This window comes from Phenylobacterium sp. (assembly GCF_036677185.1).
Taxonomy (GTDB): Bacteria; Pseudomonadota; Alphaproteobacteria; order Caulobacterales; family Caulobacteraceae; genus Phenylobacterium.
In genome coordinates this window covers 113,164-170,834 of sequence record NZ_JAKFEN010000021.1, presented here as the reverse complement: position 1 = coordinate 170,834, position 57,671 = coordinate 113,164, and the positions used below count along the sequence as shown (strand labels likewise).

Here is a 57,671-nt window from a genome sequence, read left to right as displayed (position 1 = left end):
CCGAGCGCTTCAGGCTAGACCCGATCCACTTGACCTCGGGACTGAACACCTAGGTCGGCGGTGTCCAGGAATGTCTTGAGGATATGCTCGTCGTCGTCGTCGTCGAGGGTGTCCGCGCCCAAGACCAGCATATTGGCGTCACCGTGTTCGCGGGCGTGGACGCTTTCAGCTGGGGTATGAAGCAGAGTCGCCCGCATGAAAGGAAAGCGGTTGGCCGTTATGGCCATCATCTGCCCGCTACCGCATATTCCTATGGCGAAGTCGGAACGGTTCTCTTTGATTTCAGCCACCAAACGAAGCGCGTAGTCCATCGCGTCGACTCGCTCGACGCCACTGCCGGTCCCGCAGTCTTTCACGCTCTAGCCGTTGACTTGCAGCCAGACCTTCAGCCGCTCCTTGAGAGCGAAACCGCGATAATCGGCCCCGATCGAGATTGGCTTGTCGGTGAGTTTCTGCGTCATGGTTTCAACCTAGCGTGTGCTCGGAGGTAGGTGCAAATTCCCGTTCGCCGTAGCGCAGACCATGTCCGTTTTCGGCGAAAGCAGACAGCGCCTGTCGCCTTCGAGCAACGCTTTCAGACGACCGGACACTCTCTCGAGGTTCTTGATGTCGCTGTCGTGGCGTTCGGTGGAACGCGGTCAGGACGCGTCCTGGTTGTCGCCGTCGATCACTGGGTCTAGATTCCGAGTTGGCTGGGGCGGGAATCGTCTCTTGCATGCCACCAGCGCGGGTCGACGCGGGCGACCGGGAGTGCGGTATGCTGCATTACCTACAAAGCCTCCTCGACAGCCGGTTTCTCTCGCCGCATGGGATTTGCCTGCTGTGGAATCCGGAATTGATCTGGACCCATGTGATCTCCGACGCCCTGATCGGCACGGCCTATTTTTCGATCCCCATTGCGCTGGCCTATTTCATGAGCAAGCGCCGTGATCTGGCCTTCAGCTGGGTGTTCGGCTGCTTCGCCGCTTTCATCCTGGCCTGCGGCGCCACGCACTTCTTCTCGATCTGGACCCTTTGGAATCCCGACTATGGCCCCGAAGCCTTGGTCAAGATGGCGACCGCGGCGGTCTCGGTGATGACCGCCATCTTGCTCTGGCGACTGCTGCCCAAGGCGTTGGCGCTGCCCTCGCCAGTCCAGCTCCGCGAGATCAACAGTGTTCTGACGCAACGTGTGATCGAGCGTGACGAGGCCCTGGAGGCGCTGCGGCGCGAGAGCGAACAGCGTTTGCGGGCCGAAGAGCAGGTGCGCCAGGCCCAGAAGATGGAGGCCGTGGGCCAACTCACCGGCGGCATGGCGCACGACTTCAACAACCTGCTGACGGTGATCGTCGGCAACCTGCATCGCGCCCAGCGGCTGAGCGGACCGGGCGCCGATGGCGCGCAAGCGGCGCTTGCCAACGCACTGGTCGGCGCCGAGCGGGCGGCGGCCCTGACGGATCGCCTTCTCGCCTTCGCGCGCAAGCAGCCGCTGCAGCCGGCCGAGATCGACCTCAACGCCCTGGTCGGCGAAGTGGCCGAACTGCTCAAGCGCACACTGGGGCCGCAGGTTGAATTCGATATAGGGCTCGCACGCGACCTGTGGCCGGTCCATGTGGACGCCAACCAGACCGAGAACGCGCTCTTGAACCTGGCGCTCAACGCTCGCGACGCCATGCCCGAAGGCGGGCGGCTCACGATCCGGACCCGCAATCTGCCCGCGGGCGCGGGGCCGCATGGCGCCGCCCTGGGCGACTGCGTGGCGATCGAGGTGTCGGACACCGGAACCGGCATGACGTCGGCGGTGCTGGAGCGGGCGTTCGAGCCCTTCTACACCACGAAACCCTTGGGGGAAGGCACCGGGTTGGGCCTTAGCCAGGTCTATGGGTTCGCCCGCCAGTCCGGCGGAACAGCCGTGATCGAGAGCGTTGTGGGCATCGGCACGACCATCTGCGTGATCTTCCCGCGGATCGCGGCCATCACCCCCGCCACCATGAGCGAAGACGCGGCATGAACGCACGGCCGCTTTCCGTCCTCGTGGTGGAAGACGAGGACCTGGTGCGCGAAATCGTGATGCAGGAGTTGCAGGATGCGGGGTTCCGGGTCTTCGAGGCGGCCGATGGCGATGCGGCCATAGCGATCCTGGCGGGCCAGGACGCCATCGACCTGCTCTTCACCGACATCCGGTTGCCGGGGTCGCTCGACGGTTGGGGTGTCGCCGAGCAGGCGCGGCGGCTGCGCGAGAACCTTCCGGTGATCTACGCCTCGGGGTTTTCAACTCAGGGCCTGCGGTTGGTTCCCGGTTCCCGGTTCGTCAAGAAGCCATACGCCCCGTCCGCCATCATCGACATCATTCGCGAACTGGCCGCCTGAAGCGCTCACGGTGTTGAGCTTCCGCCCCTGGCTGCGTTGCGTAAGCCCAGGGGGACGGCACGCGGCCATCAGGGCTTGCTCCGGCCGCGACTTGCCGGCGTGGCTCAAGGGGATGCAGGCGAGTTGATCGACGTCAAAGGTGTCTGCGGCCGGCCCTGACAGTCTTAACCATTCGTGCGGGGCGCACGCCCAGCCGAACGACCGGAGGATGTCATGCGCAGCGGTGTCTTTCCAGGTTCCAGCACAGCGCAGGGCGGCCAGGGCCCAACGCCGGCCTCCGGCGTCAGGGGTGTCTGCGATGAGTGCGATATTGTCCGGGAAGCCGACCACCGCATCGCCAATCACCTGGCGATGCTCGAAGGCTTTGTACGGTTGAAGGGCGCCGAATTGGTGCGTCGGCCCATGGTTTCTGGCGGCGACCCCGATGTTCAGCTGCTCCTCGAAAGCATTCGCGCGCAGATCGGGGCGCTCGCGCGGCTGCACCGCTCATTCGCCGCCGACGGCAAAGGCTCCCCGGACCTGGGCGAGCATTTGCGTAACATCTGCACGCCTCTGGGGATCGCCCTCTGCGGCCGGATCGAGATCGTTCAGGATTTCCCGCCCGGATGTTTCGTGCGGCCAGATCAGGTCCTTCCGATCACCCAGATCGCCGCCGAGGTGATCACGAACGCGATCAAGTACGCCTATCCCGCCGGCGAGCGGGGCGTGATCCTTGCCCGTTGCCGCAGAGACGAGAGCGGTACGGTGTGGATCGAGATCGCCGACAACGGGCCGGGACTTCCCGCCACATTCGATCCCGAGACGGGCGGCGGGCTGGGGTTTCGGCTGCTGCGTGCGCTCGCCAAGCAAGTGGGAGCGGTCATGGCGTTCGACTTGGAGGGGCCCGGATTGCGCTTTCAACTCACGCTGCCAGAGTCCCCGTCGGTCATCGTCGTCTGAAGGTCGACATGCGCGCCGCCGGAGCCGACCTCACCCCAATCGATTGGCGAACCTGCGGAATCGCGAAGCCGCGGAACCGTCACGTCGAGCAGGTTGTCCCGCTTCAAAGTCATTGGGCGAGGAACGTCGATGAATGGGCTGGTCATCAGGGTGGCGGCCGCAAGAGATGAATAGGCGGCAGGCGCTGATTGGGGGAGGCGCATCAGTCCTCGTCGGCGCGGGCGGAGCGGCTCTCGCTTTCTCGCGCATGGGCTCGCTCGAGGACTATGCCGCGGCGGTCGCCGCGACGCGGGCGCGGCTCTCCGAACATCCGGGCCTCAAAGACCTCGTTCGCTATGCGACGCTGGCCGCGAACGGCCACAACACCCAGCCCTGGCGCTTTGATCTCGCGAAAGGCCGGATCGCAACCCTTCCGGACTTCGCGCGGCGCACGCCCGTCGTGGATCCCGACGACCATCATCTCTTCGCCAGCCTCGGCTGTGCTGGCGAGAACCTCGCGCTCTCGGCCGCCGCATGCGGTCGCGGCGGCGTCCTGCGGTTCGAACCTGGCGGCGCGGGCTCGCTCGTTTTCGAGTTTGGCGGCGGTCGGGCCGAACGCTCAGCTCTCTTCGAGGCGATCCCGAAGCGCCAGTCGACGCGCGCCGACTATGACGGGCGGCCAGTCGCGGTCTCCGACCTGGAGGCGCTCGCCGCCGCCGCCCGAGTCCCGGGGGTCCATCTGGTCCTGGCGACCGACCGGCGGCAAATCGAGCGCGTGCTGGAACTCGTCGCCGCGGGCAACAGCGCGCAGATCGCCGATCCCGCCTTCGTACGCGAGCTGAAGGCCTGGTTGCGCTTCAACCCGCGCGAGGCGCTGCAAATGGGCGATGGCCTGTTCAGCGCCGCGAGCGGAAATCCGAATTTGCCGACGTGGCTCGGCGGCCTGATGTTCGACCGGGTCTTCCGCGTGGCGACGGAGAACGACAAGTACGCCCGGCAGCTGCGCTCGTCCGCAGGCGTTGCGATCTTCGTGTCGGAGCAAGACGACAAGGACCACTGGGTGCGTGCGGGGCGTGCCTGTCAGCGCTTCGCCTTGCAGGCGACGGCGCTCGGGATCAAGCACGCCTTCATCAATCAGCCCGTCGAGGTCGCCGCCCTGCGACCGCAGTTCGCAAGCCTCGTGGGGACGCCTGGCCGCAGGCCCGACATCGTGATGCGCTTCGGCTACGGGCCCACCTTGCCGTTCTCGCCGCGCCGGCCGCCGGAAGCGGTCATGACGTCCGTGCCGGAAGGTGTGGCGTGACCGCCACGAACGGGGTTGGTCAGGCGACCAGGTTGCGCGGCGCGCCCGCCGCGAAGGCCTCGATGTTGTCGAGGGTGGTCTCCACGATGCGAGCCACCGCCTCGCGCGTATCGTAGGCGATGTGGGGGGTGACGATGACATTCGGCAGGCTCAGAAGTGCGTGGTCGGCGACGAGCGCCCTTAGCCGTTCCGTGGAGACCATCGTCTGGGAGCGGAAGATCTCCGCTTCCTCGCGCAGAACGCCTTCCTCGGCCACCACGTCGAGCCCCGCGCCGGCCAGGCGGCCCGTGGTCAGGGCCCGCACCAGGGCCTCGCCGTCCACGACGCCGCCTCGGGACGTGTTGATGAGCACCGCGCCCGGCTTCATCCGCGCAAGCTGGGCGTCGCCGATGAGATGGCGGGTCTCGGCGCCGCCGGGGAGATGCAGCGTCACCACGTCGGCGCTCGCCAGCAGCTCATCGAGCCCCGCATAGCGGAACCCCAGCGTCTCGGCCGCCGTCGGGTCGGGGCGGATGTCGAAGGCGACGACCTTCATGCCGAAGCCCTTGGCGATGGCGATGGCCCGGCGACCGATGCGGCCGGCGCCGACCACGCCCAGGGTCTTGCCGGCGAGATCGAAGCCGCGAAGGCCGTCTTCCGAGAAATCGCCGCGCCGCGTCCGCTCGGCCGCCTCGACGACGCGCCGGCTGAGCGCCAGCAGCAGGGCGAAGACGTGTTCGGCCACCGTGTGGTCGCCATAGTCCGGGACGTTGCAGACCGTGACGCCCGACCGTCTGCAATAGTCGAGATCGATGTGATCGAAGCCCGTCGAGCGGGTGGCGATGAGCCGAAGCTTTGGAAGCTGACGCAACACCGGCGCGCCGAGGTCCGAGCGGATGAAGGTGGTGACCGTCTCGACGTCGGCGTAGGCGCCCGCCGACGCTTCGGTCAGGGGGCCCGCCAGGCATTCGACCGTGTGGTGCGGCTGGAGCCTCAGGCACGCCCGGCGCTCCCAATCCGCCACTTCGAAGACCGCGATCTTCATCAGCTCCAACGGCGTCGGAGGCCGCTCCCGGTGGATGAGCAAGTGTGCTGCGCCAACCTGTCCAGAGTGACGCTGCGTGAGGGATCGCGCATTCCAGGGCGTCCGGCCTTGTGCAAAATCAATCGGCGGTCTTCGCCGACGCCGCTGGAGGATTGGTCCATTCGCGGTTCCGCGGACTGGGCGCCGCTCCTTGGTCCCAAGCCGGACATGATCGCGTCAGATGCGCTCGTGCTGGCAGGATAGGTCGCCGGTTCTCATCGCGCGCGACCCGTTCATGGGCGGCCTGCCTCACGCCGCGACCGGCAGTCCCGCCGCCTTCCACTCCGGAAATCCATCTTCCAGCCGCCGCACCTTGAAGCCGTGCTCACGGAGCAGCGCCACCGCCTCGAACGCCAGGACGCAATAGGCGCCCCGGCAATAGGCGACGATCTCGTGGTCCCTCGGCAGGTCGGCCAGGCGACGCGGAAGATCGCGCAGCGGGATGTTCACCGCCGACGGCAGGCGACCGCTGGCGAACTCATCTTCCGGCCGCACGTCCAGCACGGTGACGAGCCCATCCTTGATCCGCTCGGCGAGGTCGGCCCGCGACACCGGCTCCATGGTGTCGCGCTCATGGAAATAGCCGGCCATGACCGCCCGGACTTCGGCCTGGTTGCGCTCACCCAGGCGGCCGAGGGCGGTCATGAGATCCACTACGGCCGGGTCGCTCAGCCGGTAAAGGACGTGCTTGCCGTCGCGCCGTGAGGCCAGCAGGCCGGACCCGCGCATGAGCCGCAAGTGCTGGGAGGCGTTGGCGACGGAGAGCCCGACACGTTCGGCGACGCCCTCGACGCTGCGCTCGCCCTGGCCCAGCACCTCGATGATCTCGATGCGGTGCGGGCTCGCCAGCGCCTTCGCCAGTTCGGCCAGGCCGGCGAACACCAGGTGCTTTGGATTGTCGCTTGACAGTTTCGGTTCCTCGATCAATCGTTCAATCAATTAATTGAATGATCGTGCAAGAATGTCAAGGCGTCGCGCCTTGCGTCTGGCGCGGCCGGTCTTGGATGGACCGTGACCTGGGAGGTGTTCCATGCGTGCATTGCCTGTCCTGTACGGCGTCGTCGCCTACGCCGTCTTCTTCCTGACGTTCCTATACGCCATCGGCTTCGTGGGCGGCCTCCTCGTTCCGAAGTCGATTGATTCCGGCGCGCCGGCCAGCCTGGCGCAGGCCGTGCTCATCGACCTGGCTCTGCTGGGCGTGTTCGCGGTCCAGCATAGCCTGATGGCCAGGCCCGCCTTCAAGCGCTGGTGGACCAGGTTCGTGCCGCAGCCGGTGGAGCGCTCGACCTACGTGCTGTTGGCCAGCCTCGCGCTCGTCCTGCTGTTCTGGCAGTGGCGGCCGCTGACCCAGCCGGTCTGGTCGGTGACAGGTGTGTGGGTCCAAGTGCTGTGGGCGGTGTTCGGCCTGGGCTGGGTCGTGGTGCTGACGAGCACCTTCCTGATCAATCATTTCGACCTGTTCGGGCTGAAGCAGGTCTGGGACTACCGCTCGCGCCGCGAGCCGCCGCCGCCCGAGTTCAGGACGCCGTGGTTCTACAAAGCCGTGCGTCACCCGATCTACCTGGGCTTCATCCTGGCGTTCTGGGCGACCCCGAACATGACGGCGGGCCATCTGCTGTTCGCCCTGGCCACCACCGCCTACATCCTGATCGGCATCCAGCTCGAGGAGCGCGACCTGATCGCGGCGTTCGGCGAGCAGTACGCGAACTACCGCAAGCGAGTGTCCATGCTCATCCCGTTGCCGCCGCACGGCGCGCGCGAACCGGTGAAGCCCGCTGGCGCGGCGAACAAGCGGCCATGATCCTGCGTCAGTTCCTGCACCACGACCCAGTGGGAATCTCATACCTGCTCGGCTGCGGCGGCCAGTCCGCCGCAGCCGTCATCGATCCTGTGGGCGACCCCGCGCACTACCTCTCCGCGGCTGAACAGAACGGCATGGCGATCCGCTATGTGATCGACACCCATCTGCATGCCGACCACGTCTCCGCCGGCCGTCGGCTCGCCGAGGCCGCCGGCGCGCCCTATGTGCTGTTCGCCGATGCGGCGGCCGCGGGGCCGTTCAAGGGTGTCCGGGATGGTGACGTTCTGGAACTCGGCAACGTCGCCGTGGAAGTGCTCCATACGCCTGGCCACACGCCCGAACACATCTGCCTGCTGGTCACCGATCGGACCCGCGCGGCTGAACCCTGGTTCGTGCTCACCGGCCACACCCTGATGGTCGGCGACCTCGGCCGCACTGAGTTGGCCGCGTCGGCGGAGGAGGGCGCGCGGACCCTGTTTCGCACCATCGCGCGGCTGAAGTCGCTGCCGGACTATGTGGAAGTGCTGCCCGGCGCCTTCTCCGGCTCGGTCTGCGGCCGTCGGCTGAGCGGCAAGCTCACCTCCACCATCGGCTTCGAGCGCCGACACAACCAGGCCTTCCGGATCGATGACGAGGAGGCGTTCGTCGTCGCCATGCTGATCGAGATTCCCGAGCCACCCGCCCAGGCGGCCGAGCTGCGCGCCGTCAATTCCGGATTCACGGCCGCCGCGGCGTGAGCGATCCGAGCCCGACGTCCGCCCGAGACGGCGCGGCCGCCCCCGCCGGCGGACTGCGGCTGGGCCTCGCCGAGAACTGGCGTCAGTTTGGCCTGTTGATCCTGGTCAACGCCTTCGTGGGCGGCATGGTCGGGCTGGAGCGCACGGTCGTCCCGCTCATTGGGGTCGAGGAATTCCGGCTCGCCTCCACCACCCTGGTGACCTCGTTCATTGTCAGCTTCGGGGTGATCAAGGCCTTCACCAACCTGCTGTCGGGCCATTTCGCCGACGTCTACGGACGCAAGCGGCTCCTGGTCCTGGGCTGGCTGATCGCTTTACCCGTCCCGTTCATGATCGGCTGGGGCCCGAATTGGGGTTGGATCGTCGCGGCCAACGCGCTGCTCGGCGTCAGCCAGGGCCTCACCTGGTCGATGACGGTGATCATGAAGATCGACCTCGTCGGCCCAAAGTCGCGTGGCCTGGCGGTCGGCCTCAACGAGTTCGCCGGCTATCTGGCGGTCGGGCTCACGGCGCTCGCCACCGGCTACATCGCCCAGCGCTATGGCCTGCGGCCCGAGCCCTTCTATCTCGGCGTCGCCTATGCCGCGCTTGGCCTCGTCCTGTCGATCTTCCTGATTCGCGACACCCGCCACCATGTGGGGCTCGAGATCGCCGGTCACGCGGTGGCCGCCGAGCCGGTGCGGTTCTGGGAGGTGTTCCGGCGCACGTCCTATGGCGACCGGAACCTGTTCGCGGCCTCGCAAGCCGGGCTGGTCAACAACCTCAACGACGGCATGAGCTGGGGGATCTTCCCGCTATTCTACTCGGCCTTCGGGCTGAGCGTGGAGCGCATCGGGATCCTGAAGGCGGTCTATCCGGTGGTCTGGAGCGTGCTGCAGACCGTCACCGGCGCCCTAAGCGACCGCTGGGGCCGCAAGGGCCTGATCGTCGCCGGCATGTGGGTGCAGGCCGCGGGCCTCTTCCTGACCGCGGCGACCCGGCAGTTTGGCTGGTGGCTGGCCGCCAGCATCCTGCTCGGCCTGGGCACGGCCATGGTCTATCCGACGCTCATCGCCTCGGTCTCCGACGCCTCCCATCCGACCTGGCGCGCCCGCTCGCTGAGCGTCTATCGCTTCTGGCGCGACATGGGCTACGCGGTCGGCGCCTTGGCTGCGGGCGTCATCGCCGACCTCTTCGGGGCCCCATGGGCCATCGGTTCGATCGGGGTTCTCACCCTTGTTTCGGGGGCCGTCGTCGCCGTCGCCATGCGTGAGCCGCCAGGGTAGCGCGATAAAGAATCTACCTCCGATCGTCGCCGGAAAACGCCACGCGTAGCCGTCGGTCTTCCGGGCTGAGAACCTGCATTTCATCGAAGCAAGCCTGCACTGACCGGTGGGCGAGTCGCCGGACGATTAGTCCTGGCTCGCCGCAACCCGCTGGGCCGCCCGTTGAAAGAGTTCGGTGGGGTTTTGGCCGAGCGAGCGGACGATGAGATAGAATTCAAGAATGTCGATCCGGCGTTGACCCTGCTCGATCATCGAGACGTGCGACCCCGACCGCCCGATGCGCGCGGCCAGCGTACGCTGAGAGACGCCGGCGCTTTGCCGGGCCTGGATCAGGATTTCACGGAATGGCTCGTAGTCGGCGCTGAACACCGGGTTTGGCCGGCGACAGATAAATTGCACAGGTCTCCTCCTTGTCCTGGGCTGGCCGAAGCTGCCGGCGCTCCGGCGCATGAGCCTTCCTCGCTTCGTCGGTCCAGGCCTCCGCGGCCCGGGCGCAATGGACGACCCAGGCGATCCCGCCGCCGTGGGAGCGACAAACCGCCATCGCAAATCGGTCGCGTCAATCCAATTGACCGGATCGCGGCGAGAATAGTGGAGTCATATCATTTGCGCATATCTGCCCTGGTATTTGCTATTTGAATTCAATCCTCAAAGATGTCGAGATGAGCATCTCGAAATCAGTTGAGATGCGAGCAGGAAGAAATCGTCGGCGCCTTCGATAGCGGTCGCCAAGACAAGATTTCCGCAATCAAGCACTCGGATCGATCAGCGAGCGGTGTTGGCAGACGCACGTCGAAGGCGTCGACATCGTCGCGAAACAACAAAGGATGGCGCCGTGCGCCATCATTAGACGAGGGGGTGGGTCATCATGAGCAATCGGGCGCGAATGCGCGGGAAATTCTTTGCAACTGGATCCTTGATCGCGCTCGCGGTCGGGGCTTCACCGGCCTTGGCGCAGTCCCTTGCGCCGGGCGCGGCCGCGAGCCAGACCGCCGGGGCGCAGCTCGACGAAGTTGTGGTGACCGGTTCGCGCCGGGCGGGTGTCACCCTGACCGAGACCTCCGCCCCCATCGACGTCGTCTCGAGCGAGACGCTCGCCAAGCAGGGGGCGTCGAACATGAACGACGTTCTCAAGACCGCGGTGGTTTCGCTCAACGTGCAGAAGTTCGTCGCCCAGGACGGCGCGGCCTTCATCCGACCCTTCAGCCTGCGGGGGCTGCCCTCCGACCAGACCCTGGTGCTGGTGAACGGCAAGCGCCGGCATCGCTCGGCCCTGGTTCAGATCACCAATCAACCGCTGTCCGCCGGGGCCCAGGGCCCCGACCTGTCGACCATACCAGCGATCGCGATCGAGCAGATCGAGGTGCTGCGCGACGGGGCCGCGGCGCAATACGGTTCGGACGCCATCGCCGGCGTGATCAACTTCAAGCTCAAGCGCGCCTCGGAAGGCGCGACCATCATCGCCCGCTACGGCCAGTTCTACGAAGGCGACGGCGAGGACTATACGGTCCAGGCCAATGCCGGCTTTCCGCTCATGGCCGACGGCTTCATCAATATCAGCGGCGAATATCTGAGCTCGCGACCGACCTCGCGCGGCGCCCAGCGCCCTGACGCCCAAGCCCTGATCAACGCCGGCAACGCCGCCGTGCCCGTGCCCGCCCAACGGTGGGGCAATATCGACAACGAGGCGGCGAGGGTGTTCGTCAACGCCGAACTCCCAGTTGGGGAGGCGATCACAGCCTACGCATTCGGCAACCTCGGCAAGAGCGAGGGCGAGTCTGAATTCTTCTATCGCCACCCAGTCGCCCGGGCCGACGTGTTCGCCAGCGTGCCGCTGACCGCGACCCCGGGCGGCGCGCGCTTCAGTTTCCTCAGCATGTTCCCCGGAGGCTTCGCCCCACGGTTTGGAACGACCATCGAAGACGCGAGCCTCACGCTTGGCGGCAAGGGAGAGATCTTCGGTGCGCTGCGCTACGATCTCAGCGCCGGTGTCGCCCGCAGCGAGCTTGACTACAGCATCGCCAATACGGTGAACCCCTCGCTCGGACCGCAATCGCCGACCTCTTTCAAGCCTGGAACCCTGGAACAGCGGGAGAGCCGCCTCAACGCCGACTTCGTCTACGAGTGGGAAACCGGCGCCTTCGCAGCGCCGCTCAATGTCGCCTTCGGCGCGGAATGGCGGCGTGAGACCTTCAGGATCCAAGCCGGTGACCTGGCCTCCTACCAGGTCGGGCCCTTCGCGCGCGTCTTCGACCCCGACGCCGGACGGTTCATCGGACTAGGCGTCGGCTCAAGCGGTTTCCCGGGCTATACGCCTCAATCGGCCGGCAGCTTCTCGCGCACCAACTGGGCGGCCTATGTCGACCTGGAAACCGATGTCACCGAAGCCCTGACGCTCGCGGTGGCGGCCCGGTTCGAGGACTTCTCGGACTTCGGCCAGACCTTCAACTGGAAGGTCACCGGCCGCTACGAGCTTATCGACGGCGTCGCGGTCCGCGGGTCAATCAATACCGGCTTCAAGGCCCCGACGCCTGGCCAGTCGAACATCTCCGACGTCGCCACCAATATCGATCCCCTGACCGGCGGCCTGCTGCTGGTGGCCACCCGGCCGCCAAGCGATCCGATCGCCCGCTACTACGGGGGCAAACCGCTGGCGCCCGAAGAAGCGATGAACTACGCGGCCGGCGTCGTCTTCGACCTGTCGGGCGGATACGTGGTGACCGTCGACTACTTCAACATCAATGTGGAGGATCGCATTGCGCTGACCTCGCGCATCCCGATCACCGCGGCCGACCGCGCCGCGCTCGCCGCCCAAGGCGTTTCGGCGGGTGACGTCCAGAGCGTCCGCTTCCTTGGCAACTTCTTCGACACCAAGACGCAAGGGGTCGATGTGGTGGCGTCCAAGACCTGGAGCTTCGACTCGGGACTGCGCTTGGCGCTCAGCGCGGCGGCCAACTACACCGAAACCGAGATCACCGCGGTTCGGGAGCCGCGCGCCATCGACCGGGAGCGCCGCATCGAGATCAGCGCCTTCAACCCGAAATGGCGCGGCAATGTCACCGCCAATCTCGAGCAAGGCCCCTGGAGTTTTATGGCGCGCGCCAACTATTACGGGGAGTGGACCGACGCAGTTCCCAACGCCGTGCCGACCGCCGTGTCCTTCGACCAGACCTTTAGCGCTGAGTGGCTGGTCGACCTGGAGGCCAGCTACGACTTCACCGAGAAACTCCGGCTTTCGGTCGGCGCCGACAACGTCTTCGACGCCTATCCGGACAAGGATCGCCGGATCAGCCAGATCAACAACGGCATCATCTATCCGCAGTTCTCGCCCTTCGGCTTCAATGGCGGCTTCTGGTACGTGCGCGCCACCGCCAAATTTTGACAGTCCGTTGGCCAGTTGAGCTAGGTTCGGCTCAGCGCCCCCGCAGGAACCCCGTCGCGCTCCCCCGCGATGGGGCCCGGCGGCGGCTAAGGTCGGTGGAGCTGATCGGCCAGGGCGGGCATTGGGAGGGCGAGCCATGAATCTACGTCAGCTCGACGCCTTTCGCGCCGTGATGATGACGGGCTCGATCACCCACGCCGCCGAGCAGCTCTATCTGTCGCAGCCCGCGGTCAGCCGGCAAATCTCGGATCTGGAGCGCTCCCTCGGCTTCAAGCTCTTTGTGCGCACCAAGGGGAGCGCGCTGGCGGCGACACCGGAGGCGAGCGCCTTTTTCGTCCAGGTGGAGCGGTCGTATACAGGCATCCGCGAGCTCGCGCGGGCCGCCGACGACATCCGCAATTTCCGCAGCGGCAACCTCCATATCGCCTGCCTGCTGGCGCTCGCGACCGGCTTCGTCCCTTCGGTGATCAAGAAATTCAGGGACGACTATCCTGACGTGAAAATCCACCTGATGACCCGCAGTTCCGCGACGATCCGGCAGTGGGTTGGCTCACAGCAGTTCGACTTCGGGATCGCAACCCCGAGCGTCGACGTGCCGGGGTTGGAGGTCGAGACCCTGCTGCGGACGAAGGGCGTCTGCGTGCTGCCCCAGGGCCATCCGCTGTCGGCCAAGAGCGTCATCCGGCCGGCGGACATCGGCGACCACCCCTTCATCTCCCTGGGCCTCGAGGATCCCGCCCGGCGCAAGCTCGACCTGATCTTCGAGCGGGCCGGCGTCGAGCGCAACATCGTCGTCGAGACGTCCTACGCCGTCACCATCTGCGGGCTGGTGCGCGAGGGGATCGGATGTTCGATCCTCAATCCGCTGAGCGTCGACGACTTCGCCGGCCACGGACTGGTTGTGCGGCCGTTCGAACCAACGATCGAATTCCAGTACATGCTCTTCATGCCTCCGGCGCGACCGCACTCCCTGCTGGCCTCGAAGTTCATCGAGTACCTGAAGGCTGAGCCCACGTCGCGATTGCCCGTTTAGTCGGCGGGTATGGGCCGTCTTCACTGGACGGCGAGCGGCGCCTATTCGTGAGCAACGCGGGCAAGGCCGCATTCGCGCGTGGTCCATCGCAAGCAAATCCTTGCATGGTCTCAGTATCGAATCTGAGGTGGCGCGATCGGATCATGAATTCGCCGCCCGACGTTCCGCCAAGATATAACATTAGCGCATAACCATCTCATATCTTTAGCGTGAAGAGCATATTCCGTTGTGAAGGTTTGGGCTTCGAATTAGGGGTTGTGGTCATGAATATCTCCGCCAAGAGGCCCCGGTGGGGCGCGCTGCTCGCAGCGACACTCGGCCTTTTGGCGAGCGTCGCCGCGCCGGTCTCGGCTGCCGCCAAGACCTCGACCCTGCAGTCGGTGCGCGCGCGGGGCTATGTGAACTGCGCCATCCACACCGGCCAGGCCGGCATGTCCTACCTCGACAAGCAAGGCCGCTGGAGGGGCCTCTTCGCCGACTATTGCCGAGCGCTGGCGGCGGCCACCCTGGGGGACTCGAGCAAGGTTCGATTCCTGCCGGTCTCCTCCAACAAACGCTTCACCATCCTGCAGACCGGCGAGGCCGACGTCCTGTCACGCACGACGACCTGGACCCTGACCCGCGACGTCGGCCTCGGCATCAATTTCACCGGGGTCCTCTACTATGACGGCCAGAGCTTCCTGGTGCCTCGTGCGGGCGGCGTGCGCGCCGTCAGTGGCCTGAACGGCGCGACAATATGCGTGACCAAGGGGACCACCGCCGAGCTTGGAACGACCGACTATTTCGCCCGGAAAGGGCTCCGCTATCGGCCCCTGGCTTTCGAGAGCGCCGAGGAGGCCAAGGTCGCCTTCTTCGCCGGCCGGTGCGATGCGATGACGACCGACGCCTACACGCTGGCGATCATCCGGCTGGCCGACGCCGAACGGCCCGCCGACTACATGGTCCTGCCCGGTTTCATCTCCAAGGCGCCGCAGTCGCCGGCGGTGCGCAGCGATGATGAACAGTGGTTCGACATCAACAAATGGCTCGTGAACACCCTGATCGCCGCCGAGGAATATGGGGTGACGAGCGCCAATGTGGACCAGGTTCGTAGGACCACCACCGACCCGGAACTCAAGCGCCTGCTCGGGGTGACGCCGGGTGTCGGCAAGTCCATGGGACTCTCCGAGGACTGGGCCTATCGGGCGATCAAGGCGGTCGGCAACTACGGCGAACTGCACGCTAAGTACATCCAGCCGCTCGGTGTCGAGCGCGGCATGAACCGGCTCTACACCGAGGGCGGCCTCCTCTACCCGCTGCCGCTGCGATGAACCTGAGCGCGTCGTCCATGTCCCGCTCGGAGGCTTCGCTTAGCCCTGGCGCGGCGCGGCGTCGCGCGCAGGGGCGCCGGCGCTGGCTCGTTCAGGCGGCGGTCCTGACGATCTTGCTGCTCGCCTCAGTGATGCTGGTGCGGACCACCCAGGAAAACCTGGCGGACCGCAACATCAGGGCTGGCTTCGGCTTCCTCGGGCAAGCCGCGGAGTTCGCCATCGGCGAGACCCCGATCGCCTACAGTCCGTCAGACAGCTATGCGCGGGCCGTCCTGGTGGGCGTTCTCAACACCACCGGCCTGGCGGCGGTGGCCATCGTGCTCTCAACCCTGCTGGGGTTCCTGATCGGCTTCGCCCGTCTGTCCGGCAACTGGGTGATCGCCAGGACGGCGGGCGGCTACATCGAGGTGGTCCGCAACCTGCCGCTGCTGCTGCAACTTTTCGCCTGGTACAGCTTCCTGCTCAACGCCCTCCCGCATGTGAAGCGCGCGGTGCTGCTGCCTGGCGGCCTAGTGCTGAGCAATCGCGGGCTGAACCTGCCGGCCATCGGGGAACCCTCGGCGTTCTGGCTTCTGGCCGGAGCCTTGGTCGTCGCAGCGCTTCTAGGCGGCCTTCTGGCCCGCCGGTTGAGGCCCGCGGACCCACGTCTCGCAAGCCTGGCCCGAGGCGGTTGGATCCTGGCGCCGAGCCTGGTGTTGATCATCGCGCTGCTGGTCCCGTTCAGCCGTCCCGCGATGGTCGCCCCGCAGTTGGGTCCGTTCAACTACGAGGGCGGCCTGGAACTCTCGGTGGAGTTCCTGACGCTGGTCGTCGGTCTGAGCGTCTACACGGCGGCCTACATCGCCGAGATCGTGCGCGGCGCCATCCAATCCTGCGCGGCCGGACAGCGCGAGGCGGGGATCGCGCTCGGCCTTCGGCCAGGACAGGTCATGCGCCATGTGATCCTGCCCCAGGCCATGCGCTCGATCATCCCGCCGATGGTCAGCTGGCACATCAACACGGTCAAGAACACGTCCCTGGCCGTGGCGATCGGCTACGCCGACATCGTCTCCGTCGTCGATTCCATCATCAATCAGACCGGCCAAGCGATCGAAGGCGTGCTCCTGATCATGGGCACGTTCCTGCTGTTCTCGATCTCGATCTCGCGGCTGCTCAATTGGTACAATGACCGGCTCGGCTGGAGCTTCTCGGCTACGGCTGGCGTCGGCCGCGGCTCCGGCGCCCCTCCGGTGAACCTCTCCTCGATCCGGGCCTTCGCAGGGTGGGCGCGCCGCGCGCTCTTCGGATCCCGGCGTCAGTCGGCCCTTTCTATCGCGGCCGGCCTGGCTTGGCTGTGGCTGTTCTGGCGCGTCCTTGACTGGGCCGTCCTCCAGGCCGTCGTCGACGGCGATGCGCAGGCCTGCCGCGCGGCGGGCGGCGCCTGCTGGCTGTTCATCCGCGAGAACTATCGGCTGATCCTCTTCGGCACCTATCCCGAGCCCCTGCTCTGGCGTCCGGTGTTGGTCTGCGGCCTCTTCGCCGCCGCGCTCGCGCTTTCGTTCGTCCGGCGCCTATGGGGTCCATCCATCGCCCTTGTCTGGCTCTTCGCCCTGGTGGCGGCGCCGGTCCTCATGTCGGGGAAGGCTCTTGGCCTCACGCCCGCGCCGATGGGGGAATGGAGCGGGCTGCCGGTGACCTTGATCCTGGCGAGCTCGGCCGTCATCTGCGCCTTCCCGCTCGCCGTCGCGCTGGCCTTGGGTCGTCAATCCCAGCTCCCGGTCGTGCGAGCCCTATCGGCGGGCTTCGTCGACGTCATGCGCGGCGTGCCGCTGATCGGCGTGCTGTTCATGGCGGCCGTCATGTTCCCGCTTTTCGTTCCCGAGTGGCTGAGCATCGACAGCCTGGTTCGGGTCGCGATCGCGCTGATCCTCTTCACGGCGGCCTATATGGCCGAGGCTATTCGCGGGGGATTGCTCACCCTGCCTGACGGACAGCGTCAGGCGGCCATGGCGCTCGGCCTGACCGGATGGCAATCGCTGCGCAGGGTGATTCTGCCTCAGACCCTGAGGGTCAGCATGCCTGGGATCGTCAATACGGCGATCAGCGAAGTGAAGAACACGACGCTCGTCTTGATCGTCGGGGTATTCGACGTACTTCAGACGACCCGCCTTGCCTACATGGATGTCGAGTGGCGGCCGTTCTACGTCGAGGCCTACGTCATGACCGGCACGATCTTCTTCGTGATCTGCCTTTCCCTATCCAGGCTCAGCCTTCGACTTGAACAACATCTTTCCCACACACGGAAGAACTGAAGTGACTCAAGAGCTTGAACGTTTGGGACAATCCCGAACCTCGGATGCCCAAGACGCGGCGCAGGCGGCGTCGCCGAGCCTGGCGACCCGCGCCGTACACGGTGGGCCCGATCCCGGGGACATGGGCGGATTGCTCAATCCCCCCGTCCATCGTGCATCCACCATCATCTTCAAGACCGTCGACGCCTATCGTCGTCGGCATGACGGCTTCTATGACGACGTGATCTACGGACTCTACGGGACCGAGACCACTTTCGCGCTCGCCCGCGCCGTCGCCGATCTCGAGGGCGGCTACCAGAGCGTCATCACCTCTTCGGGCAGCGCGGCGGTGGCCCTGGCCTTGGCCGCCTTCACCAGCGCCGGCGACCATATCCTGGTGTCCGATGTCGTCTATGGCCACACCCGCCGTTTCTGCCAGGAGGCGATGGTTCGATATGGCGTCGAGGTGACCTATTTCGACCCCCTGGTTGGCGGCGCCATCGCTGATCTTGTTCGCCCCAATACACGGGCGATCTTCATGGAGAGCCCCGGCTCCCATACCTTCGAGGTCTCGGACGTTCCCGCGATCTGCGCCGTGGCGCGGAAGCATGGCATCGTCACGATGATCGACAACACCTGGGCCACCCCGATCTACTTCAGGCCCATCGAACACGGCGTCGACGTCTCCATCGCCGCGGCGACCAAGTACATGGCGGGTCACTCGGACGTCATGCTGGGCGCCATGACGGCCGGGTCGGAAGAGATCTATCAGAAGCTGAAGGACTCGGCGGGACGCTGGGGAGTCTCGGCAAGTCCCGATGACTGCTATCTCGTCCATCGGGGCCTGCGGACCCTTCCGAGCAGGCTTCGCCACCATGAGCGCACGGCCAAGGCCCTGATCGAATGGCTGCAGGGCCAACCAGAGGTGCTCCGCATCCTCTACCCAGCCCTCGAAAGCGACCCCGGCCACAAGATCTGGAAGCGGGACTTCGATGGCGCCTCCGGACTGTTCGGCGTGGTGATGAAGCCGATGGACGACGCGGCCATCGATCGCTTCTTCAATCACTTCTCGGTCTTCCTGCTGGGCTCCAGTTGGGGAAGCTATGTCAGCCTGGCCGTTCCCGCGGCGCCGCCTCCCGTCCGCCTGGCCGGAACGCCGCCCCTCGAAGGGACGCTGGTCCGCTTCCACGCAGGCTTGGAAGACCCCGCCGACCTGATCGCGGACCTGGAACGGGCCTTCGCACGACTGCGCTCCGGCGCGGCCTGACCCCAAGACGGTGGAAGAAGGTTTCGATGGCGTCGCTCAACTCGGCCCCGAACAGCCCGCCGGCGGTGGAGCTCCGCGGTGTCAGCAAATGGTATGGCGATTTCCAGGTCCTAAAGGGCGTGGACCTGACGGTCGCGCCCGGTGAACGGGTGGTCGTGTGCGGGCCTTCCGGGTCGGGCAAGTCCACCCTGATCCGCTGCATCAATCGGCTGGAAGAGGCCGAGGAGGGGGCGGTGCTCGTCAACGGCGTCGAGCTGGGCGAGTCGAGGCTGCCGATCGAGACCGTGCGGCGCGACATCGGCATGGTCTTCCAGCACTTCAACCTCTTCCCGCACATGACGATCCTCGACAACTGCACGCTCGCGCCGCAGCTTGTACGCAAGCTCGGCAAACCCGAGGCCGAGGCGCGCGCGCTCGCCTATCTCGAGCGGGTCCGTATCCTCGACCAGGCGCACAAGTTTCCAGGCGAGCTGTCCGGCGGCCAGCAACAGCGGGCGGCGATCGCCCGGGCCCTTTCGATGGAGCCGGCCCTGATGCTCTTCGATGAGCCCACCTCGGCGCTGGATCCGGAGATGATCAACGAAGTCCTGGAGGTGATGGTGGACCTCGCGCGGGACGGCCGCACGATGATCTGCGTCACCCACGAGATGGGCTTTGCGCGCGAGGTCGCCGACCGCGTCCTGTTCATGGATCAAGGCCAGATCATCGAGGATCGCCCGCCCGCCGAGTTTTTCGCCGCACCCAGCCATGAGCGGGCGCGCGCCTTCCTCGGACAACTTCTTCATCGCTGACAGCAGACGGAGACCGCACAAGTCATGGGTCGAGTCGACCAACACCTTCGATCGATCGGTATCGAGCTTCCGGACGTCTCCGCGCCATTGGCCAACTATGTCTCGGTGGTCCTCCATGCGGGGACGGCGACCGTGTCGGGCCAGCTCTCGCGCGGCGCCCATGGCCTGGTGACGGGCCGTGTGGGCGAACACCTCAGCGTAGAGGCCGGGCGTGAAGCCGCGCGTCTCTGCGCGATCAATCTCCTGGCCACCTTGCGGGCTGCGCTCGACCTCGACCGGGTCGAACGATGCCTTCTGCTGTCAGGCTTCGTGAACGCGCCCCAGGACTTTGCCGACCAATCGACGGTCATCAATGGAGCCTCGGATTTCCTGGTCGAGGCGCTCGGCGAGGCCGGTCGCCACGCGCGAACCGCCGTTGGCGTCAGCAGCCTTCCCTTCAACGCAGCGGTGGAAGTCGCCGCCAGCTTCGCCATTCGGTGACCCGGCGCGCCGATCGCGCCGAGGGTCATCGGCGGGGATCGGGATGGCGTTGAGCGTGGCCTCCACCGCCAGATGCGCGGACCTGTAAGCGACGCCGTCTCAGGGCGTCCTATGGGACAGCGCCGGCGAGCGGCTCGAGTGGAGGGTGGTGGTGTGACCCGGCAGTGGGCCGACGATTGGAGGGCCGGCTACGGTGTGATCCAGCGGGACCCAGAGACCGTCGTGCGCGTGGACGCGATGGCCGAGCGGCTCGTTCGGCGCGGGCTCTGGCCGGACGCCGACGCGGTCTACCGCGTCCTCGCGGCCGCCGATCGGCTGACCCGGGCGGCCATGTGGCTGGTGGTGCACATGACCTATGCCCGGAGGGTGGACCTCTCGGGATCGCCGTTGCCGGCGGAAGCGTTCAAGGCGAACCCGGAGGGTCATACGGGCGGATCCCTCAACATGACGCCCGCCTTCGTGGGCTACTTGACCGCCAACGTGCTGTCGGGGACCACCCGCTCATGGGTCATGGGCCAGGGCCACTGCGTGGCGGCTGTCGAGGCGATCAATGCGCTCACCGGCGACGTCTCGGCCGCGCAGCGCGGGCGCTATGACCGCTCGGAGACGGGCCTGTCGCAACTCGCCGCCGACTTCTACAGCTATGGCGTCCGGCCCGATGGGCGGCCTGCGCCGCCGCTCGGCAGCCATGCGGGCGCGACCACCGCCGGGGCGGTGTCGGAGGGCGGGTATCTGGGCTTCGCCGAGCTCCAGTACATCCACATGCCGCTTCGCGGGGAGAGTCTGGTCGCCTTCCTGAGCGACGGCGCCTTCGAGGAACAGCGGGGCTCGGACTGGTCGCCCCGCTGGTGGCGCGCCGAGGACAGCGGCCTTGCGACCCCGGTCATGATCCTCAATGGCCGGCGCATCGAGGGCCGCACCGAGATCGAGCAGGAGGGCGGCGCCACCTGGCTGGAGCGGCACCTGACGCTCAGCGGCTTCGATCCGGTGGTGATCGACGGCCACGACCCGGCCGCCTACGCCTGGGCGGTGCTGGACGCCGAGGAGCGCCTGAAGCGGTTCACCGCGGACCCGAACCGCCGCTATCCGGCGCCGCTGCCCTATGTGATCGCCCGGGCGGTGAAGGGCTTCGGCTTCCCGGGCGCGGGCACGAACCGCGCCCACAACCTGCCGCTGGAAGGCAATCCCAGCACGGATCCCGCGGCCCGGGCCGAGTTCAACGAGGCCGCCGGGGCGCTCATGGTGCGCAAGCGGGAGCTCGACGCGGCCGTGGCCGTGCTGAAGACCCACGACCTGCAGCATCGACCGCTCGAGAGCCGCCACCCAGCGGCCACGCGCCATCCGCCGGCTCCGCGCCAGCCCGCGCCAGCGTGGGCCGCTGAGGCGGCCTCGCCGATGGACGCGCTCGACGGCTGGTTCGCCGCCTTCGTGGCCGCGAACCCACAGCTGCGGCCGCGGGTCGGCAATCCCGACGAGCTGCGCAGCAACCACATGAGCCGCACGCTCGACCAATTGAAGCACCGGGTGAACCGGCCGGAGGCGGGCGCGGCCGAGGCGGTCGACGGCGCCGTGATCACCGCCCTCAACGAGGAGGCCGTCGCCGGCGGCGCGTTGGGCAATAAGGGCGGCCTCAGCCTGATCGTCAGCTACGAGGCCTTCGCCGTGAAGATGCTCGGCGCCCTCCGGCAGGAGATCGTCTTTGCCCGGCGGCAGCGGGAGATCGGCGAGCCGCCGGGCTGGATCTCGATCCCGCTGATCGCGACGTCCCATACCTGGGAGAACTCGAAGAACGAGCAGTCCCACCAGGATCCGACGCTCTCGGAAGCCCTGCTGGGGGAGATGTCGGACACCGCGCGCGTGCTCTTCCCGCTCGACGCCAACAGCGCCGTCGCCGCGCTCAGCGCCGTCTATGGCACGCGCGGCCAGCTGGCCTGCCTGGTCGTCCCCAAGCGCACGACGCCGGCGCTCTTGAACGGACCGGCGGCGCGCGCCTTCGCGGCGCAGGGCTGGGCGCACCTGGCCGGGGCGCCGGCCGACGCCGACGTGCAGATCGTGGCGATCGGCGCCTACCAGGCGCTCGAGGCCCTGTGGGCTCGCGATCGGCTTCAGGCGCGCGGACGGCGGGTCTGCGTGACGGCCGTCCTCGAGCCGGGTCGGCTCAGGGTTCCCCGCGACACCCACGAGGCGGCGGTCGCCCTCGCCGACGTCGAGATGGCGGCGGCCTTTCCGCGCGAGCTGCCGCGGGTGCTCGTCACCCACACCCGCCCGGAGCCCCTGCAGGGCCTGCTGCGGCGCCTCGACGGGGGGCCGGAGCGAATGACCGGGCTCGGCTATATCGGGCACGGCGGCACCTTCGACGTCTTCGGCATGCTGTTCGCCAACCGCTGCACCTGGGCTCACATCGTGGCGGCCGCGGCGCAGGTGACGAAGGCCGCGCCCACCGACGTGCTCGACGGGCCGGAACTCTCGGCGCTGGCGGGCAAGACCAATCCGCGGGTCCTCGACACAGGCCCCGATTGAAGAAGGACCTCGATGTGATCACCCTGACCAGCCTCGGCGGCGCCGGCACAGTCACAGGTTCAAAGCATCTCCTGGAGGCGGACGGCCGCCGCATCCTCGTCGACTGCGGGCTCTTCCAGGGCCTGAAGACGCTTCGCGAGCAGAATTGGACCCCGCTTCCAATCAAGCCTTCCAGCATCGACGCTGTGGTGCTCACCCATGCCCACCTCGACCACTCGGGATACCTACCGAAGCTTGTGAAAGATGGGTTCAAGGGCCCCATCTTCGCCAGCGCGGCGACCCGGGACGTGTCGGAGATCATCCTGCGGGACAGCGGTCACATCCAGGAGAAGGACGCGGAAGACGCCAACCGACACGGCTATGCGAAGCACAAGCCAGCCTTGCCGCTCTATGGCGTGCACGACGCCGAACGCGCCATCGAACGCTTCTCGTCCACGCCGTTTCACAAGGCGGTCCGACTGCCCGGCGGCGCGAGCCTGACGCTCCGGCGGGCCGGCCACATCCTCGGGGCGGCGACCGTCGAGCTGACCTGGAACGGAACCCGCATCCTGTTTTCGGGAGACCTTGGTCGCTACGGCGATGCGACCATGCTCGATCCCGAGCCCGTGAGCGAGGCGGACTATGTGGTCGTCGAGTCGACCTACGGCGATCGGCGCCATGACCAGCAGGATCCCACGGCGGCGCTTGGCGAGATCATCGAGCGGACCACGGCGCGCGGCGGCACGGTCGTCATCCCCACCTTCGCGGTCGGCCGCGCCCAGTCGCTGCTGTACCACCTCTGGCGGCTGAAGGCGGCGGGCCGCATCGGCCTCGCGCCCATCTATATGGACAGTCCCATGGCGATCAGCGCCACGGACCTGCTCTGCGCGCACCTGGAGGACCACCGGATGGCGGCCGACGTCTGCGACGCGGCCTGCGCGGTGGCCACCTATGTGCGGGAGGTCGAAGCGTCGAAGAAGGTGACGGCGAGCCCGGTCCCGAAGGTCATCCTGGCCGCAAGCGGCATGGCCACGGGCGGGCGCGTGCTGCACCACATCAAGGCGTTCGGACCGGACCGCCGGAACACGATCCTGTTCTCAGGCTTCCAGGCGGCCGGCACGCGGGGACGCTCGATGGTGGAGGGCGCGGCCGAGGTGAAGATCCATGGCCAGTGGATTCCCATCCGCGCCGAGGTGGCCAACCTGCCGATGCTCTCGGCCCACGCCGACTCCGAGGAGATCCTGCGCTGGCTGTCCGGGATCAAGCAGCCGCCGAAGAAGACCTTCATCGTCCACGGCGAGCCGCACGCCTCCGACGCCCTGCGGGTGCGGATCCAGGACCGGCTGGGCTGGGACTGCGTGATCCCGCAGATGCTCGTGGCCTATCAGCTATGAACGACGCGACCGTCGCCGCGAGCCGGGGCGCGCCGCCGCTCAAGGCCCGGCGCTTCGGCCTCCATGCCCAGCACGAGGCCATCGCGCTCATGCGGCGCGACTGCCACGTCTGCCGCTCGGAGGGCTTGTCGTCGCGCTCGCAGGTGCGGCTCGCCGCCGGAGGGCGCGAGGTCTATGCGACCCTCTACCAGACCGAGGGCGACCTGCTGTCGCTGGACGAAGTCGGCCTCTCCGAGGACGCCTGGCGGCTGCTGGGCGTGCAGCCCGGCGACCCTGTGGTCGTGAGCCACGCGCCCACTCTGGAATCCATGTCGAGCGTACGACGGCGAATCTATGGCGCGCGGCTGGACGCCCCGGCCATCGCCGGCATCGTCGGGGATGTCGTGGCCGGCCGCTACACCAACGTGCACCTGGCGGCCTTCCTCACCGCGACCTCGGCCCTGCCGCTGGACGAGGCGGAGACGGTGGCGCTCACCCGCGCCATGGTCGATGTAGGCGACCGCCTCAGCTGGCCGGGCGGCACGGTGATGGACAAGCACTCCATCGGCGGCCTTCCCGGCAACCGCACCACCCCGATCGTCGTGGCCATCCTCGCCGCCGAGGGACTGCTGACGCCCAAGACCTCCTCGCGTGCGATCACCTCGCCGGCCGGGACGGCCGACACCATGGAAACCCTCGCGCCGGTGAACCTGGACCTTCCCGCCATGCGGCGGGTGGTGGAGGCCGAGGGCGGTTGCATCGTGTGGGGCGGGGCCGTCCGGCTCAGCCCGGCGGACGACCTCTTCATCCGGATCGAGCGGGTCCTGGACGTCGACACCGAGGGGCAGCTCATCGCCTCGGTGCTGTCGAAGAAGATCGCCGCGGGGTCGAACCACGTGGTGCTGGACATCCCCGTCGGCCCCACGGCCAAGGTGCGCTCCGACGAGGCGGGTCGGAAGCTCTCGCAGCGGCTGGTCGACGTCGCGGCCCAGTTCGGGATGAAGGCCCGCTGTGTGCAGACCGATGGCAGTCAGCCGGTCGGCCGCGGCATCGGCCCGGCGTTGGAGGCGCATGACATCCTGGCCGTGCTGCAAAACCGGCCGGAGGCCCCATCGGACCTCCGCGCACGGGCCTGCCTGCTGGCCGGGGCGGCGCTCGAACTGGCCGGCGTCGCCGACGCGGGCCGGGGCCCGTCCCAGGCGGAAAGGATCCTCGCCGACGGCCGCGCCTGGAGCAAGTTCCAGCGCATCTGCGAGGCGCAGGGCGGCTTGCGGACCCCGCCGACGGCGCCGCGGCGTTCGACCCTCGTGGCGGCGCGCGCAGGCCGGGTCGTGCTGATCAACAACCGCCAGATCGCGACCCTCGCCAAGCTGGCCGGCGCGCCCGATCAGAAGTCCGCCGGACTCCGGCTGCACGTTCGGCTTGGCGCCGAGGTGGCGGCCGGCGAGCCCCTGCTCGACGTGCATGCCGAGACGGACGGCGAACTGGCCTATGCGCTCGACTATGCGGCCGCCCACCCCGACCTGATCGAAATCGAGGCCTGATCGCCATGCGGATCATCTTCTCCTTGCCTGGGTCCGAGCGGCTGGGCGGCGACCTCGCGGCGCGGCTGGGCGCCGAGCAGGGGGTCCTCGAGACCCGGCGCTTTCCCGATGGGGAGTCCTATGTGCGCATCGTCTCCGAGGTGGGTGGCAAGGCGGCCGTGCTCGTCTGCACCCTGGCGCAGCCGGACGAACAGTTCCTGCGGCTGGTCTTCACGGCCAGGACGCTGCGCGAACTCGGCGCGTCCAGCATCACGCTGGTGGCGCCGTACCTGGGCTACATGCGCCAGGACACGCGCTTCCGGCCGGGCGAAGCGGTCACCTCCGCCAGCTTCGCGGATCTGCTGTCGCGGGAGGTGGACCGGCTGATCACGGTCGATCCCCATCTACACCGCCACGCGGCGCTCTCGGAGATCTACGCCATTCCCGCCCTGGCGCTGCACGCGGCGCCCCTGCTGGCCGCGTGGATCACGGGGCACGTGGCCCAGCCGCTGATCATCGGCCCCGACATCGAGAGCGAGCAGTGGGTCGCCGAGGTGGCGGGCCGGGCGGGCGCACCGCATCTGGTGTTGCGCAAGCAGCGCCACGGCGACCGCAGCGTGACTGTGGAGATGCCGGACGTGACGGGCTGGCGCGACCTGCAACCCGTGCTGATCGACGATATCGTCTCCTCCGGGCGGACAATGATCGAGGCCGCCAAGGGACTTGTGGGGCAGGGCCTGCCGCCGCCGGTGTGCCTGGCGGTGCATGCCCTGTTCGCGGAAGCCGCCTTCGCCCAACTGGCCGAGACGGCGAAGGTCGTGATCTCGACGGACACCGTCGCCCATCCGAGCAACGCCATTTCCGTGGCCGGCCTGCTGGCGCAGGCGCTGCAAGCGACCGCCTAGGGACCTCGGGTTCAGGCGGCCGTGCGGGTCAGAAAGCGCTCGGCGAAGGCGCAACGGGCTGGGCAGGCGGCGCAGCGCGCGCCCATGGCCTGGCGAAGGGCCGCGCGCGCGCGGTGAGCGCGCACCCCGGCATTGTTGGCGGTGATTCCAAGCTCCTCGGCGACCCGCTTGACCGGGACGTCCTGCAGCTCGCAACGGCGTAGGAGCACGGCCGCCTCCGGCGAGAGGCTGTCGATCACCCTGGAGAGGCAGTTGAGGGCGGGCTCGAGATCCTCGGTCTCGCCGCCGTCCGCAGGTTCGACGGCGACCGCATCCTGCAGCCGGCGGCGGCCGGCGTTGCGGCGGTAACGATCGAAAAGGGCGTTGCGCAGCGTCACGGCCAGCCAGGCGTCCACCCGATCGGCCGAGGCGAGGCGCGGGGCGCCCTGCACGGCCTTCAGCGCGAACTCCTGGAGCACGTCCTCGGCGTCCTCCGGCGAGCGTAGGCGGCTGCGCAGATAGCGCAGATGGCCGGCCCGGCCATTTCGCAGCCGCAGCTCCACGATCGCCAGCAGGTCCGCCGGTCGGTCCGCGCCCGACACAAGCCGAACGGCCGGATCTCCGGCGCCGCGCTTCTCAGTCACCCTCCTTGCTGAAAGGTTCATCGGATGAATCCTGATCTCGTCCCGGGACAGAGATAGGTCGCTCTGAGATTGGGAACATTGCGCTAGATCAAATGCTCATCAGGGCGCGCGCCGACTATTTGCTTGTAGGATGCCGTATTCGATGGTCAGACCTGATCTAGACGCTCCATGATGGCATGGTTTCAGGGCGCGAACACTGTGCCAGCATTGATGGTGTTACGTCTGGACGAAGCTTCGCATTGCCTGCGGCCCTTCGTGGCGCTTTAGGCGCGACGCGCGGAAAAAGCGTTGTAGAGCCAGCCCCAGACGATGGCGACGTACCAGCCGCAAGCGAAGGCCCAGGCCGCGCCGGCGACGATCAGGGGCGGGCTTGTCCAGTCAAGCTGCGGATACAGCGCCGACAGGAAGTGCAGGTTCTCCAGGCCGGGAACGAAGCCGCCGAGTGCGCACAGCAGGAAATTGCCGGCGAGGAAGATCGACAGGCTGAGGCCCAGCGGGACGATGGCGACGCCCCGGCCTTGGGCCGGCGCCGCGGCGCGCTCGAGGGTTGTGGACATGCGGTTTTCTCCGATGCGATCCGCCGTTCCGGCGGCGCTCGCATCAGGAAGGACGCAGCGAGGTCCGCGAGCTTACGGGATCGGGCCGCCCGCCGGCGGCGCCCCGGTCCTCGCGCCCAGGCGCAGGCGCTTGAGCATCAGGGCGTTGACGGCCACCAGCGCGGAGCTTCCGGACATGGACAGCGCCGCGATCTCCGGGCTGAGGGTGATGGGGTAGAGCACCCCGGCCGCCAGGGGGAAGGCGATCAGGTTGTAGCCCACCGCCCACCAGAGGTTCTGGTGCATCTTGCGCAGGGTGGCGCGCGAAAGCTCGATGGCCTTGACCACGTCGGCCGGATCGCTGCGCATCAGCACCACGTCGGCGCTTTCGATGGCCACGTCCGTGCCGGCGCCGATCGCAAAGCCGACGTCGGCCTGGGTCAGCGCCGGGGCGTCGTTCACGCCGTCGCCCACCATTCCCACCTTTTGGCCCTGAGCCTGCAGCGCCTTGACCTTGGTCGCCTTGTCCCCCGGCAGGACGTCGGCGAGCACGATGTCGATGCCGAGCTCGCCGGCGATGCGCTGGGCGGTGCCGAGGTTGTCGCCGGTGATCATGGCGACCTTCACGCCCAGTTCCTGCAGGCGCCGGATCGTGGCCTTTGCGGTCGGGCGGACGGCGTCGGCGACGGCGATCAGCCCGATCACGTGTCCGTCGCGGGCGATGTGCGCCACCGTGCGCCCGGCGCCCTGCAGCCGCTCGGATTCCGCCGCGAGTTCGCCGAGGTCGACGCCGTTGTCGGCCATCAGCATGCGGTTGCCGGAAAGCACGGTCCTGCCCTCGACCGTGGCTCGGAGGCCCTTGCCGCCGAAGGACTCGAAGTCGCTGGCGGCCAACACCGGCAGTGTCTTCGCCCGTTCCAGGACCGCCTTGGCGATGTGGTGCTCGGATCCGCGCTCAAGGGCTGCGGCCGTGGTCAGGATCGCCGCCTCGTCGAACCCCGCGGCGGCGACGACCTGCACCACCTTCGGCTCGCCCAGGGTGAGGGTGCCGGTCTTGTCGAAGATGATGACGTCGAGTTTGACGGACTCCTCCAGAGCCGCGGCGTCCTTGATCAGGATGCCGTGCTGCGCCCCGAGCCCCGTGCCCACCATGATCGCCATGGGCGTCGCCAGGCCCAGGGCGTCGGGGCAGGCGATGACGAAGACGGTGATCGTCAGCGTCAGGGAGAACAGCAGCGTCTCCCCGACCACCCAGAACCACACGGCGAAGGTGGCGAGGCCGACGGCGATAGCCGCCAGGACGAGCCACTGCGAAGCCCGGTCGGCGAGCAGCTGGGCCGGGGCCTTGGAGTTCTGCGCCTCCTGCACCAGCTTGACGATCTGGGCGAGCGCGGTGTCGGCCCCCACCTTGGTGGCGCGGTAGCGGAAGGCGCCGGTCTTGTTGATCGAGCCGCCGATCACGGGGTCGCCGACCGTCTTGGACACCGGCAGGGACTCGCCCGTCAGCATCGACTCGTCGATCTCCGAGGCGCCGTCCTCTATGGCGCCGTCCACGGGAATCTTGCCGCCGGGGCGGACGACGACCTGGTCGCCGACCAGCACCTGCGAGGTGGGAACGTCGATCTCGACCCCGTCGCGCAGCACCTTGGCCGTGGGCGGGGCGAGGTCCATCAGTTTGCGGATCGCGTCGGACGCTCCGGCGCGGGCCCTCATCTCCAGCCAATGGCCGAGGAGGATGAAGACCAGCAACAGCGCCGAGGCCTCGTAGAACTGCTCGGCCTCGAAGAAGAAGGTCGCCCCGACGCTGAAGAGGTAGCCGGCGCCGACGCTCAACAGGACCAGGACGGCCATGTTGAAGACCCGCCGCCGGAGCGCACGGACAGCGGCGACGAAGAACGGCCAGCCCGGGTAGAGGATGGCCGCGCTGGCCAGCACGAAGAGCGTGGGCTTCAGCGGCAGGCCGAAGGGCGGATCGACCCGCATAGCCTCCATGCCCATCGGCGCCAGGAAGAAGATCGGGATCGTGAAAACCAGGCTGACGACGAAGCGGTTTCGCATGTCCCGCGCCATCGCCAGCATGTCCATACCGGGGCCATGGCCCATGCCGGCCATGTCGTCATGGTCAGCATGTTCGGCGGCTTTCGGCGCCGCACCGCCATGGCCGGCGTGGTCGTGGCGGCCGGGCCCGTGGGCCACGGTGTCCTCGCCCGGTGCGCAGACATGGCGCGGGACGACCTCGCCGCGGCAGTGGAATCCGCAGTCCCTCACCGCCTGTTCGAGCTCCGCCGCGCCCACCTTCGCCGCGTCGTAGTCGATGCTGGCGGTGCCGGAGGCGAAGTTGGCGGTCGCCTTGCGGACCCCCTTCAGCCCCCGCAGGTGCTTCTCGATGACGAGCGGATCCAGGGGCGTCCGGAAGCCGGACACGTCGACGGTGATCGTGGGCATCGGACCTCGACTGGCTTGTGTGGCGGATCAGGAACGCCCGAGCGCCGTGTCGGCGCCGCGGTCGCGGCGGGTGAGCCTGGGGAGGAACGCCGGGGTGACGCGCTTGTAGGCGGCGTAGCGCTCGCCGAAGGCGGCCAGCGTGTCCTTCTCCTCCGACCGCGCCAGGCGCCAGTACATGATCACCAGCACCGGGAACATCGCCAGGGTGAGGATCGTCGGCCACTCCAGGAGGAAGCCGAACATCACCAGCACGAAGCCCACATACTGCGGGTGGCGCACCGACCTGTAGGGACCCGTGGTGGCGAGCTCGCCGGCCCGCTGGGCGGTGTAGAGCACCCGCCAGGCGGCCGAGATCAGCCAGAAGCCGCCGCCGATGAACAGCGCGCTGATGATGTGGAACGGCCCAAAGTGCGGGTTGGCCTTCCAGCCGAACAGCATCTCCAGCAGGTGGCCGCCGTCGTGGGAGAACCAGTTCACGTTCGGGTAACGGCTCTGCAGCCAGCCGGACAGGACGTAGATCGTCAGCGGGAAGCCGTACATCTCGGTGAACAGCGCCACCAGGAAGGCGCTGAAGGCGCCGAAGGAGCGCCAGTCGCGCGCCGTCGTCGGCTTGAAGAAGGTGAAGGCGAAGAAGATGAACAGGACCGAGTTCAGGATCACGAGCGACCAGAGGCCATAGGCTTGCGGCTCTTCCATGGGGCCTCCGTCAGGGCTTGTGTTGATGGGACGGCGCGGCGTTCGGGCCCCGCGGCGCGTCGGCGTGACCGCCATGGCCGCCGTGGCCTCCATGCATGGTCATGTGCAGCAGCGGACAGGCGAGCAGCAGCAGGAAGGGCAGGTAGCCCAGCAGATGCACCCGGTGCTCGCCGAAGAACAGATAGGCCAGGGCCGCGGCGAAGGCGGCGAGGGCGAGCCCCCGGAGCAGGGTGTTGGAACTGGGTTGGTCGATCACAATGAAGCTCCTCGCGGCTTGGCCGGCCGCACCCGGAATTTCAGCTGGCAGGGGCCTCGGCCTCGGCGAGTAAACCGCACGGCCACACTCCTTTGCGGGCGCCGACGCGGGGGAGTCCGCGGCGGTCGAAGAGATGCTCGGTTGGACGCAGAACCGGGCGAGCCATTACGCGAACCTCGCCGCGATGGACCGTCGGTTGGTCGTGGAGCTCAGTCGCCAGGCCTCCCGACAAGCCGTCGTCGTCGACGGTCGCGTCGGCCGCCGCCCCGGTTCGGACCGTAAGGGCCCGGGGGCGCCCGCGTCAGTTGAGGCGCCCTGACCTGGCCCGCGGCGGCGTCGCCGACGGCCGATACGTCCGTTGAGATCGAAGCCATGAGCACGTCCGCCCCACTGACCCTGCCGTTCGAGAGTCTCGATCGAGGCTCGGTCGCCCGAGTGGGCGGCAAGAACGCCTCGCTTGGGGAAATGGTCCGCAATCTCGGCGGGCGCGGCGTTCGCGTGCCCCCGGGCTTTGCGACCACCGCCGAGGCCTATTGGCGGTTCCTCGATGAGAGCGACCTGCGCCCGGTGATCGCGGCTGCGATCGACGACTGGACGTCTGGGAGAGTGTCGCTTTCGGACACCGGCGGCGGCCTTCGCGCGGCCATCCTGGCGGCGCCCTGGCCGGCGGCGAACGCAGACGCCATCCGGACCGCCTACCGCGATCTTTGCACCCGCATCGGCAAGTCCGACGCCGACGTGGCGGTCCGTTCCAGCGCCACCGCCGAGGATCTTCCAGACGCGAGTTTCGCGGGCCAACAGGAGAGCTTCCTCAATATCCGCGGCGAGTCCGCGCTGCTGGACGCCTGTCGCCGATGCTACGCCTCGCTCTTCACGGATCGGGCGATCAGCTACCGGCAGACCAAGGGCTTCGACCACCTGAAGGTCGCCCTCTCCGTCGGGGTCCAGCAGATGGTCCGCTCCGACCTCGCCGGCGCAGGCGTGATGTTCTCGATCGACACGGAAACCGGCTTCGACAAGGTGGTGCTGATCAACGGCGCCTGGGGCCTCGGCGAGAACGTCGTGCAGGGCGCGGTCGATCCGGACGAGCACCAGGTCTTCAAGCCGCTGCTGGACCAGCCGCGGACGGTTCCGATCCTGGAAAAGCGCCTCGGCGGCAAGGCGCAGAAGATGATCTACGCCGAGGGCGGGGAGCGCTCCACCTGCAATGTGTCCACAACGTCCACGGAGCAGTCGGCCTTCGTGCTGACGGACGACGAGGTGCTGACGCTGGCGCGCTGGGCCGTCGCCATCGAAGGTCACTACGGCTGCCCGATGGACATGGAGTGGGCCAAGGACGGCGAGAGCGGCGAGATCTTCATTGTCCAGGCCCGTCCGGAGACCGTCCAGTCGCGGGTGGGCGCCGGAGCGCCGCGAAGCTTCAGGATTATCTCGAAGGGCTCATTGCTGGTCACCGGCCTGGCTATCGGCGACGCCGTCGTGGCGGCGCCGGTCTGCCGCATCGATAGTCCGCGCGACATCGATCGCTTCGTGGACGGAGCGATCCTGGTGACCGCCGTCACCGATCCCGACTGGGTGCCGATCATGAAACGCGCCGCGGCGATCGTAACCGATCACGGCGGCCGAACCTCGCATGCGGCCATCGTGAGCCGCGAGCTCGGCCTGCCGGCCATCGTGGGGGCGGGGAACGCCACGGCGGTGCTCGAGGCGGGGCGCGAGGTCACCGTTTCCTGCGCCGAGGGCGATCAGGGCTTCGTCTACGCGGGCCGGGCGGAGTTCGAGGCGCAGGCGCTTGACGCCGACGACCTCCCCGGGACCTCCACGCAGGTCATGCTCAACCTCGCCAATCCGGCGGCGGCCTTCCGATGGTGGCGCCTGCCGGCCGACGGGGTGGGGCTGGCGCGCATGGAGTTCGTGGTCAGCAACCACGTGAAGATCCATCCGATGGCGCTCGTCCGCTTCGAGGAGGTCGAGGATCCGGCGGCCCGGGCGGCCATCGAGACCTTGACGGCGGGCTATGCCGACCGGACGGAATACTTCGTGGATCGCCTCTCGCGCGGCCTCTCAAGGATCGCCGCGGCCTTCCATCCCAAACCGGTCATCATCCGGATGAGCGACTTCAAGACCAACGAGTACGCCAACCTGATCGGCGGCTCTGGCTTTGAACCCAAGGAGGAGAACCCGATGCTCGGGTTCCGGGGTGCTTCGCGCTACGACTCCCCCCGCTACCGCGAAGGGTTCGCCCTCGAGTGCCGGGCGATCCGCCGCCTGCGAGAGACCTTGGGCCTGCGCAACGTGATCGTCATGATCCCGTTCTGCCGCACCATCGGCGAAGCCCGCCGGGTGCTCGACGTCATGGCCGAGAACGGGCTCGTGCGTGGCAAGGACGGTCTTGAGGTCTACGTCATGTGCGAGGTCCCCTCCAACGTCATCCTCGCGAAGGCGTTCGCCGAGCTGTTCGACGGGTTTTCCATCGGGAGCAACGACCTGACGCAGCTGACGCTCGGCGTCGATCGCGACTCCGCCGAGTTGGCGCCCCTCTTCGATGAGCGGGACCCCGCGGTGAGGTGGATGATTGAGCACGTCATCCTGGAGGCTCATGAAGCGGGCGCGAAGGTGGGCATCTGCGGTGAAGCGCCGAGCAACCACCCCGAGTTCGCCCAGTTCCTGGTGCGGCTGGGCATCGACTCGATCTCCGTGAGCCCCGACAGCTTTGTCAGGGTGAAGGCCGCCGTCGCGGCGGCTGAAGAGGCGCTGCTCGAGCGGTGCGGCGACGGCCGGGCCACCCCTTGAACGCGATCGACCGGCTGCGGCCATGACCCTCCACGTCCTCGCCGTCAACACCGGCTCGTCGACCGTCAAGCTGGCGGTGTTCGACCTGGGCGCCGCCGCGCAGCAGGCCCTTCTGCGGGCCCGACTGAGCTTCGGTCCAGAGGGCCCGCGCTTTCACGCCCGCGACGCCGATGGTGAACCGCTGCCGTCTGGAGACCTGGTCCTTGGGCGCGGGTTCGAGGGCGATACGGTCCTTCGGCTGTTCGACTGGATCGAAGATCACATTCGGAGTCCCATCGCAGCGGTGGGTCACCGCGTCGTGCATGGCGGGGTGCGGTTCGTGGCCCCGGCGGTCCTCACCGATGAGGTGGGCCGGGCGCTGGAGCGGCTTGCGCCTCTGGCGCCGCTCCACCAACTCCCGTCGCTCGCCGCGGCCTTCGCCCTGCGCAGGGCCCGACCACATCTGCGGCAGGCGTTGGCCTTCGACACGGCGTTCCATCATGGCCACGCCCCGGTGGTGGATCGTCTGGGATTGCCGCGCGCCTTTGAGGCCCAAGGCCTTCGCCGCTTCGGTTTCCACGGCCTATCCTATGAGTACCTGGCAAGCCGGCTGCGCGAGCTGGATCCGGCGGCGGCGGGCGGGCGGGTGATCGCCGCCCACCTCGGCTCCGGCGCGAGCCTCTGCGCCATGCAGGCGGGACGGAGTATCGACACCACCATGGGCGCGACGCCGTTGGACGGCCTGCTGATGGGCACACGCTGCGGGGCGCTCGACCCCGGCGCGATCCTCTTCCTGCAGCAGACCCAAGGGCTGGACGCGACGCAGCTGAGCGACTTGCTCTACCATCGGTCGGGACTGCTTGGTGTCTCTGGCCTCAGCGCCGACATGCGCGTGCTGCTCAATAGCCGCGAGCCCGCCGCCCGCGAGGCGGTCGAGCTGTTCGTCTTCCGCGTCGCGCGCGAAACAGCGGCCCTTGCGGGGACCCTCGAGGGGCTGGACGCACTCGTCTTCACGGCCGGCGTTGGCGAGAACTGCCCGGAGATTCGTTCGGCCGTCTGCGAACGCCTGGCCTGGCTTGGGCTGGCGCTCGACGATGCGGCCAATCTCCGGGGAGAGACAAAGATCAGTGCGCCCGACAGTCATGTGGCCATCTGGGTCATTCCGACCGACGAGGAGAGGATGATCGCGATCCACACCCAAGAGGCGCTTGGCATGGCGGCGGCAAGCGCCGACCGGCCCCGTCCTGATGCGACGAGGAGGTCCACATGAGCTGCGGCTGCGACGGCGGTTCATCTTCCGAGACCGCGACCCTGGCCGGGCGGCTCAACGAAGGGTGTTTCTGTCGAACCCTCGATGAATCCGCACTGCATGACGCCCTCCGGCGAGAGCTCGGGGACCTCGTGGGGCCTATGCTGGAAGCCCGCCCGCACCTCTTCTCTCGCACGCCGGTCTTCCTGTCGGCGGCCGAGGTGGCGGCGCTCCGCGCGGTCGTCCTGGCCATCGAGGAGGTCGTCCGCAATCGCGCCTATCGGCGTGCGGCCCTGGCCTGGGCGCCGCCGGTCGCGGCGCGCGACTTCGGTCCGCGCGGGGCCCTGATGGGCTACGACTTCCATCTGACAACGCAGGGGCCCCGCCTCATCGAGGTGAACACCAATGCGGGCGGCGCCTTCCTGAACGCGCTTGCGGCGCAGGCGCAGCGGATCTGTTGCGCCGACGCCGGCGTCGGCCTGGCGGCGGGGGAGGCGGACGCCTTCGCCGAGGCGGCGCGTCGGATGTTCTCCCGTGAATGGTCGCACCAGGGGCGTACCGGCGCGGCGCGCCGCATCGCCATCGTCGACGACGCGCCGGCCGAGCAGCATCTCTATCCGGAGTTCCTGATCGCGCAGCGGGTGCTGGCGGCCGACGGCGCCGAGGTGTTGATTCTCGATCCGGCCGAACTGGTCTACCGCGACGGCGCGCTCTCGGTGGAGGGGGCGCCGATCGACCTCGTCTACAACCGTCTGGTCGATTTCACCCTCGACGAGCCACGCCACGCCGAGCTTCGGCGGGCCTACCTCGACGGCGCGGTCGTCGTCACGCCCAACCCGCACCTGCACGCCCTCTACGCGGACAAGCGCGACCTCGTCCTGTTCTCAGACCTTGCCACGCTCGCCGCCTGGGGCGTGAGTGCGCCCGCGCTCGAGGCGCTGAAGGCGGTTCCCCAGACGGTGCAGGTGACGGCGGAGCGCGCTGAGGCGCTCTGGCGTGAGCGCAGGACGTGGTTCTTCAAGCCCACGCGAGGGCACGCAAGCAAGGGCGTCTATCGCGGAGAGAAGCTCACCACTCGCGTCTGGGCCGAGATCCTCGCGGCCGACTATGTCGCCCAGCGCTATTCGCCGCCCAGCGAGCGGCGGATCGCGATCGACGGCCGACCCGAGACGAGGAAGCTGGACGTGAGGCTCTACACCTACGACGGCGACGTCCTGCTTTCCGCAGCGCGTCTCTATCAGGGTCAGGCCACGAACCTGCGCACGCCCGGCGGCGGCTTCGCGCCGCTCTTCGTGGTCTGAGGCGCAGGTTCGCGCCGGACGCTGCTCGGGCCGGCCGTACGCGGCGCTTGACCTGTAACAAGGCGCCGGTCGCCGCGTCCTAGTTCAATGCCGGCGCCATGCGATCAGGAGGGTGGGCCTTGAAGTTCTCGCCAAAAGCCGCTGCGGCCGTCGTCGCGCTCGGGCTGGTCGGCATCGCGTCAGCGTCCGGCGTCGCCTACTGGCGCATGCGGCCGGAACCCCTGCCAGCGCAGCTGATCTACGGCAGCGGTCGCATCGAGGCGGATGAGGTGCGGATCGCGCCCGAAGTGCCCGGCCGCGTCGTCGAGAACCGCGCGGTCGAGGGCCAGTCGGTCCGGGCGGGTGAGACCCTGGCGCGCATCGATCCGGCCGACTACACGCTGCTGGCCGACCGGGCCGAAGCCCAGCGGGTGGCCGCCCTGCGCACCGCCGCGCAGATCGACGCCCAGATCGGGCTTGCCGCCCACCATTCGCATACCGCCCGGACCGACCTGGCGCGATACGAGGCGCTCGGACGGCAAGGCTGGATCCCGGCGCAGCGGCTGGACGTCGCGCGGAACAGCTACGCCGCCGCAAGCGATCAGGTAAGCGTGCTGCGCCAGCAGCGCGCGGAGGCTGACGCCCAGGCGATCGTGGCGACGAAATCCCTTGCGCTCGCCCGTTCGCAGATCGCCAAGACCGAGGTCATCGCGCCGCTCTCGGGCGCCGTCCTGGAGCGCCTGGCCGAACCCGGCGAGGTGGTGGCCGCCGGACAGCCGGTGGCGGTGCTGGCGAACCTGGCGACGGTGAGGCTGAAGGTCTTCATCCTGGAGGGGGACCTGGGAAAGCTGCGCCTGGGCGCGCCCGCGCGCATCCGGGTCGACGCCTTTCCGGGCCGCGATCTGCCCGCCCGCGTGGCGCGCGTCGACGCCCAGGCCCAGTTCACGCCGCGCGACGTCCACATCGCCGACGAGCGCAGCCGCACAGTCTACGGGGTGACCCTGGAGGCGGCCAATCCCGAGGGCCTGCTGAAGCCGGGGATGCCCGCCGACAGCTGGATCCTGTGGGACGCCCGGCGCGGCTGGCCGGCCGCGCTCCGCGTGCCGGACTAGGCTGATGGACGCCACCCCGGTCATCGAGGCGGACGGGCTTGGCCGCCGCTTTGGCGGGCGCGCCGTCCTGCAGGACGTGAGCTTCCGCGTCGGGGCCGGCGAGGTGTTCGGCGTGGTCGGGCCGGATGGCGCCGGCAAGACGACCCTGCTGCAAATGGTGGCCGCCATCCTGCGGCCCACGGAGGGCGCCTGCAGGGTGCTGGGCGAGGACGTCCGCAAGCGGCCGGACCGCGTCCAGGCCCGCGTCGGCTACATGTCGCAGGGCTTCTCGCTTTACGACCGGCTGACGGTGGCCGAGAATCTCGCCTTCGCTGCCGCCATCCGGGACGTCCCGAAGGACGCCTTCGCGCCTCGCAAAGCCAAGCTCCTGGCGATGGCGGGCCTGGAGCGCTTCCAGACGCGGCGCGAGGGCGCGCTCTCCGGCGGGATGCGCAAGAAGCTCGCGCTCTGCGCCAACCTCATCCACGAGCCGCCGCTCCTGATCCTCGACGAGCCCAGCCTCGGCGTCGACCCGCTCTCGCGTCGCGAACTCTGGCGGATCCTGGATGCGGCGCGCGGCGAGGGGCGGTCGATCCTCTTCGCCACCTCCTATATGGACGAGGCCGACGCCAGCGACCGGGTGCTGCTGCTGCGCGACGGCCGGCCGTTGGCGATGGGCGCGCCGGCGGAACTTCGCAAGATGGCGCGGGGACGGGTCTACAGCGTGCGCACCGCCGATCCGGCGGCGGCCGAGGCGGCGCTGGCGACCTCGCCGCAGGTGCTGAGCTTCCAGCGCCGCTCGGCCGAGGAGGTCCGCGTCCAGCTCCGCGCCGCCGACAGGCCGCCCGCCCTCGGGCTGCATTGCCGCGAGCTGAAGCCGGTCGAGCCGACGATGGAGGACGTGTTCACCGTGGCGGCCTCCGGCGCCGGCCCGGCCGACACCCCGCCGCCGGAACCCGTCCGCATCGCAAGATCGCAGGTGCTGGTCGCCGCCGAGCACGTCACCCGCCGGTTCGGCGACTTCGTCGCGGTCGGTGATGTGACCGTGGCGGTCAAGGCCGGCGAGGTGCTGGGCCTGCTTGGCCCCAACGGCGCGGGCAAGACCACCCTGATCCGCATCCTCTGCGGGCTGCTGGCGCCCAGCGAAGGCTCGGCGCGGGTGGCCGGCTTCGATGTCGTCCGGCAGAGCGAACAGGTGCGGTCCAGCATCGGCTACGTGTCGCAGAAGGTTTCGCTGTTCGCCGACCTCACCGCCGGGGAGAACCTGACCTTCTTCGCGCGGGCGTACGGGGTCCCCGGCGTCGAGATGAAGGCGCGCATCCGGTGGGCCTGCGACCGCGCGGGCTTCCCGACGGCGGACCATGGCCTGGTGCGCAACCTCTCGAGCGCGCTCCGCCAGCGCCTGGCGCTGGCCTGCGCCATCGTGCACCGGCCGAAGGTGCTGTTCCTCGACGAGCCGACGTCCGGTGTCGACCCGCTGTCCCGGTTCCGCTTCTGGCGGCTGATCTCGGCCCTGGCCGGCGAGGGCGTCGCGGTGATCGTCTCGACGCACTACCTGGAGGAAGCCACCTACTGCGACCGTCTCGGCCTGATGATGGACGGCCGGATGATCGCGCTCGGGACCCTGGCCGCCCTGAATGCGGAGCTCGGCCTCGCGGAGGCGCGCGTCGAGGACGTGTTCCTCGGATTCATCGCTCGAGCCCGGGGCGAGGCGAGGGCGGCATGAAACTCTCCCGCATGCTCGCGTTCGCGCACAAGGAGGTCCTGGAGATCGTCCGCGATCCGATCACGGTCTGGATCGCGCTCTTCATGCCGCTCGTGATGCTGTTCCTGTTCGGCTACGCGCTGTCCTTCGACGTGGAGAACGCGCCGCTCGTCATCGTCGATCACGACAAGAGCGCCGCCAGCCGCTCGCTCTCGAACCAGTTCCTGAACACCCGCTACTTCCGGTTCGCGGGCGCCCCGGAGGACGAACGGGTCGCCGAGCACGCCTTGATGCAGGGCAGGGCGCGCGCCGTGCTCTCCATCCCGCCGGGGTTCGGACGGCGCCTCTCGCGCGGCGAGGCGGCCCCGGTCGAGTTCCTGGTGGACGGCACCTACGCGTCGACGGCGTCCATCCTGTCCGCCTACGGGCGCGCGATCATGTACGCCTTCCCGAGCGGGACGCTGCAGACGCCCGTCCAGCCGGAGGTGCGCGTCTGGTACAATCCCCAGCTGCGCAGCCGTGACTTCATCGTTCCGGGACTGTTTGCGGTGATCCTCATGGCCTTCCCGCCGCTGCTCACCGCCCTGGCCGTGGCGCGCGAGAAGGAGCTGGGCGCCATCGCCCAGATCTACGCCTCTCCCTTGACCAAGTTCGAGTTCATCGTCGGCAAGCTGCTGCCGTACGTCGCCATCGCCGCCCTGCAGCTGGCCATCGTGCTGGCGGCCGGCTTCTTGTGGTTCAAGACGCCGATGCACGGGAGCCTGGCGCTCCTGGCGGCGCTTGGGCTCGTGTACGTCCTCTGCACGGTCTCGATCGGGCTCCTGGTGTCCACCCTGGTTCGCACCCAGGTGGCCGCCATGCTGGTGACGCTGATCGTGACGCTGATGCCGTCGTTCCTGTTCTCGGGCTTCGTCTATCCGGTCTTCACGATGCCCGAGTTCTTCCAGGGCTATTCGGCCCGGATCCCCACGATGTATTTCGTGAACATCTCGCGCGGGATCGTCATGCGCGGGGCGGGGCTGGCTGAGCTCTGGGTCAATGTGGCCGTGCTCGTGGTCTACACCGCCGTCGTCCTGGCGCTCGCCACCTGGCTCTTCAAGAAGCGGATCGCGTGATGGTCCGCGGACGCCTCTATGGCCTGATCGCCAAGGAATTCGCGCAGATGCTGCGCGACCCGGTGGTGCTGTTCCTGATCTTCTGGCTGACCACCGTCGAGGTGGTCATGTGCACCATGGCGCTGGGCTTCGACGTGAAGGACCTGAAGCTCGGGGTGATCGACCACGACCGCAGCGCGGCGAGCCGCGCCCTGGTGCGCGAGCTCACCTCCGCCGACACCTTCGTGCTGCACGACGAGTTCACCTCCATGCGGCAGGCGGAGAGCCAGCTGCAGCGCGGCGCGCTGGACGCGGTCGTGGAGGTTCCGCCGAACTTCGGGGCGCGCATCGCGGCCGGCCGCCGGGCGTCCGTGGGCGTGGTCGTGGACGGTTCGAACGCCAATGTGGCGTCCCGCGCCCGGGCCTATGTCGTCGAGATGACCGCGAGCTTCACCCGCGAGCAGCTGATGGGATCGATGGCCATGCGGGCCGGCGTGCAGCCCGTGGTGCGCGTCTGGTACAATCCGGACCTCACCAACACCCGCTTCATGGCGCTCGGCATGCTTGCGCAGGCGGGGTTCATGCTGGCCGTGATCCTGCCGGCCGCGGGGATGGTCCGTGAGAAGCAGAACGGCACGCTGGAGCAGATCCGGGTCACGCCGATCCGCGCGCACGAGCTCTTCATCGGCAAGGTGACGCCGCCGATCGTGATCTGCCTGGGGTCTCTCTTCCCTACCCTGCTGGTGCTGCGCCTGCTGGGCGTGCCGATGAACGGCAGCCTGACCACCCTCGTCGGGCTGGATCTCCTGTTCCTGCTGAGCGCCGTGTCGATCGGGGTGTTTGTGGCGACCATCACCACCACCTTGCAGCAAGCCATGCTGACCAGCTTTTTCGGCCTCTTCCCGTTGCTCTTCCTCTCAGGGAGCATCGCGCCCATCGAGAGCATGCCGGCCTGGCTGCAGCTCGGGACCGAGATCAGCCCGCTGCGCCACTTCATCGAGAGCATCAGCGGCCTGTTCCTGAAGGGCGCCGGCATGGGCGAGCTTTGGCCTCACGCCGCTGCGCTCGCCGCGATCAGCGCGCCCATGTTCCTGACGAGCTGGCTCCTCTTCCGTCGTCAGTGGTGAGCGCGACCCCGGCCGGAACTCGCCGCCGGCCGCAAGGGCCGCACCCTTGACCTGCCTTAGTGCGCCGTGGAGGCCGCCCGCGACGACCAGTGTACGTGGACGATCCTCCACGCGCCGGCCTGTCGACGGAGCACCATGGTCTCGGTGGTGATCCGGTCCACGTCGCGATCCTTGTAGCGCCCGCGCGTGCGTCCCTCGCTGGCCGCCCAGGCGAGATCGCCGCTGGTCCCGCCGGTCCGCCGGGTCAGCTCCGATCCGACGGCCTGGGCGAACACCGCGTCGCCGGGCAGGTGCGCCGAGGCGTATTCGGCCTTCGAGCGCTCCGCGCCGCCGGCTTCGAAGATCAGCACGGCGTCCGTCAGCAGCGCCGCGGCCGCGGCGGTGTCACCCTGCCTCAGGGCTGCGTGGAAGGCGTCGATGACTTTCGCGGCCTCGGCCGGAGCCTGGGGCGCCGTGAGGGCGGCGGGCGCGCCGTGCGCAGCGGGATGGGCGTGGGCCGCGGTGGCGGCCAGCAGAGCGGCGGCGCACGCCATGCGGCAGGCGGAACGAGCGAGGTTCATTGGGACTCCTGGCGGGAGGTTAGGTGAAGCGGATCGAGGCGTCGAGGAGGGCGAATGGTCATTCGCGGTCTCCTTGCCGGGAAGGGGCGCCGTCCCGGTTCGGCCATCGTCGCCGGAGCAGCAGATAGCCCGCGGGGATGACGAGCATCGACAGTAGAGGCGCCGTCAGCATGCCGCCGATCATCGGGGCGGCGATGCGGCTCATCACTTCGGAGCCGGCGCCGTGCCCGACCAGGATCGGGGCGAGACCCGCCAGGATCACCGCGACCGTCATGGCCTTGGGTCGCACCCGGAGCAGGGCGCCCTCCCGCACGGCCTCGTCGAGCCGGTCGGGGCCGTGCTCGGTCAGGGCGTGTTTCAGGTAGATCAGCATCACCACGCCGAACTCGGCCGCCACCCCGGCCAGGGCGATGAAACCCACTCCGGTGGCCACGGACTGGTTGTAGCCCAGGACGTAGATGGCCCAGACGCCGCCGGTGAGCGCGAACGGAAGGGTGGCCATGATCAGGGCGGCCTCATCCCATCGGCGGAAGGTGGCGTAGAGCAGCAGGAAGATGATCGCCAGCGTGGCGGGGACGACGAGCTTCAGCCGTTCGGCGGCGCGCTGGAGGTACTCGAACTGGCCCGAATAGGCGACCGAGACGCCGGGTGGCAGCTTGACCTCCTTGGCGACGGCGCGGCGCAGGTCCGTGACGACCGAGTTCAGATCGCGGCCCCTGACGTCCACATAGACCCAGGTGGAAGGGCGGGCGTTCTCGGTCTTCAGCATCGGCGGCCCGTCGCGGATTTCGATGCGGGCGACTGAACCCAGGGTGATCTGCTGCCCGGCCGGGGTGAGGATCGGCAGCGCCCGCAGGCCTTCCAGGCTGTCGCGCAGCTCCCGTGGGTAACGGACGTTGATGGGGTAGCGCGCCACCCCCTCGACCGTCTCGCCGACGTTCTCGCCGCCGATCGCGCCGGCGACGATCCCTTGGACGTCGGAGATGCTGAGCCCGTAGCGGGCGATGGTCGCCCGGTCGATATCGACATCCACATAGCGCCCGCCCGTCAGCCGTTCGGCGAGCGCCGAGCTGACGCCAGGGGTTCGCCTGGCCACGGCTTCCACCGCGGCCGCCACCCGATCGAGCTGGGCGAGGTCGGTCCCGGAAACCTTCACCCCGATCGGGCTCTTCACGCCCGTGGCCAGCATATCGATGCGGTTACGGATCGGTGGCACCCACACGTTGGCGAGGCCCGGGACCTTCACGGTGCGGTCCAGTTCTTCCACCAGCTTCTCGGGCGTCATGCCAGGCCGCCACTCTTCCCGTGGCTTGAGCTGGATCGTGGTCTCGAACATCTCCAGGGGCGCCGGGTCGGTGGCGCTCTCGGCGCGGCCGGCCTTGCCGAACACGGTCTTCACCTCCGGAACGGTGCGAATCAGCCGGTCGGTCTGCTGCAGCAGCTCGGCGGCCTTGGCGGCCGAGATGCCGGGAAGCGCCGAGGGCATATAGAGCAGGTCGCCCTCGTCCAACGGGGGGATGAACTCGCCGCCCAGGCGGCTGAGCGGCCAGGCCGTGGTGGCGAACACGGCCAGCGCGAGCACGAGCACGGTCCGCGGCTTCTTCAGCACCCAGTCGATCGCCGGACGGTAGGCGGCGGTCAGCCATCGGTTCATGGGGTTGGCGTCCTCGGCCGGGATACGGCCGCGGATCAGATAGCCCATCAGCACCGGCACGAGGGTGACCGAGAGGATCGCCGCGCCGGCCATCGCGTAGCTCTTGGTGAAGGCGAGGGGCGAGAACAGCCGCCCCTCCTGCGCCTGCAGGGCGAACACTGGCACGAACGACAGGGTGATGATCACCAGGCTGAGGAACAGCGCCGGCCCCACCTCGGCCGCGGCCTCGGTCACCAGCCGCCAGCGCGTGGGCGAATCCATGATGGCGCCGGGATTCTCGTGCGCCCACCGTTCCAGTCGCTTGTGGGCGTTCTCGATCATCACCACAGCGGCGTCGACCATGGCGCCGACGGCGATGGCGATGCCCCCCAGCGACATGATGTTGGCGTTCACGCCCTGCACCCGCATGATCAGGAAGGCGAACAGCACGCCCAGCGGAAGGGTGACGATCGCCACCAGGGCGGAGCGCACGTGCCAGAGGAACAGGGCGCAGACGATCCCCACGACCACGAACTCCTCCAGGAGTTTGCTGGTCAGGTTGGTGATCGCCCGGTCGATCAATTGCGACCGGTCGTAGGTGGTGACGATCTCCACCCCGGGCGGAAGGCTTCGCTTCAGGGCGGCGACCTTTTCGTGCACCGCCTCGAGGGTCGCGCGGGCGTTCTCGCCGGAGCGCAGGATGACCACCCCGCCGGCCACCTCGCCCTCGCCGTTGAGCTCGGCCACGCCGCGGCGCATTTCCGGCCCGACCTGGATCGTGGCCACGTCGCCCAGCCTCACCGGCGTTCCGCTCCCCGCGGTCCGCAGGCTGATGCCGCGGAAGTCGTCGAGGCTCTCCAGATAGCCGGTGGCGCGGACCATGTACTCGGCTTCGCCGAGCTCCACGACCGAGCCGCCAGTCTCCTGGTTGGCCCGCCGGATGGCGTCGGCGGCGTCCTGGAAAGTGACCCCGTAGGCCGCGAGCTTCACCGGGTCGAGGACCACCTGATGCTGACGGACCATGCCGCCGATGCTGGCCACCTCGGCGACGCCGGGCAGGGTCTTCAGCTCGTAGCGGAGGAACCAGTCCTGCAGGCCGCGCAACTGCGAGAGGTCGTGGCGACCGCTGCGGTCGACCAGGGCGTATTCGTAGATCCAGCCGACCCCGGTGGCGTCGGGCCCCAAGGCAGGGCGGGCGGCCGCCGGCAGGCGGCTCTGCACCTGGCTCAGGTACTCGAGCACCCGGGAACGGGCCCAATAGAGGTCCGTTCCGTCCTCGAACAGCACATAGACGAAGCTGTCCCCGAAGAAGGAATAGCCGCGCACGGTCTTCGCCCCCGGCACCGACAGCATGGTGGTGGTGAGCGGATAGGTGACCTGGTTCTCGACGATCTGCGGCGCCTGGCCGGGATAGGGGGTGCGGATCACGACCTGCACGTCCGACAGGTCGGGAAGCGCATCCACGGGCGTACCGCGGACCGCAAGCACCCCGGCCACGGCGAGGGCGACGGCGGCGACCAGCACCAGGACGCGCGCCCGGACCGAAGCGCGGATGACAGCGCCAATCATGGCTGGCCCTCCGGCGACATGCGTCGCACCGTCGGCCCGCTTTGCTGGTCAAAGGCGAAGCGCACGCGGTCGCCGACCTTCAGGCCGCGCGCCAGCGCCGGGTCGGCGAGGCGGAACGCCATGGTCATGGCGGGCCAGCCGACGCCCGGGATCGCTCCGTGCGACAACGTCACGCTGACCGGCGAGAGCGCCTCGATGCGGCCAGCGCCTTCGAGCAGCGCCGGCGCGGCGTGGCCGGCGTGGGGGTCGCCCTCGGGCTGCGCGGGTCGGGCGCGGAGGCCGGCGAGGCTGGCCTCGGAGTCGATCAGGAACTGGCCGGAAGCCACCACCTTTTCGCCCTCGGACAATCCCTGCAGGATCTCGGTGCGCCCCCCGGCTTCGCGCCCGGTGCGGACCTCCGCCGCCTGGAAGCCGCCGCCGGGGCCGGCGACCATCACCACGGAACGGCGTCCCGTGCGGATGACGGCCTCTGAGGGCGCGAGCAGGGCCGGTTGTCCGGTCCCCGCCAGCTGGACGTTGGCGAACATGCCGGGCCGCAGACGTCCCCGGGGATTGGCCAGCTCCACGCGCGCCGTGATCGTGCGGCTGGCCGCGTCGGCCTGTGGAAGCAGGGCCGCGACGCGCCCCTCGAATATCTCGCCGGGATAGGCCGTCAGGGTGGCGGTCGCCGACTGGCCGGGCCTCACCTCGCCGGCGAGGGCCTCGGGCACGGCGGCGTTCAGCCAGACGCGGGAGAGGCTGTTCACCTCCGCCAGCGTCTGGCCCGCGGCGACGGTCATGCCGGCCCGCACGCCCAGCGTCTTGATCGCTCCGCCGGCCGGAGCGGAGACGGTCACGACGTTGCGCACGCGGCCGGACCGCTCCACCTGCTCGACCAGGGACGGCGGCATGCCCAACAGCTGCAGGCGCTGGCGCGCGGCGCGCGTCAGCGCGGCGTCTCCGGTCGTGCGCACGGCGAGGAATTCGGCCTGCGCCCCGGCCCACTCTGGAACCAGGATGTCCGCCAGCGGCGCCCCGGCTGCGATCACGTCGCCCGGCGCGCGCGCGTAGACACGCTGAACGAAGCCGGCCGCCTTGGCCTGGACCACCGCCAGGTCGCGCTCATTGTATTCGATGACGCCCGTCGCCGCGACGCCACCGGGCAGCAGACCCCGCTCCACCGTCGCCAGGCGCACGCCGAGGTTCTGGGTCCTGGCCGGGTCGATCCGCACCCCGCCGCCGCCAGCCTCGTCGGCGTATTTCGGCTGCAGCGCCATGTCCATGTAGGGCGACTTGCCGGGCTTGTCGAAGCGCTGGCCCGGGACCATCGGGTCGTACCAGTAGAGCACCTTGCGCCCGGCCGGGGCCGGGGCCGCGTGTTCGGGCGCCGTGGCCCGGCCGATCAGCACTCCGCCCGCCAGGGTGGCGGCGGCCACGAGCGCGCCGGCGGCAAGGCCGGCCCGCGAGATCTTGAGGGGTGTCATTGGTCGCTCCCGAAGGCGTGGGTGAGCCGGACGGCGGCGCGCGCGAGCGCCGCCTCCCGTTCGAGCAGGGTGAGCTGGGCGTCGGCGCGGCCGGTGAGCGCTTCGGTGACCTCGACGACGCCCGCGCGGCCCGCGCCGTAGCTGGCGGTCTCCAGATCGGCGCGTGTCCTGGCCAGGGGCAGAAGCGTGTCGCGGGCGCGCAGCCATTGCTCGCGGCGCATGGCGTAGTCGGCGAGGCCCTGCTCGAGCTCGGAGGTGAGCGCCCGGCCGGCCGCCTCGCGCCGCGCGCGCGCCTGGCCGGCGGTGGCGACGCGCGCGGCGATGATCGGGTCCTGCCGGGTCTTCGCGAAGATCGGCAGGCTGACGGTGACCCCCACCGAGACCATGTCGCCGAACATCGGGTCGCGCCGCTGGTAGGCGAGCTCCAGTCCGAGGTCCGGCCGTTTCCCCGCCCGCGCCAGCGCCACCTCGGCGCCGGCCTGCCGGGTCGCGGCGTCCAGCGCCGCCAGGCTCGGATGGCGCTCCAGCTCGGCGCGTAGGGCGGCGGCGTCGAACTCCAGCGGCGGGGCGGCTCCCGCCGCCTCCACCTGCGGATCCCCGGTCCAGCGCGCCAGCCTGGCGCGTGCGCTGGCGACCTCGGCGACCAGCTCGCTGCGGCGGTCTTCCAGGTCCGCCCGCAGGCGCTGCGCTTCCGGCGCGGCGGCGGGCCGCGAAGCGCCCGAGGCGACGCCGGCGAGTGCGGCGTCCCAGAGCGGCGTCAATGTGGACACGGCCTCGTCGAGCGCTCGGAGCCGCCGCTGCGCGTAGTAGAGGTCGATCCAAGCGCCCGCCGCGGCGACCCTGACGTCCCGGCTCACGGCCCGCCGGTCGGCCTGGGCGGCGGCGACGTCGATCCCCGCACGGTCCCGTTCGGCGCGACGCTTGGCGCCGTTCGGCAGCTCCTGCATCAAGCCGACGCGGGCCATGGTCATTGCTTCGGCGTCGAGGCGCCCGGCGTCCGGGCCGGAGATCGGCAGGTTCTCCAAGCTCATTTGCAGCTTCGGGTCGGGCAGGGCGCCCGCCGCACGCGCCGCCGATCGCGCCGCCTCGACCTGCAGGGTGCCGGCCTGAAGTTCGGGCGCCTGGTCCTCTGCGAGCTTGAGCGCTGCGGCGAACGTGACCGGCGCCGCTTCGACGGGCCCCGCGGCCAGCGCGACGGCAAGGCAGAGCCCGGCCGGAAGGCGGCACGGCGAGGCGCGGCGGCGGCTTGGCGCGCCCGCGCGGAAGGGTGTCCACGACATGAGATTTCGTCCTGAAGACAGGGATCGACGGCACGCGGGCGTGCGGTGTCAGCCGCCGTGGGGCCCTCGCGGGCGACCGGCGGCGCGGAGGCTTCAGGCGATGGGTCTGGGAGGTCGTTCCAACCTCGACGGCGGTCGGTCCGGCAGGGCGCACGACCTGTCGGCGACGAACGGCGTCCGCGCGAGGGCCGGCGGCTTGACGGTGATCGCCTGGAGAAGGTCGGCCACCACTCCGGCCATGGCGACGCAGGTCGCGACACAGGCGGGATCCATGGTGCTCGACGGATCTGGATCGCAGCACGGCATAACGTCCATCGCCTCGGCCGACGCTTGCGGTTGCAGCATGACGCCGACCTCGCCGCCGTCCGACATGTGGGCGCAGACGCCGGCCGCCGCCGCGGCGTTCACGGGGCTGAGGGCCAGGGCCAGGACGGCGAAGAGCGCAAGGAGACGCGCGATCATTTTTCTACGGTAGCAGCAGCGCGCGGCGGCGTCTTTGACCAAGGTCAAGCGGCGCCTATCCAGCCGAAACTGGCGCGAGACTACCGAGAACAGCGACCAGGGCCACCACCGCTGCCGCGAGCGCCGTCTCCAGGAGCACGCTGCGGCGCAGGGCGCGCAGGGCGGCGGCGGGCGAGTCGTCGGCCATGACGGCGGCCAGCCGCGGCGTGTGAGCGAATCGGTTGGCGGCGGCCAGGGCCAGCATGGCGGCGAACAGCCCGAGCTTCGCGAGCAGCAGCAGACCATACGGCGAGGTGGTCATCCGGCCGACGCCCTCGAAGCCGACGAGAAACCAGCTGTTGACGAGGCCGGTGAGTACGAGGGTCGCCACGACGGCCGAGCCGATCCCCGAGAAGCCGGCCAGCGCCGCGTGGAGCGCCCGGACACCCGCGGGATTCGGCGCCCGGATCGTGGCGCGCAGCATCAGCGCCAGGGCGGCCAGGGCGCCGATCCAGACGCCGGCCGCCAGCAGGTGCAGAATGTCGGCCGCAAGATGCAACGGGCCGCCGGGACCTTCCGTCGCCGCGCCGTGTCCCGTCCAGGCGAAGCTCGCGAGCGCCGCGCCGCCGAGGCCGGTCAGCGCGAGCCACAAGCCCGGGCTGGGCCGCCACAGCAGGCAGAGCGCCAGCGCCGCGGCGGCGGCGAGACCGCGCGCCGCGATGGCCAGGCCGAAGGGAGTCTCCAGCATCACCGTGCTCAGCATCCTGCCGTCCAGGGCCGCCGCCGGGTCACCCACCATCATCGCGGTTTGGGCCAGGAGGGCGGCCACCGCGCCGAGTGCGAGCCCCAGGCTCGCGATCACCAGCAGCGGGCGCGGCCAGACCGGCGCCGCCCGATCGGGTCCTTTCAAGGCGTAGAGCAGGAAGAGCGGCGCGCCGAACAGCACGGTGGCTGCCGCGAACTGTAGGAACCGGACGGCGACGACGGCGGCGTCCATGGGCCGTCAGCGGACAGTAAAGGTGTAGGCGCCTTCCATGCGGTGGGCGTCGGCGGTGACCGCGTGCCACTTCACCTCATAGGTACCGGCGGTCAGCGGGCGCTTAGGCGTCCCGACCAGCGAGAGCTTGTCCTGGCTGACGGTCACCTTGACCGGCGCCACGGTCTTGCCCGTCATCAGCTCGAAGCTCGAGAACTTGGGTTGCAGCTTCTCGTTGAACCGCAGGGTGATCTGAGGCGGCGCCGCCACGGTGGCGTTCTCGGCGGGGCTGGAGCTGACGACCTTGGCGTGGGCGGAGGCCTGGCCCGCGGCCAGGACGGCGACGGCGGAGAAGGCGAGCACGAGGGCGGGTCGAAGGGACATGCAGATCTCCGCGGCTGGGTTGGGAAGTCCTAGATCTCTACGCGCGGGGTGAGCCTATCCCTCATGGCGCCTTTGCACAGGCGCCATGCGTTGCTGTCGAGGACCGGTTAGCCCGTCACGACCAGGCGCTGGCCGTCGATCCAGGTCTCGGTGACCTGCAGGGTCTGGTCGGCGACCACCAGGTTGGCGCGCAGGCCGGTGGCGATGGCGCCGTGGTCCGCCGAGAGGCCCAGGAAGGCGGCGGGGGCGGCGCTGGCCATGCCGACGGCCGCGGCCAGGTCGAGGCCGGTGATCGCCACGGCGTTGCGCACCGCCCCGATCATGTCGAGGTCGGAGCCGGCCAGGGTGCCGTCCTCGTCCACGCAGACCCCGTCGACCACGCGGATGGTGCGGCCCTGTAGAGTGAAGGTCTTATCGGTCATGCCGACGCTGGGCATGGCGTCGGTGACCAGCATGAACCGATCGTGCCGCTTGGCGCGGAAGGCGATGCCCAGGGTGGCCGGGTGGATGTGCCGCCCATCGACGATGACCCCGCACCAGCTGTCCGGATCGTCCAGGGCGGCGCCCACCGCGCCGGGCGCGCGGCTGGTGAGCGGCGACATGGCGTTGAACAGGTGGGTGAAGCCGGTCAGGCCAGCGTTGAGCGCCGAGCGCAGCCGCTCATAGGTGGCGTTGGTGTGGCCCGCCGCGACCGTGACGCCGGCGGCGCGCAGGCGGCCGATCATCTCGTCGGTGGTGGTCTCGGGCGCCAGGGTGACCAGGGTCCTGCCGCGTCGGGCCGAGGTCAGGAGCCGGAGCGCCGCCTCGTCCAGGGTGCGGAACTTGGATGAGTCATGCACCCCCTTGCGGCTCTCGGCCAGGAAGGGCCCTTCGATGTGGATTCCGAGCACGCCCGACACGCCCTGCTCGATGGCCGCGTCGACGGCGACGATGGCCCGCTCCACGGTGGCCAGGTCGTCGCTGATCAGGGTGGGCAGGAAGCCCGTCGTGCCGAACCGCCGGTGCGCCGCGCCGATCGTGGCGATGGCCTCGACTGTCGGGGTGGCGTTGAACAGCATGCCGCCGCCGCCGTTCACCTGGGTGTCGATGAAGCCCGGCAGCAGGTAGCGGCCCTCGAGGTCGATCCGCTGGTCGCCGCTGTTGACCTCCGGCGGCCCAACGGCGGTGATGCGTTCGCCGTCGACGACCACGGCGGCGGCTTCGAACCCGCGCGGCGTCAAGACCCGGCCGTTTTCGAGGACGATGGCCATCAGACGGTCTCGGTCACCTTGTTGAGGTGAGGCGGGCGGTCGGGATCGTGGCCGCGGGCCAGGGAGAGCGCATTGGCCATCCGATAGAAGCTCTGGATGCGGACGATCGGCTCGAGGACCGGGTGGGTGGCGAGCGTCGGCAGGACGTTGGAGGCCGGGCCGCCGGCCAGCAGGACATCGGCGCCCCGCGCCTCCAGGCCCTTGGCCATCTCCAGGACGCTGGCCTCGCTCTCGTCGGCCTGGGCGAAGACCAGGACCGGGAAGCCCGCCGTCACCAAGGCCATGGGGCCGTGCAGCACCTCTGCGGCGCTGAACGCCTCGGCGTGCAGGCCGCAGGTCTCCTTGAACTTCAGCGCCGCCTCCTGGGCCACCGCGAAGCCGACCCCTCGGCCAAGGACATAGAGGTTGTGGGCGTCCTTCAGCCGGGCCGCGGCCGGGCTCCAGTCCATCTCCCAGGCCCGGGCCAGAACCTCGGGCAGCCTGTCGAGCGCGGCTTCGAGCCGGTCGTCCTGCGTCCAGGCGGCGACCAGCTGGGCGATGGCGGCGAGGGCGGCGATATAGGACTTGGTGGCCGCGACACTGAGCTCGGGGCCCGCATGCAGGGGCAGGGTGCGGTCGGCGAGCACCGCCAGGGGCGAGGTCTCGTCATTGACCAGGGCCACCACCAGGGCGCCGCCGCGCTTGGCCGCCTCGACCGCCGACAGCAGGTCCGGGCTCTTTCCCGACTGCGAAATGGCCAGGTAGAGAACCCCCTCCAGCCGCGGCTCGGCGGCGTAGACCGAACTCACCGAGAGGGCGGCCGACGAGGTGAGCACCCCGGTCCCGGTCTCGACCAGGTACTTGGCGTAGGTGGCCGCGTGGTCGGACGAGCCGCGGGCGCAGGTGACCACGGCCCGGGGTTTCAGGGCGCGCAGCTCTTCGCCGAGCGCCCGGGCCGCCTCGCGGTTGGCGGCCAGCAGGCGCGCCACCACGGCGGGCGCCTCGGCCGCTTCACTGAACATGCGCGTGTCCTGCGGACGCGTCGCGGACTGGGACTTCAAGCGCTTTCTCCGGGGCACGGCGGTTTCACTAGAGTGCGTTCAGCTCGGCGACGAAGTCGTAGGCGTCGCCACGATAGTAGGATTGCGTGACCTCCACCGCGCGGCCGTCCTTCAGATAGCCCCGCCGCTCGATCAGCAGACCGGGATCGCGTGGGGCGATGGTCAGCAGCTCGGCCTGCTCCGGCGTGAACAGTACGGCGCGCAGCCGTTGCAGGGCGCGGGCGGGGCGGTGGCCGGTCTTCTCCAGAGCCTCGTAGAGCGAGGTCTCCACGAAGTCCGGGGAGGGCAAGGCGAAGGCCGGGACCGTGGAATATTCCAGCGCCATCGGCGCCCCGTCGGCATAGCGGATCCGGTTGAAGCGATAGACCGGTGCGCCTGGCGAGAGGCCGAGCGTCAGGGATTCCTCGGGCGTCACCTGACCCTCGGCCTTGGACAGCCAGGTGGAATGCGGCGTGCGCCCACGGGAGATCATGTCCTCCGTGAAGGACGAGAGCTTGGAGAAGCTTTTCTCCACCCGGGCGGCGACGAAGGTGCCCGCCCCCTGGCGCCTGTGCAGCAGGCCCTCGGAGACTAGGCCGTCCAGGGCCTTGCGCACGGTGATTCGCGACACCCCGAGCTCCTCGGCGAGCTCGCGCTCCGCCGGCAGGGCGTCGTCCGGGCCCAGCACCCGGTTCTGGATCGCCATGCGCAGGGCGCGCTGGAGCTGCCGGTAGAGCGGGGCGTGCTCGTCGGCGTCCAAGCGTCCTATGCGTTCGGAAAAGCTCAAGGGCGTCTCTCCAGCTCAGGCCCGGCGGACCGTTGGCGTGACGTTTCGTGAGACCAGTTAGATACCAATATGTACGTGGAACGCAATTGGTCTCTTTTTGGGCTTGTCAATTTTGTGAAACTGCGCACAGTTTGGTCCTGCAGGTCGGTGAACGCCGGTTTATGCGCTGAAGCGCTGACAATTGGTATCACATTGGACATGCGTCGGCTCCGGCGACCCGCCGGAATTCTGGGGAGAAGCCGAGTGAACGAATATCGCAAGTCTCTGCTGATCGCATCGGTCAGCGCCGCCGTCATCGGCCTAGCCGGTCCGGCCTTCGCGCAGGACTCCACGGTCGACGAGGTGGTGGTCACCGGCATCCGCGCCTCCTTGCAGCAATCGCTGGAAACCAAGCGCAAAGCCGACGCCATCGTCGACTCGGTCACCGCCGAGGACGTGGGCAAGTTTCCCAACACCAACGTCGCCGAGGCCCTGACCATGGTGCCCGGCGTCACTGTCGACCGCCAGTTCGGCCAGGGCGAGAAAGTCAGCATCCTGGGCACGGACCCGGCGCTGAACCGCACCCTGCTCAACGGCCAGACCGTGGCGTCGGCCGACTGGTTCATCCTCGACAGCCCGGGCCGGACGTTCAACTACGCCCTTCTCGCGCCGCAGATCGTCGGCCGCGTGGATGTCTACAAGACGCCGGAAGCGCGCATCGACGAGGGCAGCATCGGCGGCACCGTGATCGTCAGCACCCGCAAGCCCTTCGACCTCAAGTCGCCGACCATCGCGGGTTCGATCGGCTATCTCTATAACGACCGTTCCAAGGAGGGCGACCTCCAGGGCGCCCTGATCGGCAGCTGGAAGAACGAGGCTGAGACCCTCGGTGTCGCCTTCTCCGTCCAGAAGGCCACCGACCAACTCCGTCGCGACGGGGTGGAAACCTACGGCACCATGGCGGCCAACCAATGGGCCGGCGGCAACCCCGACAATCCCGTGGACTCGCGCAATTTCGGCTGCGTCGGGACCTGCGCCACCACGCTGAGCGCCAACCTGACGGCCCGCAGCCCCAACGCCTTCGGCACTTCGTTCTTCGAGCAGGAACGCGACCGTCTGACCTATACCGGCTCGGTCCAGTTCCGGCCGAACGACCAGCTGGAACTCGAGTTCAACTGGCTGAAGATCGAGGCCCAGTACGACAACCTGAACCAGTCGATGTACGCCTTCCAGGGCAACACCTGGAACAGCCTGGGCGCGCTCACCGGCCTCTCGGTCGCCAACGGCGTCGTCACCTCGGCGACCTTCAACAACGCCCTCAGCGTGCTAGACGTCCAGTACCGCGAGGCGGAGATGAACTCCGACACCTACGACTTCCGCGGCAAGTGGAAGGGCGACGGCTGGGACCTGTCCGGCGTGGCGGGGATCTCCAAGGCCGACGGCGGCACCAAGCGCCAAGTGTTCCTCGAGTTCCTGAACTGGGCCAACTACACGGTCGACATCAGCGGCGCGCCCGGCACGCCCGGCCTGCTGACCTACACGACCAATGTCCAGGGCAATCCCGCCGCCTTCGCCACCGATCCGGGCTGGAGCGGCAACCTGGTCACCAAGCCCACCGAGGATGAAGAGAAGTACGCCCAGGCCGACTTCGGCATGGACCTCGACGGCGTCATCAAGCGCGTCCAGATCGGCTACAAGTTCCGTCGCCACGAGACCAGCCAGCAATATGCCGGCATCGCCATCACCGGCGTCGCCGCCCCGGCCAGCCAGTTCAGCCCGAGCACCGCGCCCGGCAACTACCTGAACGGCTTCGGCGCCAACGACCAGATGAGCAACCGCTTCCGGATCGACGGCCCGTCGATGGTCCAGTACGTCACCAGCGGCTCCTGGCTGACGGCCGGGCGCACCATGCCCGTGCCGTCGATCTTCGCCGCTCCGGAGTTCACCGCCGGCAACTGGGCGATCCAGGAGGACATCAACGCGGTCTACGCCCAGGCCAGCATCGAGGCCGGCGAACTGCGCGGCAACTTCGGCGTCCGCTATGTCCACACCGGCGTCGACAGCGCGGGCTATGTCTGCAACCCGGGCACGGCCTGCTCGGCCCCGGCTCACTGGACCTGGCAGACCACGTCGAAGACGTACGACAACGTCCTGCCCAGCGTGAACCTGGCCTATAGCGTCTCCGACGACCTGATCCTGCGCTTCGCCGCGGCCCAGGTGATCGCCCGGCCGAACTACGCCGACATGACCAACTTCTTCCAGCTGTCCGACGGCATCCTCACGGGCAATGGCGGCAATCCGAACCTGGATCCCTACAAGTCGAGCAACTTCAACTTCTCGGCCGAGTGGTACTTCCAGCCTCAGGCGATCCTGGCCGCGGAGTTCTTCTACAAGGACATCAGCAACTACATCCTGCAACGGACCGGACCTGAGCAGTACTTCAACCAGTCCCAGGGCCGGGTCACGACCTATCAGATCAGCCGTCCCAGCAACGCCGGCTCGGCCGACGTGAAGGGCGTGTCGATCGCCTACCAGCAGAACTACGCCATGGGCTTCGGCCTGCTGGCCAACTACACCTATGCCGACGGTCAGGGGGCCAACGGCGCGGCCCTGCCCTACAACTCCAAGCACCAGGTCAATGTCAGCCCGTTCTACGAGAACGGTCCGGTGGCCGTGCGGGCGACCTACACTTGGCGGTCCAAGTACTTCACCGGGGTCGACCGCGGCGACGAGATGTATGTCCGCCCCTACAAGTCGCTGGACGTGTCGGGCACCTACAACTTCACCAACAATGTCAGCCTGACCCTGGCCGGCATGAACCTATTCGACACCGAGTACTACGCCTACGCCAACACCACGGCCCTGCCGCGCGGCGTCTATCGGACCGGCCGGAAGTTCCTGGCCACCGTGAGCTTGACCTTCTGAGACCCCGGACGAGGCGGTGGGATGCCCCCCGCCGCTTCGTCCGGCGCGCGGTCTGGTTCAGGATGACCTCATGAGCCCAGGCCGCGCCCCCTATCCCTCCCCCAATCCCCGCCTCCGTGAGAACGTGGGCCCTGGGCGGGGCGGTTCGCCGCTCCGCTCTCTTTTTTGCGCGGGCGCATCGATGATCCGTTCCCTGTTCCTGGCGGCTCTGCTGATCGCCGCCCCCGCCGCGGCCGCCGAACGCGTCTCGATGATCCCGGCGCCGGCCAGCGAGGCTCCGATGGCAGGTTCCTTCCATCTGACGTCGCGGACGGTGATCTCCGTCGAGGCAGGCGATCCGCGCGCCCGGGCCTCCGCCCAGTTCCTGGCCGACCTGCTCCAGCGCACCCGGGGTCTGAATCTGGCCGTCGGAACGCCGAAATCAGGCGAGCCCGCCATCCGTCTGGCTGGCGGCCAAGGGGCCGGCGAAGGCTACAAGGTGGCGGTGTCGCCGGACGGGATCGCGGTCACGGGCTCTGGCGAGGCGGGCCTGTTCTACGGCGCCGTCACCGTCTGGCAGCTCGCCACCCAGACCCCCGGCAGGGGCCCGGTCGAGATCCCGGCGGTGACGCTCGACGACGCGCCGCGCTTCGCCTGGCGCGGGCTGATGCTGGACTCCGCGCGCCACTTCCAGAGCGTCGACTTCATCAAGGGCCTCATCGACCAGATGGCCCTGGTCAAGCTCAACACCCTGCAATGGCACCTGACCGACGACCAGGCCTGGCGGCTGGAGATCCGGAAGTATCCGAGGCTGACGGAGGTCGGCGCCTGGCGGGTCCCGGCGGGCCCGGCCGCCGCGGCCGACATAGATCCCAAGACCGGCAAGCCGCGCGTGATCGGCGGCTTCTACACCCAAGCCCAGGTTCGCGAGTTGGTGGCCTACGCCGCCGCCCGTCACGTCACCATCGTGCCGGAGATCGAGATGCCGGGCCATGCGCTCGCGCCGATCCAGGCCTATCCGCACCTCGGTTCCGCGCCGGTTCCGACCGACAACATCTCCGGCGACTGGGGCGTCTTCCCCTATCTCTACAATGTGGAGGAGCCGACCTTCGGCTTCCTGGAGGACGTGCTGGCCGAGGTGACCGAGCTGTTCCCCAGCCGCTACATCCACGTCGGCGGCGATGAGGCGGTGAAGGACCAGTGGCGATCCAGCCCCGCCGTCCAGGCCCGCATGAAGGCCCTGCACATCGGCAGCGAGGCCCAGCTGCAGGGCTGGTTCATCTCGCGGATCGAACAGGTCCTGAATGCGCGGGGCCGCCGGCTGATCGGCTGGGACGAGATCCTCGAGGGCGGGGTGGCCAAGGGCGCCACGATCACCTCCTGGCGCGGGATCGACGGGGCGATTGTCGCCGCCAAGCTGGGTCACGACGCGGTCCTGTCGCCGGCGCCGACCCTCTATCTCGACAACGGCCAGAGCGCCTCGCCCGACGCGCCGCCGGGACGCGGACAGGTGGTGTCGCTGAAGACGGTCTACGACTTCGACCCCATGCCGGCCGCGCTGGACGACGACGAGCGCCCTCACATCCTCGGCGTCCAGGCCAATCTCTGGACCGAGCATGTGCGCACCGAACAGCGGGCGGCGATGATGCTGTTCCCCCGCGCCGCCGCCCTGGCCGAGATCGCTTGGGCGCCCGCCGCCCGGCGCGACTGGAACGGGTTCGCCGATCGCCTGCCGGCCCAGTTGGCCCGCTACCGGGCGCTGGGCCAGACCTATGACGAGACGCCGCTGAAAGTACGTGGCCTGGGCGATCCCGCGGGCGACGGCGCCCGGCTGGCGCTACTGGGCGCCGAGGGCCTGGGTGAGATCCGTTACACGCTGGACGGCTCGGCGCCGACGCCGGCCTCGCCGATCTATGCCGCGCCGCTCGAAGTCAAGCTGGGCGCGACTGTCCGCGCCCAGGCCTATCGCGCCGGCCAGGCCCTGGCGCCGGCCTCGGCGATCAAGGTCGACGCCCGCGCGATCCGCACCCGGAGGAGCCAGGAGCTGAAATCTTGCTCCGAGAACATCCTGCTGAACCTCGAGGACGACGCGCCGGTGCGCGGCGAACGCGCCCGGTTCCTCATCGACGTCCTGGCGCCCTGCTGGACCTATGAGGGCGCTGACCTCTCCGGCGTGTCGCGGATCGAGGTCGCCGTCGGCCAGCTGCCGTTCAACTTCCAGATCGGCAAGGACATCGAGAAGATCGTCTTCCGCCCGCCGGCCACGCCGCAGGGCGAACTGGA

At 68.9% G+C, this 57,671-nt stretch carries 46 protein-coding genes and 1 pseudogene (2 of these 47 only partly in view); 28 read left to right on the top strand and 19 right to left on the bottom strand.

Annotated elements, in window-relative coordinates; all coding sequences use genetic code 11:
- A pseudogene (locus V6M51_RS12755) lies at positions 1-53 on the top strand (IS481 family transposase) (its annotated part extends 82 nt beyond the left edge of the window); the annotation flags it as partial.
- On the opposite strand, the gene V6M51_RS12750 reads toward V6M51_RS12755, so the two are convergent.
- Positions 15-311: an RpiB/LacA/LacB family sugar-phosphate isomerase gene (locus V6M51_RS12750; RefSeq protein WP_332767694.1), complete on the bottom strand. Its 297-nt coding sequence runs from the start codon at positions 309-311 to the stop codon at positions 15-17. The pseudogene V6M51_RS12755 and the gene V6M51_RS12750 sit on opposite strands and share 39 nt — an antisense overlap.
- 446 nt (positions 312-757) lie before the next feature.
- On the opposite strand from V6M51_RS12750, the gene V6M51_RS12745 reads away from it, so the two are divergent.
- From V6M51_RS12745 to V6M51_RS12730, 4 genes are all read left to right on the top strand, one after another.
- On the top strand, positions 758-1,990 hold the full coding sequence (locus tag V6M51_RS12745) for an ATP-binding protein (RefSeq protein ID WP_332767692.1): 1,233 nt from the start codon (positions 758-760) through the stop codon (positions 1,988-1,990).
- A complete protein-coding gene (locus V6M51_RS12740) occupies positions 1,987-2,349 on the top strand; it encodes a response regulator (protein WP_332767690.1) in 363 nt (120 codons plus the stop codon). Before V6M51_RS12745 ends, V6M51_RS12740 begins: the two co-directional genes overlap by 4 nt.
- A gap of 213 nt (positions 2,350-2,562) precedes the next feature.
- Complete coding sequence (locus V6M51_RS12735; RefSeq protein WP_332767688.1) at positions 2,563-3,288, top strand: sensor histidine kinase; 726 nt, start codon at positions 2,563-2,565, stop codon at positions 3,286-3,288.
- A 247-nt stretch (positions 3,289-3,535) separates the two neighbouring features.
- Positions 3,536-4,570 (top strand): Acg family FMN-binding oxidoreductase, encoded by a 1,035-nt coding sequence (locus V6M51_RS12730; protein WP_332767686.1) that lies wholly within the window; start codon positions 3,536-3,538, stop codon positions 4,568-4,570.
- Positions 4,571-4,589: 19 nt separating this feature from the next.
- Here the strand turns inward: V6M51_RS12730 and V6M51_RS12725 are convergent, their stop codons facing one another.
- The gene (locus V6M51_RS12725) at positions 4,590-5,594 is read right to left on the bottom strand and encodes a hydroxyacid dehydrogenase (protein WP_332767684.1); all 1,005 of its coding nucleotides are present in this window, start codon (positions 5,592-5,594) and stop codon (positions 4,590-4,592) included.
- A 288-nt stretch (positions 5,595-5,882) separates the two neighbouring features.
- On the bottom strand, positions 5,883-6,560 hold the full coding sequence (locus tag V6M51_RS12720) for an ArsR/SmtB family transcription factor (RefSeq protein ID WP_332767683.1): 678 nt from the start codon (positions 6,558-6,560) through the stop codon (positions 5,883-5,885).
- A 103-nt stretch (positions 6,561-6,663) separates the two neighbouring features.
- Here V6M51_RS12720 and mddA point away from each other — a divergent pair, with 103 nt between their 5' ends.
- The 3 genes from mddA to V6M51_RS12705 are packed head-to-tail and all read left to right on the top strand — an operon-like array spanning position 6,664 to position 9,436.
- A complete protein-coding gene (gene mddA, locus V6M51_RS12715; protein WP_332767682.1) occupies positions 6,664-7,434 on the top strand; it encodes a methanethiol S-methyltransferase in 771 nt (256 codons plus the stop codon).
- The gene (locus tag V6M51_RS12710; protein WP_332767680.1) at positions 7,431-8,171 is read left to right on the top strand and encodes an MBL fold metallo-hydrolase; all 741 of its coding nucleotides are present in this window, start codon (positions 7,431-7,433) and stop codon (positions 8,169-8,171) included. The genes mddA and V6M51_RS12710 overlap by 4 nt, the downstream gene beginning before the upstream one ends.
- On the top strand, positions 8,168-9,436 hold the full coding sequence (locus V6M51_RS12705) for an MFS transporter (RefSeq protein WP_332767678.1): 1,269 nt from the start codon (positions 8,168-8,170) through the stop codon (positions 9,434-9,436). The genes V6M51_RS12710 and V6M51_RS12705 overlap by 4 nt, the downstream gene beginning before the upstream one ends.
- Positions 9,437-9,562: 126 nt before the next feature.
- Here the strand turns inward: V6M51_RS12705 and V6M51_RS12700 are convergent, their stop codons facing one another.
- Positions 9,563-9,886: a helix-turn-helix domain-containing protein gene (locus V6M51_RS12700; protein WP_332767676.1), complete on the bottom strand. Its 324-nt coding sequence runs from the start codon at positions 9,884-9,886 to the stop codon at positions 9,563-9,565.
- A 499-nt stretch (positions 9,887-10,385) separates the two neighbouring features.
- On the opposite strand from V6M51_RS12700, the gene V6M51_RS12695 reads away from it, so the two are divergent.
- The 11 genes from V6M51_RS12695 to V6M51_RS12645 all read left to right on the top strand — a co-directional run bounded on the left by V6M51_RS12695 (position 10,386) and on the right by V6M51_RS12645 (position 26,269).
- Entirely contained in the window at positions 10,386-12,818 is a 2,433-nt protein-coding gene (locus V6M51_RS12695) for a TonB-dependent receptor plug domain-containing protein (protein ID WP_332767674.1), read from the top strand.
- Positions 12,819-12,954: 136 nt separating this feature from the next.
- The gene (locus V6M51_RS12690; RefSeq protein ID WP_332767672.1) at positions 12,955-13,851 is read left to right on the top strand and encodes a LysR substrate-binding domain-containing protein; all 897 of its coding nucleotides are present in this window, start codon (positions 12,955-12,957) and stop codon (positions 13,849-13,851) included.
- Between the two features lie 263 nt (positions 13,852-14,114).
- Positions 14,115-15,161: an amino acid ABC transporter substrate-binding protein gene (locus V6M51_RS12685; protein ID WP_332767671.1), complete on the top strand. Its 1,047-nt coding sequence runs from the start codon at positions 14,115-14,117 to the stop codon at positions 15,159-15,161.
- A 113-nt stretch (positions 15,162-15,274) separates the two neighbouring features.
- A complete protein-coding gene (locus tag V6M51_RS12680; RefSeq protein ID WP_332767669.1) occupies positions 15,275-17,452 on the top strand; it encodes an ABC transporter permease subunit in 2,178 nt (725 codons plus the stop codon).
- 130 nt (positions 17,453-17,582) lie between these two features.
- The gene (metC, locus tag V6M51_RS12675; RefSeq protein WP_442957854.1) at positions 17,583-18,698 is read left to right on the top strand and encodes a cystathionine beta-lyase; all 1,116 of its coding nucleotides are present in this window, start codon (positions 17,583-17,585) and stop codon (positions 18,696-18,698) included.
- Positions 18,699-18,724: 26 nt separating this feature from the next.
- Positions 18,725-19,489 carry an amino acid ABC transporter ATP-binding protein gene (locus V6M51_RS12670; RefSeq protein WP_332767665.1) on the top strand — a complete coding sequence of 255 codons (765 nt, stop codon included), beginning with the start codon at positions 18,725-18,727 and terminating at the stop codon, positions 19,487-19,489.
- A gap of 24 nt (positions 19,490-19,513) precedes the next feature.
- Positions 19,514-19,969 carry a RidA family protein gene (locus tag V6M51_RS12665; protein WP_332767663.1) on the top strand — a complete coding sequence of 152 codons (456 nt, stop codon included), beginning with the start codon at positions 19,514-19,516 and terminating at the stop codon, positions 19,967-19,969.
- 153 nt (positions 19,970-20,122) lie between these two features.
- Positions 20,123-22,489 carry a xylulose 5-phosphate 3-epimerase gene (locus tag V6M51_RS12660; protein WP_332767661.1) on the top strand — a complete coding sequence of 789 codons (2,367 nt, stop codon included), beginning with the start codon at positions 20,123-20,125 and terminating at the stop codon, positions 22,487-22,489.
- Positions 22,486-23,862 (top strand): MBL fold metallo-hydrolase, encoded by a 1,377-nt coding sequence (locus tag V6M51_RS12655; RefSeq protein ID WP_332767659.1) that lies wholly within the window; start codon positions 22,486-22,488, stop codon positions 23,860-23,862. The genes V6M51_RS12660 and V6M51_RS12655 overlap by 4 nt, the downstream gene beginning before the upstream one ends.
- Entirely contained in the window at positions 23,859-25,385 is a 1,527-nt protein-coding gene (locus V6M51_RS12650) for a thymidine phosphorylase family protein (RefSeq protein ID WP_332767657.1), read from the top strand. Before V6M51_RS12655 ends, V6M51_RS12650 begins: the two co-directional genes overlap by 4 nt.
- 5 nt (positions 25,386-25,390) lie before the next feature.
- Positions 25,391-26,269 carry a ribose-phosphate pyrophosphokinase gene (locus V6M51_RS12645; protein ID WP_332767655.1) on the top strand — a complete coding sequence of 293 codons (879 nt, stop codon included), beginning with the start codon at positions 25,391-25,393 and terminating at the stop codon, positions 26,267-26,269.
- 11 nt (positions 26,270-26,280) lie between these two features.
- On the opposite strand, the gene V6M51_RS12640 is transcribed toward V6M51_RS12645, so the two are convergent.
- The 5 genes from V6M51_RS12640 to V6M51_RS12620 form a co-directional block, all read right to left on the bottom strand.
- The gene (locus V6M51_RS12640) at positions 26,281-26,913 is read right to left on the bottom strand and encodes a sigma-70 family RNA polymerase sigma factor (protein WP_332767654.1); all 633 of its coding nucleotides are present in this window, start codon (positions 26,911-26,913) and stop codon (positions 26,281-26,283) included.
- Positions 26,914-27,155: 242 nt separating this feature from the next.
- Positions 27,156-27,449 (bottom strand): hypothetical protein, encoded by a 294-nt coding sequence (locus V6M51_RS12635; protein ID WP_332767653.1) that lies wholly within the window; start codon positions 27,447-27,449, stop codon positions 27,156-27,158.
- A gap of 72 nt (positions 27,450-27,521) precedes the next feature.
- Positions 27,522-29,873 carry a heavy metal translocating P-type ATPase gene (locus V6M51_RS12630; protein WP_332767651.1) on the bottom strand — a complete coding sequence of 784 codons (2,352 nt, stop codon included), beginning with the start codon at positions 29,871-29,873 and terminating at the stop codon, positions 27,522-27,524.
- A 27-nt stretch (positions 29,874-29,900) separates the two neighbouring features.
- The gene (locus V6M51_RS12625) at positions 29,901-30,569 is read right to left on the bottom strand and encodes a methyltransferase family protein (protein WP_332767649.1); all 669 of its coding nucleotides are present in this window, start codon (positions 30,567-30,569) and stop codon (positions 29,901-29,903) included.
- Between the two features lie 10 nt (positions 30,570-30,579).
- Complete coding sequence (locus V6M51_RS12620) at positions 30,580-30,825, bottom strand: DUF2933 domain-containing protein (protein ID WP_442957647.1); 246 nt, start codon at positions 30,823-30,825, stop codon at positions 30,580-30,582.
- A gap of 372 nt (positions 30,826-31,197) precedes the next feature.
- Here V6M51_RS12620 and ppsA point away from each other — a divergent pair, with 372 nt between their 5' ends.
- The 7 genes from ppsA (at position 31,198) to V6M51_RS12585 (ending at position 41,143) form a co-directional block, all read left to right on the top strand.
- On the top strand, positions 31,198-33,618 hold the full coding sequence (ppsA, locus tag V6M51_RS12615; RefSeq protein ID WP_332767647.1) for a phosphoenolpyruvate synthase: 2,421 nt from the start codon (positions 31,198-31,200) through the stop codon (positions 33,616-33,618).
- A 22-nt stretch (positions 33,619-33,640) separates the two neighbouring features.
- Positions 33,641-34,867 (top strand): acetate/propionate family kinase, encoded by a 1,227-nt coding sequence (locus V6M51_RS12610; protein WP_332767645.1) that lies wholly within the window; start codon positions 33,641-33,643, stop codon positions 34,865-34,867.
- A gap of 140 nt (positions 34,868-35,007) precedes the next feature.
- Positions 35,008-36,147: a hypothetical protein gene (locus V6M51_RS12605; protein WP_332767643.1), complete on the top strand. Its 1,140-nt coding sequence runs from the start codon at positions 35,008-35,010 to the stop codon at positions 36,145-36,147.
- 119 nt (positions 36,148-36,266) lie between these two features.
- A complete protein-coding gene (locus tag V6M51_RS12600) occupies positions 36,267-37,238 on the top strand; it encodes an HlyD family secretion protein (RefSeq protein ID WP_332767641.1) in 972 nt (323 codons plus the stop codon).
- Between the two features lie 4 nt (positions 37,239-37,242).
- Positions 37,243-38,943 carry an ATP-binding cassette domain-containing protein gene (locus tag V6M51_RS12595; protein ID WP_332767639.1) on the top strand — a complete coding sequence of 567 codons (1,701 nt, stop codon included), beginning with the start codon at positions 37,243-37,245 and terminating at the stop codon, positions 38,941-38,943.
- Positions 38,940-40,037 (top strand): ABC transporter permease, encoded by a 1,098-nt coding sequence (locus V6M51_RS12590; RefSeq protein ID WP_332767637.1) that lies wholly within the window; start codon positions 38,940-38,942, stop codon positions 40,035-40,037. Before V6M51_RS12595 ends, V6M51_RS12590 begins: the two co-directional genes overlap by 4 nt.
- Positions 40,037-41,143 (top strand): ABC transporter permease, encoded by a 1,107-nt coding sequence (locus tag V6M51_RS12585; protein ID WP_332767635.1) that lies wholly within the window; start codon positions 40,037-40,039, stop codon positions 41,141-41,143. The genes V6M51_RS12590 and V6M51_RS12585 overlap by 1 nt, the downstream gene beginning before the upstream one ends.
- Positions 41,144-41,199: 56 nt before the next feature.
- Here V6M51_RS12585 and V6M51_RS12580 read toward each other — a convergent pair whose 3' ends face one another.
- The 10 genes from V6M51_RS12580 to V6M51_RS12535 all read right to left on the bottom strand — a co-directional run bounded on the left by V6M51_RS12580 (position 41,200) and on the right by V6M51_RS12535 (position 52,505).
- On the bottom strand, positions 41,200-41,703 hold the full coding sequence (locus tag V6M51_RS12580; protein WP_332767633.1) for a YybH family protein: 504 nt from the start codon (positions 41,701-41,703) through the stop codon (positions 41,200-41,202).
- A gap of 58 nt (positions 41,704-41,761) precedes the next feature.
- Positions 41,762-44,905 carry an efflux RND transporter permease subunit gene (locus tag V6M51_RS12575; protein ID WP_332767631.1) on the bottom strand — a complete coding sequence of 1,048 codons (3,144 nt, stop codon included), beginning with the start codon at positions 44,903-44,905 and terminating at the stop codon, positions 41,762-41,764.
- A complete protein-coding gene (locus tag V6M51_RS12570) occupies positions 44,902-46,368 on the bottom strand; it encodes an efflux RND transporter periplasmic adaptor subunit (protein WP_332767629.1) in 1,467 nt (488 codons plus the stop codon). Before V6M51_RS12570 ends, V6M51_RS12575 begins: the two co-directional genes overlap by 4 nt.
- Complete coding sequence (locus tag V6M51_RS12565; RefSeq protein WP_332767627.1) at positions 46,365-47,648, bottom strand: TolC family protein; 1,284 nt, start codon at positions 47,646-47,648, stop codon at positions 46,365-46,367. Before V6M51_RS12565 ends, V6M51_RS12570 begins: the two co-directional genes overlap by 4 nt.
- A 93-nt stretch (positions 47,649-47,741) precedes the next feature.
- Entirely contained in the window at positions 47,742-48,110 is a 369-nt protein-coding gene (locus tag V6M51_RS12560; RefSeq protein ID WP_332767625.1) for a hypothetical protein, read from the bottom strand.
- A 55-nt stretch (positions 48,111-48,165) separates the two neighbouring features.
- Complete coding sequence (copD, locus tag V6M51_RS12555) at positions 48,166-49,086, bottom strand: copper homeostasis membrane protein CopD (RefSeq protein WP_332767623.1); 921 nt, start codon at positions 49,084-49,086, stop codon at positions 48,166-48,168.
- Positions 49,087-49,092: 6 nt separating this feature from the next.
- Positions 49,093-49,449: a copper homeostasis periplasmic binding protein CopC gene (gene copC, locus V6M51_RS12550; RefSeq protein ID WP_332767621.1), complete on the bottom strand. Its 357-nt coding sequence runs from the start codon at positions 49,447-49,449 to the stop codon at positions 49,093-49,095.
- 107 nt (positions 49,450-49,556) lie between these two features.
- Entirely contained in the window at positions 49,557-50,699 is a 1,143-nt protein-coding gene (nagA, locus tag V6M51_RS12545) for an N-acetylglucosamine-6-phosphate deacetylase (protein ID WP_332767619.1), read from the bottom strand.
- Positions 50,699-51,700, bottom strand: coding sequence for an SIS domain-containing protein (locus V6M51_RS12540; RefSeq protein ID WP_332767617.1), 1,002 nt, complete (start codon positions 51,698-51,700; stop codon positions 50,699-50,701). Before V6M51_RS12540 ends, nagA begins: the two co-directional genes overlap by 1 nt.
- A gap of 67 nt (positions 51,701-51,767) precedes the next feature.
- Positions 51,768-52,505 (bottom strand): GntR family transcriptional regulator, encoded by a 738-nt coding sequence (locus V6M51_RS12535; RefSeq protein WP_332767615.1) that lies wholly within the window; start codon positions 52,503-52,505, stop codon positions 51,768-51,770.
- 243 nt (positions 52,506-52,748) lie between these two features.
- Between V6M51_RS12535 and V6M51_RS12530 the strand changes: the two genes are divergently transcribed.
- Both V6M51_RS12530 and V6M51_RS12525 read left to right on the top strand, forming a co-directional pair.
- Positions 52,749-55,409 carry a TonB-dependent receptor gene (locus tag V6M51_RS12530; RefSeq protein ID WP_332767613.1) on the top strand — a complete coding sequence of 887 codons (2,661 nt, stop codon included), beginning with the start codon at positions 52,749-52,751 and terminating at the stop codon, positions 55,407-55,409.
- 181 nt (positions 55,410-55,590) lie between these two features.
- Positions 55,591-57,671, top strand: the 5' portion of a protein-coding gene (locus V6M51_RS12525) for a family 20 glycosylhydrolase (protein ID WP_332767611.1). 211 nt of this gene lie beyond the right edge of the window; the window shows 2,081 of its 2,292 coding nt (coding positions 1-2,081); its start codon is at positions 55,591-55,593; the stop codon falls past the right edge of the window.

What these genes read in the sequence shown, in the direction of transcription:
- V6M51_RS12750 (WP_332767694.1), bottom strand. Translation starts at nt 311, where the DNA reads ATGGACTACGCGCTTCGTTTGGTGGCTGAAATCAAAGAGAACCGTTCC.
- V6M51_RS12745 (WP_332767692.1), top strand. Translation starts at nt 758, where the DNA reads ATGCTGCATTACCTACAAAGCCTCCTCGACAGCCGGTTTCTCTCGCCG.
- V6M51_RS12740 (WP_332767690.1), top strand. Translation starts at nt 1,987, where the DNA reads ATGAACGCACGGCCGCTTTCCGTCCTCGTGGTGGAAGACGAGGACCTG.
- V6M51_RS12735 (WP_332767688.1), top strand. Translation starts at nt 2,563, where the DNA reads ATGCGCAGCGGTGTCTTTCCAGGTTCCAGCACAGCGCAGGGCGGCCAG.
- V6M51_RS12730 (WP_332767686.1), top strand. Translation starts at nt 3,536, where the DNA reads ATGGGCTCGCTCGAGGACTATGCCGCGGCGGTCGCCGCGACGCGGGCG.
- V6M51_RS12725 (WP_332767684.1), bottom strand. Translation starts at nt 5,594, where the DNA reads ATGAAGATCGCGGTCTTCGAAGTGGCGGATTGGGAGCGCCGGGCGTGC.
- mddA (WP_332767682.1), top strand. Translation starts at nt 6,664, where the DNA reads ATGCGTGCATTGCCTGTCCTGTACGGCGTCGTCGCCTACGCCGTCTTC.
- V6M51_RS12710 (WP_332767680.1), top strand. Translation starts at nt 7,431, where the DNA reads ATGATCCTGCGTCAGTTCCTGCACCACGACCCAGTGGGAATCTCATAC.
- V6M51_RS12700 (WP_332767676.1), bottom strand. Translation starts at nt 9,886, where the DNA reads ATGCGCCGGAGCGCCGGCAGCTTCGGCCAGCCCAGGACAAGGAGGAGA.
- V6M51_RS12690 (WP_332767672.1), top strand. Translation starts at nt 12,955, where the DNA reads ATGAATCTACGTCAGCTCGACGCCTTTCGCGCCGTGATGATGACGGGC.
- V6M51_RS12685 (WP_332767671.1), top strand. Translation starts at nt 14,115, where the DNA reads ATGAATATCTCCGCCAAGAGGCCCCGGTGGGGCGCGCTGCTCGCAGCG.
- V6M51_RS12670 (WP_332767665.1), top strand. Translation starts at nt 18,725, where the DNA reads ATGGCGTCGCTCAACTCGGCCCCGAACAGCCCGCCGGCGGTGGAGCTC.
- V6M51_RS12665 (WP_332767663.1), top strand. Translation starts at nt 19,514, where the DNA reads ATGGGTCGAGTCGACCAACACCTTCGATCGATCGGTATCGAGCTTCCG.
- V6M51_RS12650 (WP_332767657.1), top strand. Translation starts at nt 23,859, where the DNA reads ATGAACGACGCGACCGTCGCCGCGAGCCGGGGCGCGCCGCCGCTCAAG.
- V6M51_RS12645 (WP_332767655.1), top strand. Translation starts at nt 25,391, where the DNA reads ATGCGGATCATCTTCTCCTTGCCTGGGTCCGAGCGGCTGGGCGGCGAC.
- V6M51_RS12640 (WP_332767654.1), bottom strand. Translation starts at nt 26,913, where the DNA reads ATGAACCTTTCAGCAAGGAGGGTGACTGAGAAGCGCGGCGCCGGAGAT.
- V6M51_RS12635 (WP_332767653.1), bottom strand. Translation starts at nt 27,449, where the DNA reads ATGTCCACAACCCTCGAGCGCGCCGCGGCGCCGGCCCAAGGCCGGGGC.
- V6M51_RS12630 (WP_332767651.1), bottom strand. Translation starts at nt 29,873, where the DNA reads ATGCCCACGATCACCGTCGACGTGTCCGGCTTCCGGACGCCCCTGGAT.
- V6M51_RS12625 (WP_332767649.1), bottom strand. Translation starts at nt 30,569, where the DNA reads ATGGAAGAGCCGCAAGCCTATGGCCTCTGGTCGCTCGTGATCCTGAAC.
- ppsA (WP_332767647.1), top strand. Translation starts at nt 31,198, where the DNA reads ATGAGCACGTCCGCCCCACTGACCCTGCCGTTCGAGAGTCTCGATCGA.
- V6M51_RS12610 (WP_332767645.1), top strand. Translation starts at nt 33,641, where the DNA reads ATGACCCTCCACGTCCTCGCCGTCAACACCGGCTCGTCGACCGTCAAG.
- V6M51_RS12605 (WP_332767643.1), top strand. Translation starts at nt 35,008, where the DNA reads ATGCTGGAAGCCCGCCCGCACCTCTTCTCTCGCACGCCGGTCTTCCTG.
- V6M51_RS12595 (WP_332767639.1), top strand. Translation starts at nt 37,243, where the DNA reads ATGGACGCCACCCCGGTCATCGAGGCGGACGGGCTTGGCCGCCGCTTT.
- V6M51_RS12590 (WP_332767637.1), top strand. Translation starts at nt 38,940, where the DNA reads ATGAAACTCTCCCGCATGCTCGCGTTCGCGCACAAGGAGGTCCTGGAG.
- V6M51_RS12585 (WP_332767635.1), top strand. Translation starts at nt 40,037, where the DNA reads ATGGTCCGCGGACGCCTCTATGGCCTGATCGCCAAGGAATTCGCGCAG.
- V6M51_RS12580 (WP_332767633.1), bottom strand. Translation starts at nt 41,703, where the DNA reads ATGAACCTCGCTCGTTCCGCCTGCCGCATGGCGTGCGCCGCCGCTCTG.
- V6M51_RS12575 (WP_332767631.1), bottom strand. Translation starts at nt 44,905, where the DNA reads ATGATTGGCGCTGTCATCCGCGCTTCGGTCCGGGCGCGCGTCCTGGTG.
- V6M51_RS12570 (WP_332767629.1), bottom strand. Translation starts at nt 46,368, where the DNA reads ATGACACCCCTCAAGATCTCGCGGGCCGGCCTTGCCGCCGGCGCGCTC.
- V6M51_RS12565 (WP_332767627.1), bottom strand. Translation starts at nt 47,648, where the DNA reads ATGTCGTGGACACCCTTCCGCGCGGGCGCGCCAAGCCGCCGCCGCGCC.
- V6M51_RS12560 (WP_332767625.1), bottom strand. Translation starts at nt 48,110, where the DNA reads ATGATCGCGCGTCTCCTTGCGCTCTTCGCCGTCCTGGCCCTGGCCCTC.
- copD (WP_332767623.1), bottom strand. Translation starts at nt 49,086, where the DNA reads ATGGACGCCGCCGTCGTCGCCGTCCGGTTCCTACAGTTCGCGGCAGCC.
- copC (WP_332767621.1), bottom strand. Translation starts at nt 49,449, where the DNA reads ATGTCCCTTCGACCCGCCCTCGTGCTCGCCTTCTCCGCCGTCGCCGTC.
- nagA (WP_332767619.1), bottom strand. Translation starts at nt 50,699, where the DNA reads ATGGCCATCGTCCTCGAAAACGGCCGGGTCTTGACGCCGCGCGGGTTC.
- V6M51_RS12540 (WP_332767617.1), bottom strand. Translation starts at nt 51,700, where the DNA reads ATGTTCAGTGAAGCGGCCGAGGCGCCCGCCGTGGTGGCGCGCCTGCTG.